This is a genomic window from Lamprocystis purpurea DSM 4197, assembly GCF_000379525.1.
Lineage (GTDB): Bacteria > Pseudomonadota > Gammaproteobacteria > Chromatiales > Chromatiaceae > Thiodictyon > Thiodictyon purpureum.
The window spans coordinates 1-46,650 of record NZ_KB902528.1; the positions used below are offsets into that span (position 1 = coordinate 1).

General features: G+C 66.3%; 41 protein-coding genes and 2 pseudogenes. 21 read left to right on the top strand and 22 right to left on the bottom strand.

The genetic code is table 11. The features are described 5' to 3' along the window. Positions 1 to 174: 174 nt before the first annotated feature. Together A39O_RS34865 and A39O_RS0123670 are read right to left on the bottom strand one after the other, a co-directional pair. On the bottom strand, positions 175 to 681 hold the full coding sequence (locus A39O_RS34865; RefSeq protein WP_020507148.1) for a restriction endonuclease: 507 nt from the start codon (positions 679 to 681) through the stop codon (positions 175 to 177). A 491-nt stretch (positions 682 to 1,172) separates the two neighbouring features. Further along, entirely contained in the window at positions 1,173 to 2,060 is an 888-nt protein-coding gene (locus A39O_RS0123670; RefSeq protein ID WP_020507149.1) for an arginase family protein, read from the bottom strand. 111 nt (positions 2,061 to 2,171) lie between these two features. Between A39O_RS0123670 and A39O_RS0123675 the strand changes: the two genes are divergently transcribed. Beyond that, positions 2,172 to 2,723, top strand: a complete 552-nt coding sequence (locus A39O_RS0123675; protein ID WP_026199695.1) for a pyruvoyl-dependent arginine decarboxylase — start codon at positions 2,172 to 2,174, stop codon at positions 2,721 to 2,723. A gap of 156 nt (positions 2,724 to 2,879) precedes the next feature. On the opposite strand, the gene mgtE is transcribed toward A39O_RS0123675, so the two are convergent. Beyond that, complete coding sequence (gene mgtE, locus A39O_RS0123680; protein WP_020507151.1) at positions 2,880 to 4,391, bottom strand: magnesium transporter; 1,512 nt, start codon at positions 4,389 to 4,391, stop codon at positions 2,880 to 2,882. Positions 4,392 to 4,935: 544 nt separating this feature from the next. Between mgtE and A39O_RS34870 the strand changes: the two genes are divergently transcribed. Next, entirely contained in the window at positions 4,936 to 6,429 is a 1,494-nt protein-coding gene (locus A39O_RS34870; RefSeq protein WP_245561969.1) for an AMP-binding protein, read from the top strand. Positions 6,430 to 6,718: 289 nt separating this feature from the next. On the opposite strand, the gene eutC is transcribed toward A39O_RS34870, so the two are convergent. From eutC to A39O_RS0123735, 10 genes are all read right to left on the bottom strand, one after another. Next, positions 6,719 to 7,513, bottom strand: a complete 795-nt coding sequence (gene eutC, locus A39O_RS0123690) for an ethanolamine ammonia-lyase subunit EutC (RefSeq protein WP_020507153.1) — start codon at positions 7,511 to 7,513, stop codon at positions 6,719 to 6,721. Between the two features lie 21 nt (positions 7,514 to 7,534). Continuing rightward, positions 7,535 to 8,926 carry an ethanolamine ammonia-lyase subunit EutB gene (locus tag A39O_RS0123695; protein ID WP_020507154.1) on the bottom strand — a complete coding sequence of 464 codons (1,392 nt, stop codon included), beginning with the start codon at positions 8,924 to 8,926 and terminating at the stop codon, positions 7,535 to 7,537. A 223-nt stretch (positions 8,927 to 9,149) separates the two neighbouring features. Beyond that, on the bottom strand, positions 9,150 to 9,587 hold the full coding sequence (locus A39O_RS0123700) for a DUF29 domain-containing protein (RefSeq protein WP_020507155.1): 438 nt from the start codon (positions 9,585 to 9,587) through the stop codon (positions 9,150 to 9,152). 415 nt (positions 9,588 to 10,002) lie between these two features. Then, entirely contained in the window at positions 10,003 to 11,454 is a 1,452-nt protein-coding gene (gene eat / locus A39O_RS0123705; RefSeq protein ID WP_020507156.1) for an ethanolamine permease, read from the bottom strand. 406 nt (positions 11,455 to 11,860) lie between these two features. Further along, positions 11,861 to 12,217 (bottom strand): Na+/H+ antiporter subunit G, encoded by a 357-nt coding sequence (locus A39O_RS0123710; protein ID WP_020507157.1) that lies wholly within the window; start codon positions 12,215 to 12,217, stop codon positions 11,861 to 11,863. Positions 12,218 to 12,232: 15 nt separating this feature from the next. After that, positions 12,233 to 12,502 carry a K+/H+ antiporter subunit F gene (locus tag A39O_RS0123715; RefSeq protein ID WP_020507158.1) on the bottom strand — a complete coding sequence of 90 codons (270 nt, stop codon included), beginning with the start codon at positions 12,500 to 12,502 and terminating at the stop codon, positions 12,233 to 12,235. Further along, positions 12,496 to 13,032: a Na+/H+ antiporter subunit E gene (locus tag A39O_RS0123720; protein WP_020507159.1), complete on the bottom strand. Its 537-nt coding sequence runs from the start codon at positions 13,030 to 13,032 to the stop codon at positions 12,496 to 12,498. The genes A39O_RS0123715 and A39O_RS0123720 overlap by 7 nt, the downstream gene beginning before the upstream one ends. Positions 13,033 to 13,037: 5 nt before the next feature. After that, the gene (locus A39O_RS0123725) at positions 13,038 to 14,549 is read right to left on the bottom strand and encodes a monovalent cation/H+ antiporter subunit D (protein ID WP_211211704.1); all 1,512 of its coding nucleotides are present in this window, start codon (positions 14,547 to 14,549) and stop codon (positions 13,038 to 13,040) included. Positions 14,550 to 14,600: 51 nt separating this feature from the next. Continuing rightward, positions 14,601 to 14,930 carry a Na+/H+ antiporter subunit C gene (locus A39O_RS0123730; RefSeq protein ID WP_026199697.1) on the bottom strand — a complete coding sequence of 110 codons (330 nt, stop codon included), beginning with the start codon at positions 14,928 to 14,930 and terminating at the stop codon, positions 14,601 to 14,603. A 70-nt stretch (positions 14,931 to 15,000) separates the two neighbouring features. Beyond that, positions 15,001 to 17,817, bottom strand: coding sequence for a monovalent cation/H+ antiporter subunit A (locus A39O_RS0123735; protein ID WP_020507162.1), 2,817 nt, complete (start codon positions 17,815 to 17,817; stop codon positions 15,001 to 15,003). 161 nt (positions 17,818 to 17,978) lie between these two features. Here A39O_RS0123735 and A39O_RS0123740 point away from each other — a divergent pair, with 161 nt between their 5' ends. Both A39O_RS0123740 and A39O_RS0123745 read left to right on the top strand, forming a co-directional pair. Then, on the top strand, positions 17,979 to 18,227 hold the full coding sequence (locus tag A39O_RS0123740) for a DUF4160 domain-containing protein (RefSeq protein WP_020507163.1): 249 nt from the start codon (positions 17,979 to 17,981) through the stop codon (positions 18,225 to 18,227). Then, the gene (locus A39O_RS0123745; protein WP_020507164.1) at positions 18,214 to 18,627 is read left to right on the top strand and encodes a DUF2442 domain-containing protein; all 414 of its coding nucleotides are present in this window, start codon (positions 18,214 to 18,216) and stop codon (positions 18,625 to 18,627) included. The genes A39O_RS0123740 and A39O_RS0123745 overlap by 14 nt, the downstream gene beginning before the upstream one ends. A 568-nt stretch (positions 18,628 to 19,195) precedes the next feature. Here A39O_RS0123745 and A39O_RS0123755 read toward each other — a convergent pair. The 3 genes from A39O_RS0123755 to A39O_RS0123765 form a co-directional block, all read right to left on the bottom strand. Next, a complete protein-coding gene (locus tag A39O_RS0123755; RefSeq protein WP_020507166.1) occupies positions 19,196 to 19,384 on the bottom strand; it encodes a YgaP family membrane protein in 189 nt (62 codons plus the stop codon). Between the two features lie 93 nt (positions 19,385 to 19,477). Then, entirely contained in the window at positions 19,478 to 20,140 is a 663-nt protein-coding gene (locus A39O_RS0123760) for a Crp/Fnr family transcriptional regulator (RefSeq protein ID WP_040528616.1), read from the bottom strand. 37 nt (positions 20,141 to 20,177) lie between these two features. After that, on the bottom strand, positions 20,178 to 23,066 hold the full coding sequence (locus tag A39O_RS0123765) for a DUF349 domain-containing protein (RefSeq protein ID WP_020507168.1): 2,889 nt from the start codon (positions 23,064 to 23,066) through the stop codon (positions 20,178 to 20,180). A 207-nt stretch (positions 23,067 to 23,273) separates the two neighbouring features. Here A39O_RS0123765 and A39O_RS37055 point away from each other — a divergent pair, with 207 nt between their 5' ends. From A39O_RS37055 to A39O_RS0123780, 3 genes are all read left to right on the top strand, one after another. Next, positions 23,274 to 28,046 (top strand): response regulator, encoded by a 4,773-nt coding sequence (locus A39O_RS37055; protein WP_169338485.1) that lies wholly within the window; start codon positions 23,274 to 23,276, stop codon positions 28,044 to 28,046. A gap of 89 nt (positions 28,047 to 28,135) precedes the next feature. Further along, the gene (locus A39O_RS0123775) at positions 28,136 to 29,155 is read left to right on the top strand and encodes a response regulator (protein WP_026199699.1); all 1,020 of its coding nucleotides are present in this window, start codon (positions 28,136 to 28,138) and stop codon (positions 29,153 to 29,155) included. A gap of 593 nt (positions 29,156 to 29,748) precedes the next feature. After that, complete coding sequence (locus tag A39O_RS0123780; protein ID WP_020507171.1) at positions 29,749 to 30,192, top strand: hemerythrin domain-containing protein; 444 nt, start codon at positions 29,749 to 29,751, stop codon at positions 30,190 to 30,192. 1 nt (position 30,193) lies between these two features. Here the strand turns inward: A39O_RS0123780 and A39O_RS34880 are convergent, their stop codons facing one another. From A39O_RS34880 to A39O_RS0123800, 4 genes are all read right to left on the bottom strand, one after another. Next, entirely contained in the window at positions 30,194 to 30,997 is an 804-nt protein-coding gene (locus tag A39O_RS34880; RefSeq protein WP_020507172.1) for a hypothetical protein, read from the bottom strand. Continuing rightward, positions 30,998 to 31,666 carry an MBL fold metallo-hydrolase gene (locus A39O_RS0123790; protein ID WP_020507173.1) on the bottom strand — a complete coding sequence of 223 codons (669 nt, stop codon included), beginning with the start codon at positions 31,664 to 31,666 and terminating at the stop codon, positions 30,998 to 31,000. A gap of 1 nt (position 31,667) precedes the next feature. Continuing rightward, the gene (locus A39O_RS0123795) at positions 31,668 to 31,904 is read right to left on the bottom strand and encodes a YdcH family protein (RefSeq protein ID WP_020507174.1); all 237 of its coding nucleotides are present in this window, start codon (positions 31,902 to 31,904) and stop codon (positions 31,668 to 31,670) included. 125 nt (positions 31,905 to 32,029) lie between these two features. After that, a complete protein-coding gene (locus tag A39O_RS0123800) occupies positions 32,030 to 32,542 on the bottom strand; it encodes an OmpH family outer membrane protein (RefSeq protein WP_026199701.1) in 513 nt (170 codons plus the stop codon). 117 nt (positions 32,543 to 32,659) lie between these two features. On the opposite strand from A39O_RS0123800, the gene A39O_RS41870 reads away from it, so the two are divergent. Genes A39O_RS41870 through A39O_RS0123820 form a run of 4 tightly spaced genes read left to right on the top strand, consistent with a single transcriptional unit; the run spans position 32,660 to position 36,202 of the window. Next, positions 32,660 to 32,803: a hypothetical protein gene (locus A39O_RS41870; protein WP_020507176.1), complete on the top strand. Its 144-nt coding sequence runs from the start codon at positions 32,660 to 32,662 to the stop codon at positions 32,801 to 32,803. Continuing rightward, positions 32,796 to 33,335, top strand: a complete 540-nt coding sequence (locus A39O_RS0123810; RefSeq protein ID WP_020507177.1) for a DUF2058 domain-containing protein — start codon at positions 32,796 to 32,798, stop codon at positions 33,333 to 33,335. The genes A39O_RS41870 and A39O_RS0123810 overlap by 8 nt, the downstream gene beginning before the upstream one ends. 23 nt (positions 33,336 to 33,358) lie before the next feature. Further along, positions 33,359 to 34,129: a TatD family hydrolase gene (locus A39O_RS0123815; RefSeq protein ID WP_020507178.1), complete on the top strand. Its 771-nt coding sequence runs from the start codon at positions 33,359 to 33,361 to the stop codon at positions 34,127 to 34,129. 45 nt (positions 34,130 to 34,174) lie between these two features. Beyond that, positions 34,175 to 36,202, top strand: coding sequence for an ABC transporter ATP-binding protein (locus tag A39O_RS0123820; protein WP_020507179.1), 2,028 nt, complete (start codon positions 34,175 to 34,177; stop codon positions 36,200 to 36,202). Positions 36,203 to 36,556: 354 nt separating this feature from the next. Here the strand turns inward: A39O_RS0123820 and A39O_RS34885 are convergent, their stop codons facing one another. Next, a complete protein-coding gene (locus A39O_RS34885) occupies positions 36,557 to 36,739 on the bottom strand; it encodes an AbrB/MazE/SpoVT family DNA-binding domain-containing protein (protein ID WP_020507180.1) in 183 nt (60 codons plus the stop codon). A 40-nt stretch (positions 36,740 to 36,779) separates the two neighbouring features. Here A39O_RS34885 and hypF point away from each other — a divergent pair, with 40 nt between their 5' ends. From hypF to A39O_RS43265, 3 genes are all read left to right on the top strand, one after another. Continuing rightward, positions 36,780 to 39,206 carry a carbamoyltransferase HypF gene (gene hypF / locus A39O_RS0123830; protein ID WP_020507181.1) on the top strand — a complete coding sequence of 809 codons (2,427 nt, stop codon included), beginning with the start codon at positions 36,780 to 36,782 and terminating at the stop codon, positions 39,204 to 39,206. Between the two features lie 294 nt (positions 39,207 to 39,500). Then, positions 39,501 to 39,800 carry a BrnA antitoxin family protein gene (locus A39O_RS0123835; RefSeq protein WP_020507182.1) on the top strand — a complete coding sequence of 100 codons (300 nt, stop codon included), beginning with the start codon at positions 39,501 to 39,503 and terminating at the stop codon, positions 39,798 to 39,800. 43 nt (positions 39,801 to 39,843) lie between these two features. Then, the gene (locus tag A39O_RS43265) at positions 39,844 to 39,969 is read left to right on the top strand and encodes a hypothetical protein (RefSeq protein WP_020507183.1); all 126 of its coding nucleotides are present in this window, start codon (positions 39,844 to 39,846) and stop codon (positions 39,967 to 39,969) included. Between the two features lie 166 nt (positions 39,970 to 40,135). Here A39O_RS43265 and A39O_RS0123845 read toward each other — a convergent pair whose 3' ends face one another. Beyond that, positions 40,136 to 40,684: a hypothetical protein gene (locus A39O_RS0123845; protein WP_020507184.1), complete on the bottom strand. Its 549-nt coding sequence runs from the start codon at positions 40,682 to 40,684 to the stop codon at positions 40,136 to 40,138. A 437-nt stretch (positions 40,685 to 41,121) separates the two neighbouring features. Between A39O_RS0123845 and A39O_RS0123850 the strand changes: the two genes are divergently transcribed. From A39O_RS0123850 to A39O_RS43690, 7 genes and pseudogenes are all read left to right on the top strand, one after another. Beyond that, positions 41,122 to 41,475: an HVO_A0114 family putative DNA-binding protein gene (locus tag A39O_RS0123850; protein WP_026199703.1), complete on the top strand. Its 354-nt coding sequence runs from the start codon at positions 41,122 to 41,124 to the stop codon at positions 41,473 to 41,475. Between the two features lie 49 nt (positions 41,476 to 41,524). Beyond that, a complete protein-coding gene (locus tag A39O_RS0123855; protein WP_020507186.1) occupies positions 41,525 to 41,842 on the top strand; it encodes an XRE family transcriptional regulator in 318 nt (105 codons plus the stop codon). Positions 41,843 to 41,893: 51 nt separating this feature from the next. Then, positions 41,894 to 42,103: a hypothetical protein gene (locus A39O_RS0123860; RefSeq protein ID WP_020507187.1), complete on the top strand. Its 210-nt coding sequence runs from the start codon at positions 41,894 to 41,896 to the stop codon at positions 42,101 to 42,103. Between the two features lie 165 nt (positions 42,104 to 42,268). Continuing rightward, the gene (locus A39O_RS0123870; RefSeq protein ID WP_157640379.1) at positions 42,269 to 42,490 is read left to right on the top strand and encodes a hypothetical protein; all 222 of its coding nucleotides are present in this window, start codon (positions 42,269 to 42,271) and stop codon (positions 42,488 to 42,490) included. A 287-nt stretch (positions 42,491 to 42,777) separates the two neighbouring features. Continuing rightward, entirely contained in the window at positions 42,778 to 43,677 is a 900-nt protein-coding gene (locus tag A39O_RS0123875) for an SEFIR domain-containing protein (RefSeq protein ID WP_157640380.1), read from the top strand. Between the two features lie 100 nt (positions 43,678 to 43,777). Further along, a pseudogene (locus A39O_RS0123880) lies at positions 43,778 to 46,168 on the top strand (nSTAND1 domain-containing NTPase); the annotation flags it as partial. A 74-nt stretch (positions 46,169 to 46,242) separates the two neighbouring features. Beyond that, a pseudogene (locus A39O_RS43690) lies at positions 46,243 to 46,599 on the top strand (formylglycine-generating enzyme family protein); the annotation flags it as partial. Positions 46,600 to 46,650 lie beyond the last annotated feature (51 nt).

Below are 46,650 nucleotides of genomic sequence, written 5' to 3' on the forward strand. Positions count from 1 at the left end.
AGTAGCGACCGTGTGGACAAGCCGGGGACAACGCGCCGTGGGCGCGTTGCCCCCACCTTGCCCACACTCATTCACCCTTTGCCCACACTGCGCCGCACGGCCGCCGGAGCTGGCTGAGAACGCCTGCGGCGCAACAGCAACAGATCTTTTCTTAATCGCTGCGCGGATGCCGTCTTAACGACCGCTCCGCGGTGGCTGGGGCAGCGCCAAACCGCTGCGATGAACGTCGGCACGACAACTTAAATTCGGGGGAAAACTGTCCTGGACATGGGGTCCACTATATAGCTCGCCCAGGCTGCGTTCGGCCTCCAGCATCATGACTATTTCGTTGAGGTTGATCAGTGCGATTACTTTCTTATCCAGCGCTTCTCGACATTGCGCAATCGCTGTATCGGCGTAGCCGTTTGCTGCGATGAAAAGCGCCCGAGCGCCATCTCTACCAAAAAGTCTTACCAAGTGTGGGCCAAGTTTCTCAACCCCAACGGGATCTTTGACCCATTTCATTTCGACAAGATAGATATGGCCTTTGAATTCTATGACACCGTCGATTTGCTCCATGACCCCGGCTCCTTCCGGGTCTTTCCTGCGAAGGTCTTCACGAATCAGAAAGCCGTAAGCTCGAAACAAATCATTCAGCACGGCCTCTAGCTGCTTCCCTCTCTTCTGTGGCTCGTCTTCCATCGCAAACAGTGCGTATAACTATCGTTGACGACGCGTTGGACTTCGGCAACAAGCCCCTTGGCTTTAAGTTGATCGTCGGCCCAGCAGGTAGAGAAATCATCGAACTCAGTAACGACAAAGACGTGGAATCGTGTCCACAAGAAGCGAGAAAAGTTCCGGAGGATAGTGGTAGCTGTTGTCCATGAAGGCCGGGGATTTACCGTGTTAAGTTCTGACGACGCGCTAACATGTTCTAGATTCAATTGGTACGCTTCTCGCGGCCACGCCGTTGTGGCGATTGCGATTTTCGCTTAGGAGAGTACCCTCGTAAGCGCCACCGAACAAGCCCGTTTCCCTCTGGTTCCGCGGCTCCGCCTCGGTACGAGTGAAGGTTGACGTGTCAGTTAGCGTTGCGAGCGGTTTAGTCGCTGGTCCTCGGGACGCTCTTTGGGCCGTCGGCCCCGGTCCCGTTGGACGTTGTGGTGTTCGGTGCGGCAGCTGCGCGTTCTTGCTCAGGGTTGCAGACCAAGGTACTGCCAAATCACCGCGGCCCCGGCCAGCGCGGTGATCTCGGCCTGGTCGTAGGCGGGGGCGACCTCGACCAAATCCATGCCCCGAAAGTCGATCCCCTCCAACCGCTTGAGGATCGCCATGACCTGCCAGGTGAACAGTCCTCCGACCTCGGGGGTGCCGGTGCCGGGCGCCTGGCCGGGGTCGATGGCATCGATGTCGAACGAGAGATAGGCCGGGCCGGACCCCAGCACCGCGTGCACCAGATCGGCGACGGCCCGCGGTCCGGTCTCGTGGACTTCCTCGGCCGTGACGATGCGCACGCCCTGGGCCAGGGTCCAGTCGTAAACGGCGCGCTCGCAGGGCGAGCGGATGCCGATCTGGATCATCCGCCGCGGATCGACTAGGCCCTCGACGATCGCCCGGTAGAACACCGAGCCGTGGCCGAGCGGCTGACCGAAGCTGTCGGGCCAGGTATCCACATGGGCGTCGAAGTGCACCAGGCCGATTGGCCCCAGCGGCCCGCACCGCCGCGCCAGCGCCCGCAACAGCGCCAGAGTGATACTGTGGTCGCCGCCGATGGTGACCAGGTGGGCATAGGCCGCCGCTTGGTCGGCGATCAGGGACAGTGAGCCCGGGAGGTCGCCGAGGGCAATCGCAAAGTCGCCGACATCGGCCAGCCCCAGCGTCCGCGGATCCCGCCAGTTCGCCGGGTTGTCGCCGTCCACCAGCATGCGGCTGGCACGGCGCACCGCCGGCGGCCCCTCGCGTGCCCCGGCGCGGTTCGTGGTGCCCAGATCCAGCGGCACGCCGGCCACGCAGATACGCGCCGCCGCAGGATCCAGAGTGCTGCCGAGAAAGGTGGGCGGGATGGCAAAGGTGGGTGTCATGATTCGGAAAACGCCGGTCGCTAAAATCGCCTGGACCGCATCATAAGATACCGGCCCGCAAATCGCCCGGCGTTAGACTCAGCTCGCCGTGACTGCCAAGAGGAATCGATCGTGTTTCCAACACCCGTGCGCGTGTTCTTGACCAAGGGCATCGGCGTTCACCGCCACGCCCTGACCGCCTTCGAGCTGGCGTTGCGCGATGCCGACATCGAGCAGCAGAACCTGGTCTATGTCTCGTCAATCGTCCCGCCCCACTGCGCCCTGATCCCCCGCGAGGTCGGCGTCGAGGCTCTCAAGCCCGGCGACATCACCTTCTGTGTGATGGCCCGGATCGAGACCAACGAGCCCGGCCGCCGCATCCATGCCAGCATCGGACTCGCCCGACCCGCCGACCCCGATGGCTATGGCTACATCTCCGAACACCACGGATTCGGCCAAACAGCCGTGCAGAGCGGGGACCATGCCGAAGACCTGGCCGCCAGCATGCTCGCCAGCACGCTCGGGCTGGATCTGGACCCGGAGGTCGCCTGGAACGAGCGTCGCAGCATCTACGAGCACAGCAACCTGGTGATCGAGAGTCTGTCGATGACCGCGGCGACTGAAGGCGACCCCCATGGGCGCTGGACCTGCGCGGTCAGTGCGGCCGTGTTTCTGTTCTCCTGAGGCCGCACGCGCACCGGCCGCGATCATCGTTTCGGCCGGGCGCGTCGGTCCGCACAGCGGACCCTACGGAAACACCGTGACCCGCAGGGTCCGCTGCGCGGACCGACAACCGTGCCGATCGCACGGTGGCCAGGTTTATAACCAAGGCCATCTCGACTACAGATAGATCAAGCTCACCATCAGAAAAAACACCGCCACCGCCATGATATCGTTGCCGGTGGTGATGAAGACCCCGGTGGCCATCGCCGGGTCGATCCCCAGCCGGTCGAGCACCAGCGGGATGGTCGCCCCCACTGCCACGGCCAGTGTAATGACGGTGGTCAGTGCCAGACCGGCCGTGAGGGCCAGCCGCACCGGGTTGCCGACTTCCACCCACTGGGCCATGAACAGCACCAGGGCCATCAGCACGCCGGCGGCAATGGCCCCGTTGGCGAGGGCCGCGAGTAGTTCTTTGCCCAGCCGCCAGCCGAGATCGTCGAAGGTGACGGTGCCGGTCGAGAGACCCTGTACCGCCACGGTGGAGGCCTGGATGCCGGCATTGCCGGCGCTCGACATGACGATCGGAATGAAGGTGGCGAGGATGGCCGCCCGCGCCAACTGGTCCTCGAAGGCGCCGACCACGGCCGCCGACAGGGTGGCCCCGGCGAGCCCCAGCAGCAGCCAGGGCACCCGCCCGCGGACGATCCGCCCGATCGACTCGTCCGGGCGGGCGTCGCGCGGTAGACCGCTCATCCGCTTCATGTCCTCGGCGGCCTCGTCGCGGATCACCTGTTCCAGGCGCTGCGGTGTGATCCGGCCGATGAGCCGCCCGACGCGGTCCACCACCGGGACCACCGACAGTTCGTAGCGCTCGGCGATCCGCGCTACCTCTTCCTGATCCGTATCCGGCCCGACGGCGATGAAGTCGGTGTGCATCATGTCGCCCACGCGCTCGGTGTCGGGCTGCAACAGGAGGTCGCGCAGCCGCAGATAGCCGAGCGGCCGCCGCTCGGCGTCGACCACATACACGGCATAGAGCCGCCCGATGGTGTGGGCGTGGGCACGGATCTCCTCGATGGTCTGGCCCACCGTCCAATCCGGCGGCACGACCACGAACTTGGGGCTCATGATGCTGGCGGCCGACTCGGCCTCGAAGGATGCCAGTTCAGTGATGGTCGTGTGCCCCTGGAGTAGGGGCAGCACCCGCTTGCGCAGTGCTTTGGGCAATTGCGCCAGGGCGGCGGCCGCCTCTTCCGGTTCCAGCGCGTCGATCACGTGTACCAGTCGTTCAACGGTGGCATCGGCGAGCAGCACATCGCGAAAGGTGTCGTCCAACTCGGCGATCACGCGCGCCTGCTCGGGGTCGAGCCAACGGAACAGCACCCGTGCGCGCTTGAGCGGCAGGTGCACGAAGAGTTCCACCACATGGGTCGGCGGCCAGGCCTGCAAGGCCGGCATCAGGGTCGTGCGTGCCCCGGCCTTGATGAGCTGCGCCGCCGCGTCGACGACCACCCGGTTGGCGGCACTGAGTTCACCCAGGTGCGAGCGGGTCCAGACCAGGGGCGGCGTCTGCGCGGGTGGGGTGGTGGGGGTTAAAGGCATGTGGCGGCTCCTGAAGTTGGCGACCAGGTTCAGGCAACTGCGCTCCGGGTCGACGCGGGTCCGCTGGCGCAGGGCTGACGGTTGCACGGGGAGAGCTTACCAGCGGGCGGTGACTGGGGGATGAACAAAGCGACGCCTCCGGCCAGGAGCATCCCGCCCCGACGCCAGGCAGCCGTTTCGCTCGTTTTCGCCCACTTTCCGCGTCGCGCCGACAGTCACATCGCCCTGCTCTGCTTCTGTCGGCGCTCCTTGCAGGCAGACGAAAATCCTTCGCGATCTGGTATCGAATTTTCCGGCAATCGCCTAAAGTGATTACCGGGCAGGGATATAGTACTGCAGCGTTAATGAACCGAAAATGGTCCTGTGCTGCTGCGGCAGTTCCTCGTTCCGGCCGATACACGGGAGTCGCGCACTGGTCGAGGCTTTAGGCCACGCAGATGCGATGTCGACCGGCGAACGGCCATGGAAGGAACATCAGTCACCCAGGACGAAGCATGTCCCCCGTGGGAGCGGCGTCCCGCCGCGATGCGGTGCCGGGGTGACCTACAAGGCTGCGGTTCCGCGCCCGGCCCGTCGCGGCGGGACGCCGCTCCCACAGGGTTGCATCAAGGCCCCGATGACCAAGTCTCAAATGAATGATTCACCGACCTGCTCGACCGGGATGCGGGAGTTGGTTCCTGCCGTTTCGCTTGCCGCTGGAGCGGTCTTCGCCGGGGCGCCCTGGCACCGGGGTCCGGAGCCTGCGCTGATCACCGGGTCGGAGGCGGGGCAATCCGTCTGGAGCTATGCAGAGCTGGCCGGGCGGTCCGCGGCCCTGGCGGCGCGGCTCAGGGCGGAGGGTGTGCAGCCGGGCCAGTTGGTGGCGGTGCCGGAGCGGCCGGGGACGCACCTGATCTTGATGCTGCACGCGTTGGCGCAGAGTGACGCGGCGCTGTTGCCGATCCGCGCCGCGGCGGATGACCCGGCCGGCGACGCGCTGTTGGCGGGGACCGGTGCCGAGTGGGTCTGGCGGGCCGCCGGAACCGATGGCTTGAACGGCGGTCGGCTGGTTCGCTTGGCGTTGCCGCCCGCGCGGGTGACGCCGGGTGCGGTACCAGGGTCCGCGAACTGGTCCTCACCGCTGGCCTTGGTGGTGGAGACCAGCGGCAGCAGCGGCGCCCCGCGGGCGGCGATGCTGACTCAGGGCAATGTGCTGGCGGCGGCGGCGCTGAGTCATCGGCATCTGGATCTGCGCGCCGGTGATCGCTGGCTGTGCTGTCTGCCGCTGCGCCATATCGGCGGGCTCTCGATCCTCTATCGCTGTGCCCTGGCCGGGGCCGCGGTGGTGCTCCATGACGGGTTCGACGCGGGCGCGGTGGCCGCCGCTATCGCGTCGCAGGCCGTGACGCACCTGTCGCTGGTGCCGCCGATGCTGGCGCGCCTGCTTGCCCTGGGGCACCCGCCGCCTGTGACGTTGCGGGTGGTATTGGTGGGCGGGCAGTCGCTCAGTCCGCCGCTGGCGCGGCAGGCCATCGCGGCCGGCTGGCCGTTGCACGTGACGTACGGGATGACCGAGACCGCGGCGCAGATCGCGACCTCGGCGCGTCTGGTGCAGGCTCCCGCGTCCGGAGTCATCGGCCAACCGCTGGCCGGTGTGGATCTGGACTGCCCGGCCTGTGCGGACGGTACCGGGCGGCTGCGGGTGCGCGGGCCGGTGGTGATGGCGGGTTACGCCAATCCGCAGCGAATGCCCGGCGTGGGGCTGGCGGACGGCTGGTTCACCACGTCGGATCTCGCCTGCCGGGGGCCGGACGGCGCGCTGCAGATCCTGGGTCGGGCCGATGAGGTGCTGGTGACCGGCGGGGTCAATGTCCATCCGGGGCGGGTGGAGTCGATGCTGGCCGAGGCGCCTGGAGTGAGCGAGGCGGCGGTCGTCGGTGTCGCGGACCCGGTGTGGGGCCAGCGGCTGGTCGCGCTCTATCGTGGCGAGGCGACGCCGGCGGCACTCGACGCCTGGTGTCGGGTCAGGCTGCCGGGAGCGGAGCGTCCGCGGCTCTTCCTGCCGCTGCCCGAGTTGCCCGTGCTCGCATCAGGCAAACTGGATCGGTGCGGGCTGCGCACGCTGGCTCAGGCGGCGGCCGGGTGAGGGCGGAGCTGTTGCATCGTGCGACCCCTGGTTGATGCGGCGCGCGACCGACGCGCGGGGTCCCTGGCACCGAGTGGCGCGCCTTGTTCACCAGCGGAAAGCGCGGCGGGCCTTGATCATCGTTCCGGCCGGCCGCGGACGGTCCGCACAGCGGACCCTACGGTAACACCGTGACCTGTAGGGTCCGCTGTGCGGACCGACGACCGTGCAGATCGGTCGGTGGTTGGGTTTATGACCAAGGCCGCGTAGCGCATCCACCATCAGCCCGAGCGCCGGCTGTCGGCCGTGGTCAGTCCGCGGTCAGCGGCAGCCGGGTCCCGGCTTCGTCTTTGAGCAAGACTCCCGACAGCTTGCGCCGCCTGGCTTCGTCCAAGAGATAAGCGAGTTTGTGGGCGGCGGCCTCATGGCTCAGTCCCGCGGCACGGATGTTGGAGATACAGTTGCGCTGCGCGTCGGTGACGCCGATGCGGGGCCCGTAGGTCAGGTAGGCGCCCAGGCTGTCCGGGGAGCTCAAGCCCGGCCGCTCGCCGATCAGAATCACGACGATGGCGGCGCCCAAGACCTGGCCGATCTCGTCGCCGATGGCGACCCGCGCCTGCGCGACCAGCGAGACCGGGCCGAGGTGCCAGCCGGCGGCGATCAGCCGGGGGGCGATCTGGTCCAGGAAAGCGACGGCGTTCTCGTGGATGGCGCGGGCGGAGAGCCCGTCGCCGATCACGAAGGCCAGCTCCGGTGGGGCGGCGGCGTGGGCTGCCAGTGCGGCCAGGGTCTCCCGCGAGGGTTCAGCGAGTCGGCGCCCCAGGTCGGGTCGTTGCAGATAAGTCGCGCGGTCCGGTGCCGCGCTGTGCAGGCGCACTGTTTGGTAGCCGCGGGTCTGCAGGTCGGACGCGACGCCCGCCTGGTCCAGCGGCAACTGCACCGCGTCGCGCGCTTGGGCATGGGCGAGCTGAAAGGCCAAGTGCGGCGCGGTGGGCAGACTGCCGCCGGCCCGGCCCAGGGCGATGCGGGCAGCGGTGAAGCGGCGCAGGGTCTCCCAGGGGTTGGCGACGACGACCGGCTGCTGCGGCACAAGCGGATTGGTCATGGTGTGCGCTCCGGGGCAATCTCAGGTGAGTTGGGCCAGGGTCCGCACGAAGGGCTCCGGCAGCGCGCTGGTGACCGCCGCCCGGTTGTTCCCGTCGAAGATCCCCAGTTGGTGCAGCCAGGCTTCGAACTCCGGGGCGGGCCGCAGCCCCAGCACCTGGCGGATATAGAGCGCGTCGTGGAAGGAGGTGGTCTGATAGTTGAGCATGATGTCGTCCGACCCGGGGATGCCCATGATGTAGTTGCAGCCGGCCGCCCCCAGCAGGGTCAGCAGTACGTCCATGTCGTCCTGATCCGCCTCGGCGTGGTTGGTGTAGCAGACATCGCAGCCCATGGGGAGGCCGAGCAGTTTGCCGCAGCAGTGGTCTTCCAGTCCGGCGCGGATGATCTGCTTGCCGTTGTACAGATACTCGGGGCCGATGAAGCCGACCACGGTGTTGACCAGCAGGGGTTTGAAGTGGCGGGCGACGGCGTAGGCGCGCGCCTCCAGCGTCTGCTGGTCCACACCGTAGTGGGCGTTGGCGGAGAGTGCGCTGCCCTGGCCGGTCTCGAAATACATGACATTGTCGCCCAGGGTGGCTCGCTTAAGTGACAGGGCGGCGTCCCGCGCCTCGCCCAGCAGGTCGAGCGTCACCCCGAAACCGGCATTGGCCGCCTGGGTGCCGGCAATGGACTGGAAGACCAGGTCGATCGGCGCCCCCTGGGTGATGGCCTCGAGCTGGGTCGTGACATGGGCGAGCACGCAGGACTGGGTGGGGATGCGGTAGCTCTGAATGATGTCATCGAGCATCCGCAGCAGGGTGATCACCGCGGCGGTGCTGTCGCTCGCCGGGTTGATGCCGATCACCGCGTCGCCGCTGCCGTAGAGCAGGCCGTCGAGGATGCTCGCGGCGACTCCGGTGGGATCGTCGGTGGGATGATTGGGCTGGAGTCGGGTCGCCATGCGCCCGGCCAGGCCGATGGTGTTCCGAAACGCGGTGACCACCCGACACTTGTGCCCGACCAGGATCAGATCTTGAATGCGCATGAGCTTGGAGACCGCCGCCGCCATCTCCGGCGTCAGGCCCGGCGCCAGGGCGGCGAGGGCGGCCGCGTCGGCCGTGTCGCCCAGCAGCCAGTTACGGAAGTCCCCGACCGTCAGATGCGCCACCGGGGCCAGGGCCGCCGGCTGATGGGTGTCGATGATCAGCCGCGTGACGTCGTCGGACGCGTAGGGCACCACCGTTTCGTTGAGGAAGGTCGTCAGCGGCAACTCGGCGAGCGCCATCTGGGCGGCGACCCGTTCGGCGGCATCCACGGCCGCGATCCCCGCGAGCTGGTCCCCGGAGCGTGCCGGGGACGCCTTGGCCAACAGGTCAGTCAGACCGTTGAAGCGGTAGCTGGTCGTGCCGATGGTGTGGCGGTAGACGGGCATGGGGGCTCCGGATGAACCAGGTGGGTTATCTTTTGGCGGCTTTGGTTATTGTTCCGGCCACTGGAGGTCGAGGCTTTAGCCGGTCCGGCGTGCAGACGCCACTGATTTTCTTTAAGATCTCGGGACTCGCCACCGGGTAAAGCCTCGACCTCCAGTTGCGGACAGGCCGTCGTTGTCCGGAACGATGTCAAGGCCGCTTCGTACCACTTCGATCATCGCCCGATCAATCAGGCCAGAAGTCCCGGCTCAGGATGTCATCGATCGCGTAGTGACAAACCGTCGGGAAGGTCTCGTCCCCAAGCCCTGTTTCATCCGCGGCCCATTCCACCGCCTCGCGGTACGCATCAGTCAGTTCCTCGGCCAGGAAGCGGCGCAGACTTGGATTTTCCTTGAATAGCCGAGCGATGTCGTTGCGTTGAGTACGGATCGTCCCCTTCCAACTGTTGGAGCGCGCTTCCGGTTGAAACTGCCATTTCAACAAATGAGCCATGAGCACACGTAAGCGTCGGAACAATTCGCGCCGTTCGTTTCCCATCTCGGCCTCGAGTTCCTGAATCAGGTGAGTGATATCCAGCGCGCCGAGCGCCCCGGATTTCAATAAACCGACCTGCTGTTCCAGCCATTCAAAGCGATCGGCCTCATGCAGTGTCGTGACGCTCATTGAGTCAACCTCCGCCTCGGGTCCCTGATCATCTTGGTACGAAACGCGGCTAAAAGCCGTTGCGCAATCCGATGGTCTTGATGTTAGCCGCTGCGCAGGTGAGGTACAAGACCGGGGGCCGGGGCTCGTGACAGCCTGGATCATGAGTCCGGCCAGGACGTTGGCTTGCCACGGGACATCCGGTTCGCCCCAGAACTTCGTACCACGCGGGCTCAACGTTCGGTGATCGGGCGACGCGACCGGAGGCCGACGCTTTAGCGGGCGGCGGTGTCGTGTCCGGCTGAAGCCTTGACCTCCGGTCTGTTGCGCGGGTACAGCAAGATCCGCGGGGGCCTGTAGGGGCGACTAAAGTCGCCCCGACATCCTGCGCAGTCGGAGCTTTACTCCTGGGCATCGCTTTCAGTCCGATAGCCTGCTAGCCGCCCCCCAACTCTGCCTCCGCCCGCGCAATGGCTTCGAACTCTTCTTCCGGAGCCTGCGCAACGAGGTGATGCCGGCTGTAGAAGAAGAAATAGGCAACCATCACCGCATAGAAGCCCGCGGCGTAGAGCACGACCCGCAAGTCCACCAGGAAGCCGGCCGCGAAGGCCGTGATGGCCAAGACCAGGGCGATGCCGGAGGTCAGGATGCCGCCGGGGGTGCGGTAGGGGCGGTCGAGTCCGGGTTCACGGCGCCGCAGCGCGATATGCGCGGCGGTCATCAGCACATAGCTGATGGTCGCGCCGAAGACCGCGACCAGGATCAGCAGGTCGCCCTCGCCGGTGAGGGCCAGCAGAAAGCCGATGGTGCCGGGGATGATGAGCGCGACCCACGGCGTTTTGTGGGCGCCGGTCAGCGACAGGAAACGCGGCAGATAGCCGGCGCGGGACAGGGCGAAAAGCTGGCGGGAGTAGGCGAAGATGATGGAGAAGAAACTCGCGACCAGTCCGGCGAGCCCGACCAGATTGACGAAGGCACTGATCCAGGTGCCCCCGCCATAGGCCGTGGCCGCTTCCAGTGACTCGACCAGCGGATTACCGCTGGCCTGAATGGTGGCCGAGCCGGCACCGCCCGGACCCACGACCAGGATCGAGGCGGCGAAGAACAGCAGGATCAGCATGCCCACGATCAGCCCCTTGGGCAGGTTCTTCCGGGGGTCCGCCGCCTCCTCGGCGGCCAGCGGCACGCCCTCGATGGCGAGGAAGAACCAGATGGCATAGGGGATCGCCGCCCAGATGCCGATATAGCCGAAGGGCAGGAAGGCGCTGGCGCCGACGGCGGTGGTCGGCGCGATATCGAACAGGTTGGCGGTGCTGAAATGGGGGATCATCGCGACCACGTAGACCACGAGCGCCGTGGCCGCGACCGCGGTGATCAGGAACATGAGCTTGAGCGCGGTGCCGGCCCCGTAGATGTGGATGCCGACGAAGACCGCATAGAAGGCCAGATAGATCGGCCAGCCGCCGACGCCCAGCAGCGACTGGGTGTAGGCCCCGATGAAGACGGCGATGGCCGCCGGGGCGATGGCGTATTCCAACAGAATCGCGGTGCCGGTCAGGAAGCCGCCGACTGGACCGAAGGCGCGGCGGGCGAAGCCGTAGCCGCCGCCGGCCGTCGGGATCATGGACGAGAGTTCCGCCAGGGTGAAGACCATGGTGGTATACATCACGGCCATCAGGATGGTGGCGATCAACAACCCGCCCCAGCCGCCTTGTTTGAGTCCGAAGTTCCAGCCGGCGAAGTCCCCGGAGATCACATAGGCCACCCCCAGTCCCGCCAACAGCACCCAGCCGGCCGCCCCGGTGCGCAGTTGTCGGTGCTCGAAATAGCTCGCGTCGACCTTCTCATAGTCGGCGCCGTGGACGTGGATATTGGGTTGATCGGCCATGTGTCATGTCCCGTGGTTGGCGCGGTGTGTCGCGATCACAGGCGGAAGCCTTCCTGCCGGTTGCGCTTCGCTTGCGAATCGGGCGGTTCGCCGGGTCGCTGCACCGCGGCGGTGCGGTGGGTCGGCGGAAGGGCCGCTTGCAGCCCTCAGGACACAATCAAAGCAAACATCGGGCCGGGCTGTCCGAGGCGCGGTCGTGCCTGCGCCGACGCGTCGCGCCCCGCCGCAGTCCAAGGCTTTACCCTGTAAGTCGTGCAGCGACCCTGTGGGAGCGGCGTCCCGCCGCGACGGGGCGGGCGCGCAGCCGCAGGCTTAGAGGTCGCCGCGGCACCGCATCGCGGCCGGAGGCCGCTCCCACACGATCCCGGCCGGCTTTTCACAGTAAAGCCCTGGGCTCCAGAACGGGTCAACCCGCGTCTGTTTCCTCGCTCTGCGCCGCGGATTCGGGTTGCGATTCGGGTTCAGGCGCCAGACTGTGCAGACGTTGATGCAGCGCCGCCTTGGCAAGCAAGTGGGCGCTCACCGGCGCTGTGATGAAGAGGAAGAGTGTCACCAGGACTTCGTGCAGGCTCAGCCCGGCGCCGCGCGTGCTGAACCAGACGGCGGAGGCGACCAGCAGGCTGCCCACGCCCAAGGTCGTTGCCTTGGTGGGGCCGTGCAGGCGGGTATAGAAATCCCGCAAACGCACCAGCCCCAAGGCTCCGATCAGGGTGAAAACAGCCCCGGCCAGAATCAACACCGACACCACCAGTTCGATCATCATGCTATCCACTATTCACTATTCAATGATATCGCCCCGCAACAGATACTTGCACAGCGCAACCGTCCCCACGAATCCCATCATGGCGATCAGCAGTGCTGCCTCGAAATAGAGTGCGCTGTTCTGTCGGATGCCGAACAGGACGATGAGCGCGACCGCATTCACCGCAAGGGTATCCAGCGCCAGGATGCGGTCGGGTCGGCTCGGGCCGATCAGCAGTCGCCACAGGGTCAGGAGGGCGGCGAGGCCGACCAACGCGAAAGCCAGGGGGACGACGGTGTTCAGCATGATTCGAAGACCTGCTTCAACGGGGCCTCGTAACGCGACTTGATAGCGGCGATCAGCGCGGCTGAATCGGTCAGATCCAGCGCGTGGATCAGCAGGGTGCGCCGGTCCGGGCTCAAGCGTGCCGAGACCGTGCCCGGGGTCAGTGAGATGGTATTGGCGAGCAGGCTGATGGCGAGATCGGAGGTCAAATCCAGCGGGAGTTGCACGAATCCCGGTCTTAACCGCTGCGGTCCGCGCAGGATCAGCCAGGCGACCGCCAGATTGGCGACCAGGATGTCGTAGAGCACGACGCCGATGAAGCGCAGCAGCACCAGCGGCCGGCGGGCCTGGACCCGCTCGGGCCAGAAGCGCAGGGTGAAGCGCGGGATGGCCCAGCCGAACAGCAGGCCCAGCAGGAACTGTCCAGCCGAGACGCTGTTCGCCAACAGGAGCCAGATGACGGTCAGCGCGGCCGTCAGGATGGGGTGGGGCAGCAGTCGGTGCAGTCTGCTTTTCGCGGCTGGTGCGGCGCCATCCGTCGGGTTGTTCATCGTGGTCATCCCTCGCCCAGCACGGCCCGCACATAGCCGTCCGGTTGCAGTAACTGGTCCGCCATGGCCGCGGTGTAATCGCTCAGCGGTCCGGCCCAGAGGGTCATAGCCGCGCCTAGGGTGAGCAGTGCGGCGACCGGCGCCAAGGCCCGCCAGGTCGGCGGCGGGACCGCGGTTCCGCCGTCCGCCTCAGCAGTTTGATAGAACAGCAGGCTGCCGGAGCGTGCCAGGGTCAGCAGCGCCAACAGTCCGCCGCCGAGCACGATCCCCAGCACCCAGACCGCCGCCGGGTGGTCCAGCGCGGCGCGCAGGATCAGAAACTTGCCGATGAAGCCGGACAGCGGCGGCAGCCCGACGATCAGGATTGCGCCCAAAAAGAACAGCACGCCCAGGACCCAATGGCGCCCCATGACCGGACCGGGGACCAGTCGGTCGGTGTGTTCACCACGTTGTCCGGCGATCAGATCGGCCAGCAGGAACAATGCCGCCGCCGCGAAGGTGCTGTGCGGCAGGTAATAGAGTCCGGCGCCGATGCCGGACACCGTGCCCAGCCCGATGGCGGTCAGCAGGGTGCCGATCGAGGCCACCACCAGATAGGCGATCTGCAGGCGCAGCCGCTCGCTGCCGGCCGCCCCGATCAGGCCCACCGCCAGGGTCAACAGGGCCACCGGCAGCAGCCAGTCGGCGATCAGATTGGCCGCCGGACCGGCGTCGGCGCCGAAGATCAGCGTGGAGACGCGCAGGATGCTGTAGGCGCCGACTTTGGTCATGATCGCGAACAGGGCCGCCGCCGGTGCGCTGGTGTTGGCATAGGCGGCGGGCAGCCAGAGATAAAGCGGCACCAGGGCCGCCTTGAGGGCGAAGACGGCGAACAGCAGGAGTCCGGCCGTGCGCACCAGCGGCAGGTCTTGCGGCGACACGGCCGCCGCCTTAACGGCCAGATCGGCCAGGTTGAGTGTTCCCAGCACGCCGTAGAAGGTGCCGGCGGCGAACAGGAACAGGGTCGAGCCGACCAGATTGATAACCACATAGTGCAATCCGGCACGGGTCCGCCGCCGCCCGCCGCCGTGCAGCAGGAGCCCATAGGAGGCGAGCAGCAGGACCTCGAAAAAGACGAACAGGTTGAACAGGTCGCCGGTGAGAAAGGCCCCCGACAGCCCGAAGATCTGCAGTTGGAAAAGCACGTGGAAATGACGGCCGTCGCGGTCGCTTCCCAAGCACCCGTAGGCCAGGGCGAACCAAGCCAGCAGACTGGTGGTCACCAACAGCCAGGCGGCCAGCCGGTCGGCGACCAGGACGATACCGAAGGGCGCCGGCCAATTGCCCAGGGCGTAGACCAGCACGGACCCGTCGGCGACGGCGCGGGTCAGCATGAGGGCCAGGACGACCTGGCCGAGCGCGCAGGTCAGGGCGAAGGCGCGCCGCCAACGCAGGTCCAGCGACCGGCCCAGCAGCAGCGCGATCCCCGCCAGCACGGGCAGCAGGACCGGGGCTATGACCAGTTGGCTCGTCGTCACCGCGTCCACCCGCGGCCGCACGGCCGGTGCGGCAAGCCTGTCGTGCGGCGCTCACGGCTCATGCATTCCATCCACATGGTCATTTCCCAGTTCGGCTCGCGCCTTGAGCGCCAGCATGATGACAAAGGCGGTCATGGCAAAGCCGATGACGATGGCGGTCAGCACCAGGGCCTGGGGCAGGGGATCGGTGTAGGCCGCGGCGGTCGGGTCGATGAGCGGCGGGCGGCCAACGACCAGCCGGCCCATCGCGAACAGGAACAGGTTCACCGCGTACGACAGGAAGGTCAGTCCCAGCAACACCGGAAAGGTTCGGGCGCGCAGGATGAGATAGACACCGCACGCGGTCAGGGTACCGATGATCAGGGCCAGCAGTGCCTCCATCAGCCGTTCCCCCTCGTGGGAGCGGCGTCCCGCCGCGATGGGTCCCGCGCGATCTTCAGTAAAGTGTTCATCAGTCGGCCCCTCGGGCGTCCGGTGCTTGATCCGCCGCCGGATGGCTCGCGTCATGCACCAGCCCCAGGTGGATCAGGATCAGCAGGGTTGCACCCACCACCACCAGATAGACCCCGAGATCGAAGGCCATGGCCGAGGCGAGTTCGAAATCACCCAGCGGCCAATGGATGTGCGTGAAGGTCGAGGTCAGGAAGGGATAGCCGAGCACCAGGCTGCCGAGCCCGGTCAGGGTCGCGATGAGCAGACCGGCGCCAATCAGCGGATGCAGGTCGCCGGGCAGGCGCGCGTGGGTCCAGGCCACGCCGTTGGCCAGGTATTGCATGATCAGCGCGACCGCGGTGATCAGCCCGGCGATGAACCCGCCCCCCGGCTGATTGTGCCCGCGCAGCAGGATGTAGACCGAGACCAGCAGCGCCAGCGGCAACAGCAGGCGCACCAGCGAGGCCATGATGGCCGGGTGCAGGTCCGGGTCCCACTGGCGGCCCTGATCGTCACGTGCCGGCCCGGTGAGTTGCAACCCTTCCAGCATGGCGTAGATCCCCAGCGCGGCGAGCGCCAGCACCGTGATCTCGCCCAGGGTGTCGTAGCCGCGGAAATCCACCAGGATCACATTGACCACGTTGGTGCCGCCGCCGCCCGGCAGACTGTTGGCCAGGAACCAGTCGGCGATGGAGGCCTGGGGTCGGGTCAGCACCGCCCAGGCCAAGGCGGCGGCAGCGCCGCCCGCGGCGACCGCCAGCAGCAGGTCGCGGCCGTGGCGGATGCGGCTGAACTCCGCAGGGGTCGTCTGCGGCAGGAAATAGAGTGCGAGCAGCAGCAGGATCACGGTCACCACTTCCACCGACAACTGGGTGAGCGCCAGATCCGGGGCGGAGAAAACCACGAAGATCAGTGAGCAGCCGAGCCCCACGGCCCCCAGCAGGATCAGCGCCGTGAGCCGCTGACGGTGCAGGACGACCACCAGCACCGCCGTGATCATCAGCCCCAAGGCGGCCAGACTGCCGGCCAGGCCCACCGGCAGCAGCGGGCGGGGGCCGGTCAGCGGCACCGCCTGCCCCCACCAGCCGGCGAGGCCGAGCAGCAGCGCGCTCAGCACGAAGAAGAGCAGCATCCGCTGTAACGAACCGCTATCCAGTCGGGCGGTCACCCAGGCGGTCAGGGTGAAGACCCCCGCCACCAGCCGGTCATAGCCCTGGCGGGCCTCGAACCGGCCCTCCACCCGGTCGGCCAGGGCGAACAGGGGGCGGCGGCCGAGATAGACCAGTCCGCCGCCGGTCAGGGCGATGACGCTCATCCACAGCGCTGGACTGAACCCGTGCCAGATGGCGAGATCGTGGTCCGGCAAGGGACCTTGCAGAACCCCGGCAGCCGCCACCGCCAGCAGGGGTTCCACCGTCAGCGCCGGCAGCATCCCGACCAGGATGCAGATGGCCACCAGCACCTCCACCGGCACCTTCATCCAGCGCGGCGGCTCGTGAGGCGTGCGCGGCAGGTCCACGGGTTTGCCGTTGAAGAACACGTCATGGACGAAGCGCAATGAATAGGCCACCGCGAAGATGCCGGCGAAGGTCACCGCGGCCGGCACCAGCCAGCCGAAGCGGTAGAGGCTTGCCACCCCCACGGCCTCGGCGAAGAACAGTTCCTTGGACAGGAACCCGTTGAACAGCGGCACCCCGGCCATGGCCGCCGCCGCCACCATGGCCAGCGTCGCCGTGTAGGGCATGTAGCCCCAGAGGCCGTTGATGCGGCGCATGTCGCGGGTCCCGGTCTCATGGTCGATGATGCCGGCGGCCATGAACAGCGACGCCTTGAAGGTCGCGTGATTGATGATATGGAAGACCCCGGCGAGCGCGGCGAGCGGCGTGCCGATGCCGAACAGCATCGTGATCAGCCCCAGGTGGCTGATGGTGGAGTAGGCCAGCAGGCCCTTCAGGTCATGTTTGAAGAGCGCGATCACCGCGCCGATCACGAGCGTGACCAACCCGGTCAGCCCGACCAGCCAGAACCATTCCGGGGTACCGGACAGGGCGGGGAAGAGCCGCGCCAGCAGAAAGACCCCGGCTTTGACCATGGTGGCCGAGTGCAGATAAGCCGACACCGGCGTCGGTGCCGCCATGGCATTGGGCAGCCAGAAGTGGAAAGGGAACTGCGCCGACTTGGTAAAGGCGCCGAGCAGGATCAGCACCAGCATCGGCAAATAGAGCGGATGGGAGCGGATCCGGTCGCCGGCGGCCAGGACCGCGCTCAGCTCATAGCTGCCGACGATCTCGCCCAGCAGCAGCACGCCGCCGAGCAGCGCCAGCCCGCCCATCCCGGTCACCGCCAGCGCCATGCGCGCCCCGTTGCGGGCCTCCGCGCGCTGATGCCAGTAACTGATCAGCAGGAAGGACGACAGACTCGTCAGTTCCCAGAAGATCAGCAGTTGGATCAGGTTTTCAGACAGCACCAGCCCCAGCATGGAGCCCATGAACAGCAGCATGAAGCAATAGAAGCGTCCCAGCGGGTCCTGCGGCGAAAAATAGTAACGGGCATAGAGCACGATCAGGAACCCGATGCCCAGGATCATCAGGGCGAACAGCAGCCCGAGCCCATCCAGGCGAAAGACCAGATCGAGCCCCACCGCCGGCATCCAGGCGATCCGCTCGACCAGCGTCGCGCCGGCAAAGGTGTCCATGGCGCCCTGGACCAGCCACCCGCCGGCCGCCAGGGTCGCGGCGCCCGCGATCCAGGCGGCGACATTGGGCCCAAGGCGCGCGGCCCAGGCCGCCAGCGCGGCGCCCAGAAACGGGATGATGACACAGAAGACGAGTTGCATGGGGCCGATGGACTCCGGGGCCGCGTGGCCGATCCGCAACAGGCGCGGACCGCTGCCGACCGGTCGGATTCTACCTGACTGGCGCCCTGGGTCGACAGAAACCCTGGTCTGACGACGGAATCACAAAACCCAAGAGCTTTGGTTTGTGCTAGGCTTCGATCATGCCCACCGTCTTGCGTCTCGACCACCTGCGCGTGGTGATCTATCCGAACGATCATCGCCCCGCGCACGTACACATCATCGGCGGTGGCGGTGAGGCGGTCTTCAACCTGCGTTGCCCGGATGGTCCGCCGGAGTTGCGCGAGAACTATGGCTTCTCGCGGCAAGAACTGACGCGCATCCAGGCCGCGCTTGCCGCGGCGCTGACTGCGGCCTGTAATCACTGGAGCATGATCCATGGTCAACCCTGAAGAACTGGAGCGCGCCAATGCCTGTGGCCTGCAACGCCTCGCGGCTGGCCCGGTGGCGGTTTCGGCCCGCTATGACAAACGTGTGCATCGCGTGGTGATCGGCCTGTCCAGCGGCATCGAACTTGGATTCCTGCCGCATGATGCCCAAGGGCTCGAAACGGCCAAACCGACCGATCTGGACCTCATCGAAATCAGCCCCTCCGGCCTGGGCCTGCACTTTCCCAAGCTGGACGCAGACCTCTACCTGCCCGCCCTACTGGAAGGGTTCCTGGGCAGCCGCCACTGGACCGCGGCTCAACTCGGCAAGAAAGGCGGCAGCGTCAAGAGCGCCGCTAAGGCCCAGGCCGCGCGCGCCAATGGGCGCCGCGGTGGCCGACCCAGAACCGCCAGGGCAACCTGACGCCTATTGATCAAGCACACCATCATCGCACAGGAGAGCTTCGCGAATACCAGTTATTGAGCCAACGCTGGTTGGCGGCCAAGGTGTTGATGCGGAGTCGCAGCTACGTATTCCACGAAAACAAGCCGCAGATGGACCACATATTTCCCCTGGCAGGAGGTGATGAAGCGTTTGTTGAGTACAGGAAGACGAAGATGCTGGAAGCGTTGAACCAGCTATACGGCATGCAGGTTGTTTAACGCGAGCTTGGGCTAAGGCACGGAGCCAGCGACCAAAGTGGAAAAGGGGCAGTGCGGCTTGGCAATGTCGCGCAGTCTAGTGGGTGCGAATCCCACTGACGCCCCAGTACGGGATCTTCGGACGATGCGACTCGCGATCGGTTGCGGTTGATCTCATCGGATGCAATACGATTTCGCTATTCGGCGTCCAGGGGTTTGGCAAGAGGGTGAGGGCAACAGAGCGATGGCCGCCGCCATCCGGTGCGCCGTGTTGATCTTGGAATGTGCAGATCTGGCCGGCCTTCCAGGCCGGTCAACGGACGCGCGGCGGCTTGGCCTGTTGCCGGGCGTTAGCCGCAGGTCTTCATGCCGAACAGGGTGTAGGCCGGGCACCAGCTCATGGCGGCGGTGGCCAAGGGCACGATGCCGATCCAGCCCCAGACGCCGATGGTGCCGGTGAAGGCCAGGCCGATCAGGGCGATGCCGGCGACGGCGCGAATGGCACGATCAACGGTGCCGACGTTCTTGGTGATGCTCATGGTGTCGATCTCTGCAAGTTGGTGAATGATTGCCCCGTTCCCTGGGCATGGTGATCAGACTACAGGACGGTGCCGATGGTTTCAGTGACAAGATCACTGAGACCCGCGGCTGAGCCGCTGCAGACCCGGGCGATCCAAGACTTCCAGGGTCGAGCGCCCCAGCCGGACCAGGCCGGCTGATTCCAGCCGCTTCAGGTGCCGTGAGACGACCTCGCGTGCCGTGCCCAGTTCGACGGCGATTTCCTGGTGGGTGGCCGCGATCGGTGCCGGGCCGGCGCGCGCCAGCAGGAAGTCGGCCAGCCGTCGTTCGATCGGCCGAAAGGCGAGTTCCTCCATGCGGGTGATCACCTCGGCGATGCGGCTGCCCAGGTTGGCGAAGACGAAGCGCCGGAAGGCCGGTGCCTCTTCCAGGGCGCGGTCGAAGACCGGCTTGGTCAGCGTCAGGACGCGGACCGCCGTTTCGGTGAAGCCCTCGGCCGGGTAGTTCTCGCCGGAGAGGATGCAGCAGGTGGTGAGTACGCACGCGTGACCGGGCAGCACGCGGTACAGCACGGCCTCGCGGCCGCCCTCGCCGATGACCTGGATACGCACACTGCCGGACAGCACCAGCACATAGTTGTGACAGGGGGCGCCGGCATGGAACATGGGTTGGTCCGGCGGGATGTCGAGCCGCTGAGCACCGTCGATCAGGGCGCGGGTGGCCGGGTCACCAGCCGCCAGGGCGGGGAATAACGGGTGCCAGGCGCTGTCGGTCACCACCGTCCGACCCCCGCGATTCGCCCCCCGAAGTCCTTCATGCCGGCTCGGGCTCCGCCGGCCGCGCGGCCGTCGGACCGGCCTGGAGTGCCTGCGCGACCCGTTCGACCCGTGCCGCGAGATCCGCATCGCGCGGCGCCGGGCCGCACAGATACCAGGCGCGCAGCAGGTCGACCGCGCCGCGCAGGCTGTCGCCTTCGCCCTCGCTCATCCGTTCGGCGAGCCGGCCGACCTGCAGCTTGAGTCGTTCCTGGGCCAAGGCGGGGGGCGAGTCCACCCCGGCGGCGACCTCGAGTTCCAGACACAGCCGGTCCCGCCGAACCCGGTTGAGATCGGCTTGCGTCTGCAATTCGGCGAGCCGCGCCGGATCGGCCGCCGCCGCCAGGGCCGCGTGCCGGCGGGCGTCCAGTGCCGCCTGCTGGTGCCGGTCGGGCAGTTCCGGCAGGGTGGACCAGGTCGGCTCAAGGTCCGCGACCGGCGTGGCCGCGGCCGCCGGGTCGAGTACGGCCTGTTCCAGTGTCTCGCACAGCGCGGCCCGTTGGGCGAGCAGGTCCATTGCCGTGCGTTGCGCCGCCGCCTCGATCTCGGCACGGCGTTGGGCGATCTGGTCGCGCACCTGCTGCCAGCGGCGATTGACGGCCGCGGCGGCCTGGCGCGGCAGCGGGGCGGATTCCCCGTCGCGCCAGCGTTGTTCGAAGTCGCGCAGCCCCGCCGCCAACCGACGCGGGTCGTCCTCGGCCGCCGCGAATGCAAGGGCCTCCGCACAGAGCGCCTCGCGGGCGGTCAGGTTCTCCGCCAGCTCGCTGCGTTGCGCCTGATGCTGGGCTGAACGGCGCTCGAAGACCGCATCGCAGGCCGCGCGGAACTCCTGCCACAGGCGATTCTCATCGCGTTGGCGGGCCGGGACCGTGGTCTGCCACTGGCGCTGGATGGTCTTGGTCTCCTCGATGGCCGTGTCCAGATCGGCGAGCGCTGCCAACTCCTGCACGCGCTTGATCAGACCCTGCTTGAACGTCTGATTGCGTTCCCGTTCCTCCTCGATGCGCTGGTCCAGCGTCCTGATGGCGCGATGGAAGCGGCGCTCCAGCCGGTGCCGCGCGCGCGGCTCGCAGGGGCCGATCAGCGACCAGGCCTGACGCAGTTCGCGCTCCGCGTGCAGGACGCGCTTCCAGTCCACGCGCTCCCAGTCGACTTGGGCGAGGAAGTCATCGAGCTGTTGGCAGACCTGTTCGCGCGCGGCCCGATTGGCTGCCTGCTCCGCCGCCTGGGCCTCGAGTACGGGACGCACGCGCGCGTGCACTGCGGTGCTGGCCTCCTGGAAGCGCTCCCATAAGGTCTGGTTTCCCGGTGAGCCGGACTGATCCAGCTCTTTCCAGTCCGTTTGCAGGACGTGCAGCCGTTCGGCCACGGCGTCCAGCGGCAGATCCTGGTCACGCAGCGCGAGCATGGCCGCGCACAGGGCCTCGCGGTGCTGATCCGCGCCCCAGCGGCGCCAGTGTTGCAGGTCGCGGACCCGCGGGCTCAGTGCCCGCAGGCGCGCGGCTGATGCCGCGGTGGCCTCCTTGGGCAGGCCGCTGGACTGGATGAGGTCCAATGCGGCTTGCAGGCTTTGGTGCAGGGGATCGGCTTTCTTCAGTTCGCCGGCCTCGATCAGGGCCTCGAGTGCGTCGATGCGGGCGGGAAATTCAGCCAGGCGTTGGCGCGCTTGGCGCTGCTGGGTCTGGAGCCGGTTCTCCAGGCGGCTCGCCAGGTCATTGAAAGCGGACGTTTCGGCGGCGGCCAGGTCAACGGGCAGCCCCTCGCACAGGGCGCGGCCTTGCTCGATCAGGGTGCGGGTTTGGACCAGGTCGAGCAGCCTGCTGTCCTGCATGAGGCGCTCGGCCTTGGCAAGGGTGCCGCGCAGTCGCTCGCGCTGCTTGTTCAGTCGCAGTAGCGACTGTTCGATCACTTCGGCGGCCTGCAGTTGTTGGTTGAACCGCCGGTCGAATCCCGCCTGCTCGCCGTCGGGCAGGGCCTCCAGACTCGCCCAGGCGACCGTCAGCCGTTCCCGCGCCGCGCCGATCTGGTCATCGGCGGCGAGCGCCGCGAGCTGTGCTGCCTCGGCAATCAGTGCCTCGCGCTCGACGCGCAGCGCGACCCGCGCCTCCTGTGCCGCGAGCTGGGCGGCGTTGGCGGCGCGGTAGTTGTCGAAGGCCGTGATGAAGCGCTCACGGGCGGCGGTATAACGGGCGCCGTCGGCGGGGTCCGCCTGGGGCGCGATCTCGGCCCACTGGCGATCCAGGTGCTCCAGCAGGGCGCGGTCCGCCGTCCACTGCTGCAGGTGACCCAGCCGTTCGGCTCGCTCGCACAGGTCGGTGCATAAGGCGTGGATTCGCTTGGGTTCCTCCTCGCGTGCGGTGATCCGGCGGAGTTTCTCACGGGCCGTGCGGTACACCGCCTTGTCCTTCTTGCCGATGGCTCGCGCCACCTGTTCCAGCGCCTGCCGGTCCTCGAGCCGGGCGACGGCCGCGCCGCGATTACCGGCCGCGGTGTCGCGCAGGGCGCAGTCCGCGAGCACACCCGGCGTACCGACCCGGTCGATGGCGGCGCGCCGCACCTCGGGCTCCTTCCCGTCACGGGCCAGATGCTCCAGGAGCCGCGGGTCCGCAACCAGGGCAACATCCGCGAGCCGGTCGGCCAGTGACAACTCGGCCTGATCGGCGCCGCTCAACAGGTTGCGGTAACGCACCGCGGCGAGTTCACGCACGCCGACGTCGTCGTCCTGGGCGAGAATGTCGCGCAGATGCTGGAGGCTCGTCAGGCGCCGGACCGCGTCGAGGCGAACGGCGCGGTCGCCATGGCCGCGCGCAAGCTCCAGGAGATCTTCCGGGCTCGTCTTTTTTTCCGCAGCCGGGCGGTGTTTTTTCAGAAAGCGATCGAAAAACATCAGCAATCAATCCGCGTGTCTTCCCGTGGCCGGTCATTGTACCCGAGCGGCCACACGGCGTTAGGATTACCCACGCGAAAATGGGCGGGATCGAGTGGGTTTCGCAGGATTTGCAGGTGAAGTCGTTGCCAGGTAGCATTCTCCGATCGTGTTGATCCGATGATGTTGTCCGCACCCGCGCGGGCGACTCTGCACTGGTACCCCGCCATGACCGCTGCCCCGTCGTCGGCGCGCGCGACCCGGTCCGTGCGACGCCTGTGGCTCGCCGGGTCGGTTTTGGTGGTGGGCCTGGCGCTTGGGGTTGCCGCCACCCTGTTTCATCGATCGCAGATGCAGCATCTGCGCGCAGCGGTCGATCGTGACCTCGCCACCATCGGCGGCTTGACCGCCCAGCGGATCGTCGCCTGGCGTGCCGAGCGTCTTGCCGACGCCGGGGTACTGACGGACAGCCTGCTCCTGAGCGACGCGATTGCCCGCTGGCGTGTCGCGCCGGATGAGACCGTCGCTGAATCGCTGCTCACCCACTTGCGGGCGCTGCAGCGGCGCTATGGCTATCAGGATGTGGTGCTGTTGGACCCGGATGGACGGGTCGCGCTGAACCTGACCGGTGCCGACTGCTCAGACCCGGGTGAGGAAACCGCCGCGCTGGGGTTGGCGCTGCGGATTCGGCAGCCGGTGCTGACCGACCTGCACACCAGTCCAGCCTGTCCATTCCCTCATTTGAGTGTCATCGCCCCCGTGTTCGAGGCGGTGTTCGGGGATGCGGACCGGGACGCCCGGCCGCTCGGCGCGATCGAGTTGCGCATCGATGCCCGCGAGTCACTTTATCCGCTGCTGAGTGGTTGGCCGACCCCCAGTGTCAGTGCGGAAAGCCTGCTGGTCCGCCGCGACGGCGACGACGTGCTGGCCCTGAGTCCTTTTCGGCATCAGGCCGGCGCCGCGCTCGTGCGGCGCGCACCGCTCAGTCATACCGAGTTACCGGCGGTCAGGGCAGTGAGCGGGGCGACGGGCGCCTTGGAGGGTCGGGATTACCGGGGGGTCGAGGTCGTCGCGGCAGTCCGACCGGTGCCGGAGTCGACCTGGTTTCTGATCTCCAAGATGGACAGTGCCGAGGCCTTCGCCGCCGGCCGACAGCGTGTGAATCTCACCCTGACCCTGCTGCTGAGCGGGCTGGGCGCCCTCATTCTGATCGCTTTGGGACTCCGGCAGCGTCAGGAGAAAGCGCGTTATCGCGCTGCCGCACGCGCATCATCGGCCGAGATCGCGTTCCGCCGCACACGCGAACAGGAGATCGAGCGTCTCAGTCGCCTCTATGCAGCACTCGGCCAGGTGAATCAAACCCTGTTGCGCAGCACGACGCGCGATCAGCTCTTTTCATCGATCTGTTCGATCCTGGTCGATACCAGTCGGTTCGCCATGGCCTGGATCGGCTGGGTCGATGCGCAGACGCACCGGATTGTGCCGGTGGCGTCCTCCGGTGATGACACGGGTTATCTGGACAGTATCGTCGTGTATGCGGATGATCGCCTGGAAGGCCGGGGCCCGACCGGCACGGCGACGCGCGAGGATCGCGTCATTGTCTGTGCGGATTTCCTCTCCAATTCGAGCACCCTGCCCTGGCAGCAGGCGGGGCAGCGGGCGGGTTGGGCGGCCTCGGTCAGCCTGCCGATCCACTCCGCCGGCCGGGTCGGCGGCGCCCTGACCCTGTATGCGCGACAGCCGGGCCTGTTTGGTGACGAGGAGGTCGCCTTGCTGGAGCAGGCCGCCGCGAATCTGTCGTTCGCGCTGGATGCACTCGATCGGGAGCAGCAGCGCCGGCAGGCCGAACAGGAACTGCAAGAGGCCTCCGACCGCTATACCCGGATGCTCGACACGACGAGCGATGGGTTCTGGCTGGTCGATATCGCCTCGGGACAACTCCTGGATGTCAATGCGGCGGCGGTGCGGATGAGCGGCTACTCACGTGATGAACTGCTCGCCATGCGCATTACCGACCTGGACCTCACGCATGACTCCGCTGCTGTGGACACGCATAACGCGCATATCTTTGTACAGGGTTTCGATCGCTTCGAGACGCAGCACCGCACCCGTGACGGCCGCATCATCGATGTGGAGGTCAGCACCATGCCCGATGCGCAGTCCCGAACCTTCCTGGCCTTCCTGCGCGACATCACACAGCCCAAGCAGGCGGAGCGTGAGATTCGCTCACTCAATACCGAGCTGGAGACCCGGGTCGCTCAGCGGACCGCCGAGCTGGGCGCGACCAACGAGGAATTGCGCGCGATTTTCGATTCGGCGAGCGTGGGCATCGTGCTGACGCGTGATCGCATGATCATCCGCTGCAACCGCAGGCTGGAAGAGATCTTTGGTTGTGCATCAGGCGCGCTCGATGGGTCGCCGACCCGCATCTGGTATCCGGATGAGGCGAGCTATATCGCGGTTGGCAAGGAGATTTACGGGCAGTTGGCGCATGGGGAAATGCACATTCAGGAGGTCCGGTTCGTCAAGCAGGACGGTACCCTGTTCTGGGCACGGTTGCGGGGTCGCAAACTCGATCACGACGCCGCCGGGACGAGTGCGTTGGCGATCATTGAAGACATCACCGCCGAACGCGACGCCTATGAGCGCCTGCGTCAAGCCAAGGAAGCCGCGGAAGTGGCGACGCGTGCCAAGTCCCAGTTCCTGGCCAATATGAGTCATGAAATCCGCACGCCGATGAACGCCATCATCGGATTGACGCATCTGTTACTCACCATGGACCCCAATCCCGCCCATCGGGAAAAGCTGGGCAAAATCACCCATGCATCCCGGCACCTGTTGCAGATCATCGACGACATTTTGGATCTTGCCAAGATCGAAGAGCAGCGGCTGGTCCTGGAAGAGACCGCGGTCGATCTGGAGGCCGTGATCCGGCACGTCTGCGCACTGGTTGGCGAGAAAGCCTTCGCCCGCCGGTTGGAACTGGTCGTGGATTTGGACCCGGCCGTGGCCGGGGCGCCACCGCTGTGCGGCGATCCGACCCGCCTGGCCCAGGTGCTGCTGAACTTCCTGGGGAATGCGGTCAAATTCACCGAGCGGGGCGCGATCCAGTTGCGGGTGCGGATGATGGAAGATGGCCCCACGGATTGCGTGTTCCGCTTCGAGGTCCAGGATACGGGCATCGGTATCGCCCCCGAACATCTTGATCGACTATTCGAGGCGTTCGAGCAGGCCGACACGTCCATCACGCGCCGTTTCGGCGGTACCGGCCTGGGTCTGACCATCAACCGTCGACTGGCCCGCTTGATGGGCGGCGAGGCGGGCGTCGACAGCCAGCTCGGCGTGGGCAGCACCTTCTGGTTCACCGCCCGGCTCGGCAAGATGACCGGGGCGATCCATCATCCGCGGCGTCCAGTCGCGCTGCGGGGCTGGCGGGCGTTGGTGGTGGATGACCAGGCCGAGGCGCGGGAGGTGTTGGCCGCCATCCTGTCCGCCTGGGGGGTGGAGGTGACGGCCGTGGACTCCGGTGAGGCCGCGCTCGAGCAAATCGCGGGTGACACGGCACACTATGACCTGATTCTGCTGGACTGGCGGATGCCGGGACTGGACGGCATCGAGACCGCGCGGCGCATCACCAGCCCGCCGCTGGACCGCCTGCCCATCTCGCTGCTGCTGGTCACGGCGTATGACGATGCGAACCTGCGCGACAGCGCACGGGAGGCCGGTTTCGCGTCCGTACTGATCAAGCCGGTCACGCCGTCCGATCTGCATGACGCGCTGAGCCGGATCCTCGCGGGGACCGCACCGGTCGAGCCCCCAATGAGTCTGACGCGCTCCGCCGCCGCGGCCTTGTCCGCGATCCACCGCGGGACCCCGGTGCTCCTGGCCGAAGACGACCTGATCAACCAGGAGGTGGGTCGGGAATTGCTGCGGGCCGTCGGCCTGGAGGTGGCGATCGCCAACAACGGCGCCGAGGCGCTCGCCATGGTTCAGCGCGGAACCTATGCCCTGATCCTGATGGATATGCAGATGCCGCAGATGGACGGTCTGACGGCGACGCGGGCGATTCGGGCTTTGCCGGCCGGGCAGACACTGCCGATCCTGGCCATGACCGCCAACGCCTTCGCCGAGGACCGCGAGCGTTGCCTGGCGGCGGGCATGAACGACTTTATCGCCAAACCGGTCGATCCGGCCACGCTCTACGCGACCCTGCTGAACTGGTTGTCGCCGACGCCGCAGGGAGCGGCGCGCATTCTGTCCCTGGACACTGATGGATCGGATGAAGGTGCGCAACCATCCGCTGAGCGGCACGCGGCAGGCGAATCGGCGCCTGACAGCGCCGTGGACACGCCTGTCAATGAACCCGCGGCGGCGAGCGCGGTCACCCTGACCACTGGTCCGGTCGGGGTGCTCGATCTCACGCGCGGACGCGGTAACTTCGGCGATGTCAGTGTCTATCATCGGTTGTTGCGGCGGTTCGCCGAGTCGTACCGCACGGCGGGTCATGAGTTGCGGGACCTGATTGCGCACGGCGAATTGAGCGCCGGTGCCGGTCTGGCCCACAAGCTGAAGGGTGCCGCGGGGACCCTGGCGCTGAGCGAGGTGGCGCGCCGCGCCGCGGTGATCGAGCAGGACCTCAAGTCGGAGCGCGCGTCCACGCAGCATTGGGCCGGGCTTCAGGACGCGCTCGACGCCGCGGTTGACGCGATCGGGCGGGTCGCCGGTGAACCGGCCGAGGTCGCCGCCCCGAGCCCCGCCTTCATCGATGTCGATGCGGTCAGTCGATTGATGCAGGCCGTGTTGCGCGCGCTCGATGCCGACAACCCGGATCCGGCCGAGGCCAGTCTCGCCGCATTGGACCAGGCGCTGCCGGGCGATCCGCTGCGCGGCGTGCGCGCGTGCGTCGACGCATTCGACTTCCGCGCCGCGGAGGCGGAGGTGCTGCGGGTGGCGCACGAACTGGGGATTCCTCTTGATAACGGATTAACGGATCGGAAATAAACTAAACAACGACCGAGACGCACAAATGTTCCTCAATAGACTTGTTTCGCTTATTAGTGAACGATTGCTCAATCCACTGGAGCGTCAGTATGTCGATTAGACCCATCCTCTGCGTGGATGACGAGCCCGCCAATCTGGCCTTATTGCGAGAGACTCTGAAAGACACCTATACGCTGGTGTTTGCACGCAGCGGAGCGGATAGCCTCGCGGCGGTTGCGAAACACCAGCCCGCGCTGATCCTGCTCGATGTGCAGTTGCCGGATATCGACGGCTATACCGTATGCCGGCAGCTCAAGGCGAAGGCCGAGACCGCGGACATCCCGGTGATCTTCGTCACGGGTCAGGCGCGGGAGGTCGATGAACAGGCTGGTTTCGATGCCGGCGGCATTGATTACATCACGAAGCCGGTACGCCCGTCGATCGTCAAGGCGCGGGTCCGGGCACACCTTTCACTGGTTCACACGAGTCGACTCGAAGAAGCGTATCGCGATGCCGTCTATATGCTCGGTGCCGCCGGCCATTTCAATGATTCCGATACGGGCGTGCACATTTGGCGAATGGCTGCCTATAGCCGCGCGCTGGCCAAGGCCGCAGGTTGGGAGCCGGAACGCTGTGCCCTGCTGGAGCTGGCCGCGCCAATGCACGATACAGGAAAAATCGGTATTCCCGCGGCGATTCTGAAGAAGCCGGGAAAACTGGATGCCGGCGAATGGGACATCATGAGAACCCACACCCTCATCGGTCACCAGATCCTGAGTCGCAGCCACGCACCGGTTTTTCAATTGGCCGCCGAGGTGGCGCTAGGTCACCACGAACGCTGGGACGGCGGTGGTTATCCGCAGGGCCTGATCGGCAGTGAGACTCCCGAGTCGGCCCGTATCGTCGCCCTGGCGGACGTCTTCGATGCCTTGTCGATGAAGCGTGCCTACAAGGACAGTTGGTCGATCGACCAGATCGTGGAAAATCTGACAGCAGGCGCCGGGCATCATTTCGACCCGCGGTTGGCGCGCCTGTTCATTGCCATCCTGCCGGAAATCCTCAGCCTCAGGAACCAATGGGAGGCACGGGACGGCGACGTCCTCGCCTGGTCCCAACACCTGCCCGTCTGACGATGGAGCGACTGCCCGGCCAAGCCCCGTCGTCGCGGGATTTTGTCGTGTCACGGCGCTGATTACTCGTTATTAAGCCTTTGCAAGGCATCTTTGATTGTCTGTGCAGGTATGTTGCGTAACCCCATGATATTAAATTGGCGCGGCGCGAGGCGACCTGGTGCGCAACGATATCCACCGGGCCCGCGAATCGCGTGAATCTGGCACAAATGAAATGAGTTTTGACACGGTGCCGGTTTTGAGTTAAACCATTACATATAGCGAAGCATTGCTTTCAGCGGCGAGAACCGGGAATGACGCAATGCAGCAATTCCCTGGTAATGATGCAATGCAGCAATCGGCAATAATGCTGCAATGCACAATTCGCTGCGATGGTATCATAGGGCAATCGAGTGTAATTGATGCATTGCAGCAATCGTCCGACATCGATGCAGTGCGGTCATTTAACTCACCCGCATCGGGGTTTGATCTTAGGGAATACCCGTAGATGCGGACAGGCGGCGGCACGAAGCCAAAGAGGGTCGGACACGACACGTCACTGGAGATTTTTACTTCCGGTGGCGCTAGTCAACTAACAACGAAGAGGACAATTCATGTACACCTTAGATGGCTACCGTAGCACCCACTCGGAGTTGCGCCAGACGATCGATGACCTGCGCTCGATTCTCACCATGGAGCAACTGCGGATACGCCCCAACGCTAAGACCGCATATGAGTTGTTGTGCGACTTGGGCGAGCGCGTGCGCAGACACTTGGCCGAAGAGGATCGCGGGATTTACCCCAGCCTGCTGATCCACGACGACCCGAAGGTCAAGTCCATCGCCTGGGGGTTCATCAGCGGTGAGCGGCCGTTACGGCAGACGTTCGACGACTACTACACGCGCTGGCTGAAGACTTGCGATTTCAATTTCAGCAGCGAGTTCCTGGCCGAGACCCACGAGGTGTTCGACCTGGTTGCGCAACGCATCGATAGCGAAGAGCGGGTCCTCTTCCCCAAGCTCGTCGAAATCGGCATGTTCAACGACGTGCGTGCGTAAGTCAGGCCTCACCGGCAGCGCGGACCTTATCATCAAGGACGGCGGCCACCGCGGCCGGTTCGCTCGGCAGTGACACCCCAGCGGCTGCTGCCAGCAGCATCAGCACGGCAGCGAACGGGCTGCCGGGTGTGGCCGAGGGTTTTGTTTCAAGACACTGCTCGTAAATTTGCCCCAGCCGACGGACGAAGCGGCGACCGATGTCGCTGATGAGCGGCACTGGCCGCGGCGACGGCAACTGCGGCGAGACGGGTGTGGAGTGGACGGGCATGCGCGCGATGGCGACGCTCATCCGCTCCAGTTCCTCGCGCAAGGCGTCAAAATAGCCATCGTCATAGGTGCGCTGGAAGCGGTCGCAGGCGCGCAGCGCGGTGCCGATCGCGGCCCGCTCGGTGTCACCCAGGCCACGCAGTTGCGCTGCCAGGGTGTCGGCAGCCGCGACAATCTCCTGCAAGGTCGGATTTGACCGCGCTTGCGCGGTCGGCGGTTCGATGGTGATTGGGGGTGGTGCCGCCTCCGGCTCCGTCCTGAGCGCGGCCTGACGGAACTTGGCCAGATCATAGGCAATCGCGGAAACGAAGAGCGCATGGCTCTCGGCATCGCCGATTGCCGCCGCGATCAAGGGCGCGAGCAACGCCTCGCGTTGTGCGTCGCTCAGACGGTAAGGTTCCAGGAAACGCGCTTTCGGTGGACGCGGCGCGGCAGTCTCTTCCGGGGGATCCGACGGCGGCGAATGGGCGCGAACCCATTGCCCACGCCGGTCCCCATCTGTTGCGTTGGCAGGACCCTCGGTGGTTGCTTTGCGCACTCAGAACGCCGCATCCCACCGTCCGCCGCCCCGGCTGGCCGTTCCGACGAACGGGTTGGTTCGGCGCTCCTGCCCGAAGGTGGACATGGGCCCATGGCCTGGGATGAAGCGGACCTCATCCCCCAAGGGGAAGAGACGTTCGGTAATGGACGCAATCAGGTCCCGGTGGTTCCCGCGCGGGAAATCGGTACGTCCGATCGACCCCTGAAAGAGCACATCACCGACCTGGGCGAGGCCGCCGGCGGCGTGATGGAAGACCACATGGCCGGGGGTATGCCCTGGGCAATGCAGGACATCCAGGGTCGCCTCGCCGACCGTGACGGTGTCGCCCTGCGTCAGCCACTGGTCCGGTTCGAAGGCCCGGACCGGCGGCATCCCGAACATCTCACATTGTTCCGGCAGTGCGTGGATCAGGAAGGCGTCGTCGCGATGGGGGCCGGTGATCGGCAGCGCGAGCTGTGCGGCCAGGTCCCCGGCGGCGCCGACATGGTCCAAGTGTCCATGTGTCAACAGGATGCGTTCGGGCGTGAGTTGCAGTTCCTCGATCAGGGCCAGGATGCGCGCGGCCTCCCCGCCGGGGTCGATGATCGCCGCGCGGCGCGTGCGTTCGCACCAGATCAGCGTGCAGTTCTGCTGGAAGGGGGTGACGGGGAGGATGCGGAAGTCCATATCAGGTGCGCAGGAAAGTGTAGAGCCGGTCCTTGAGGGCCAGACGCTCTTTTTTCAGTTCTTCAATGGTCTCATCGGCGACCGGGATGCCGAGTTCCTCGAGTTGGCGTACCCGGGCGTCGAGGTCATCGTAGTCGGTCATCAGATGTTCGAAGACCGGGTTGGCAGCGCGCATGCTCGCGATTTTGCCCGTCAACTCCGGAAATTCGTGCAGCAGGTCATGGGGTTCACCAAGCATTTGATCCGTGCCTCTTCACGTGGATGGCCGCCGCAAGATACGGCGGTGAGCCGCTAGTTTACCGCAGGGTGACGCGGCGGAAACAGCTTGGTCACATCGGACTCGGCAAGCAGGCCGCCGCGCGATCACTTGGCGTTCGCATCCATCTGTTTGACGACCTCGTCGGTGATGTCGGCGGACTTATCCATATAGATGAGTCCTTGGAGGCTGCGTTCCACGACCATGCCGATCTTTTTCTGTTTGGCGACGACCTCCACGGCCTTCTGGGCCGAGACCAAGACCTCGCGGCCCCGCTCTTGCTGGGCCTTCAGTAACTCTTGCTGAAAGGGTGCGGCCGTCTTTTCGAACGCCTCGATGCGCTTCTTGAGTTCCGTCTCTTTTTTTGTGAGTTGGTCCTTGCTCATGAGCGCGGCCTCCCGCGCCAGACCGGCCTGGAGTTGCTTGATGGCCTGCTCTTCCTCGCCGAGCGGTTTCGCCTTAGGCTCGAACTCCTTGCGCAGTTGCTCCTGAACCTTGCTGCCCAGCTTGCTTTTTTCGATCACTTGCTGCATGTCCACAAAGCTGACATCGGTCGCTTGGGCAGCCGCCAGCGGAAGGATAAAAATCAATAAAGATAATAGGATGCGATTTTTTGGCATGACGCGGGCTCCGGGCTGTTGCGGGTGGATCGGAATGCCGGCGGTGACGGGTTGCTGCCGACAGGTTGCGAGAGTGATGGTCGCGCCGGATTCTAACAGGATGTGCGAGGGGACCTGATGGTCGCGTTGGTGTGGACCGGGGAGCCGGTGCGGGTGACTGGTCGCTACGGCTCCGCCTTGCGCTTCGCGCCGCGCTATTGGATGCTTTGCGTCTTCGGGGCCGCGCAGGCCTCCTTCAGTGAGTGGTGGCATCGTGGGTAACTCGCTTCAGGAACAGTTGCTGAAGGCCGGTCTGGTCAGTGAGCAGCGGATCAAAGACGTGCGCACGGATAAGCGCAAGACGGTCAAGCAGACCGGCAAACGCACCCCGCCGGCCGAGGATCCGGCGCGCCAGGCGGCCGAGCGGGCGCGGGCCGAGAAGGCGGCCAAGGACCGCGAGCTCAATCGCCAGCGTCAGGACGAGGCGCAGCGGCGCGCCCGCGAGAACGAGACCCGCCAGCTCATTCATACCCACCGGGTGGTGCGCGAGGGCGGCGACCTGGCCTACAACTTCACCGACGGGACCAGCCTGAAGCGTCTCTATGTGAACAAGGACCTGCACGCCCGGCTGGTGGACGGGCGTCTGGCGGTGGTGCGGCAGGACGCCTTCTACGAACTGGTGCCGGCGGAGATCGCGGTGCGCGTGCGCGAGCGCGATGCCAGCCTGGTGCTGGTGCACAATCAGCCGGCGAAGCAGCCCGAGGTGGATGATCCTTATGCCGAGTTCCAGGTGCCGGATGATCTGATCTGGTAGGTGTTCTCCCTCGGAGCTCGCCCATGGCGCTGATCGACACCCACTGCCATCTGGACGTTGCCGAGTTCGACTCGGACCGGGCGGCCGTGCTCGCCCGGACCCGCGCCGCCGGGGTGACCGGACTGGTGATCCCGGCCATCCATCGCGCGGGCTGGCCGGGGCTGCTGGCCTTGTGCGCCACGGCGGCGGATCTCTATCCGGCGCTGGGATTGCACCCGGTCTATCTGGATCAGCACCAGGATGCCGATCCGGCCGCACTGGAGCGGGCGATTGCCGACGCCCGTCCGACGGCCATCGGTGAGATCGGACTCGACTATTTTGTGCGGGAGCTGGATCGCGACCGCCAGCAGGCGCTGTTCGAGGCCCAGCTCGCGATTGCCCGGGCGGCCGGCCTGCCGGTGTTGCTGCATGTGCGCAAGGCCCACGAGCAGGTGCTGGCGACCCTCAAGCGCATCCCGGTGTGCGGCGGGATCGCCCATGCCTTCAGCGGCGGGAGCGAAGAAGCGCGCCGCTATCGCGACCTGGGCTTCGCGCTCGGCTTCGGCGGGATGCTGACCTTCGAGCGGTCCAATAAGCTCCGGGCCATGGCCGCGGCCTTACCTGTCGCGTCCATCGTGCTGGAGACCGATGCCCCGGATTTGACCGTCGCCGCCCACCAGGGCGAGCGCAACAGCCCGGAATACCTGCCGGACGTGCTGGCCGCCTTGGCCCAGGTACGCGGTGAGGACCCGCGGCGGTTGGCGGAGCAGACCACCGCGAACGCCGCCGCCGTGCTGGGGTTGCCCGTTGATTGATCCACCTATGCTCGTTCAGCCGCCAATGAATCAAGTGAACTTTCCATGACGGACATCCTGCTCGAAGTCGAGCGCCTCACCACCGACATCGGACCCGCCGACACCGCGGCACGGGTGGTCGACGGGCTGGATCTGACCCTGCGCGAGGGTGAGACCTTCGCCCTGCTCGGCGAATCCGGCTGCGGCAAATCCATGACCGCGCTCTCGCTGATGCGTCTGCTGCCCCCCGGCGGGCGAATCAGCGCCGGAGCAGTGCGGCTGGCGGACACCGACCTCCTGCGCCTGACCGAGGCGCAGATGCGCGGCGTGCGCGGCGGCCGCATGGCGATGATCTTCCAGGAGCCCCAGACCTCGCTGAACCCGGTGCTGACGATCGGCGAGCAGATCGGCGAGGCGGTGCGCGTGCATGAGGGCCGGCCGGCCCGCCTGGTGGAGGAGCGGGTGCTGGAACTGCTCGACGCGGTGGGCATTCCCGACCCGGCGCGGCGCATCGCCGAGTACCCGCATCAACTCTCCGGCGGCATGAAACAGCGGGTCATGATCGCCATGGCCCTGGCCGGCGACCCGCAACTGCTGATCGCCGACGAGCCCACGACGGCGCTCGATGTCACCATCCAGGCCCAGGTCTTGCGGCTGCTGAAAGAGTTGCAGCAGAGCACCGAGATGGCCGTGCTGCTCATCACCCACGATCTGGGCGTGGTGGCCGAGACTGCCGATCGGCTGGCGGTGATGTATGCCGGCCAGATCGTCGAGACGGCAAGCGTCGCCGAGTTCTTCGCCGCCCCCGCCCATCCCTATAGCCGCCGACTGATGGACAGCCTGCCCAGCGCCGCCAAGCGAGAAGCCAGGCTCGCCGTCATCCCCGGTCGGGTGCCGCCGCTCGACCAGACCTTCGTCGGCTGCCGGTTTGCCGCGCGGTGTGCCGATGTGTTGCCGGAATGTCGCGGCCAGGTCCCCGAGTGGACGGTGCTGGGACCGGGGCACGGGGTGCGCTGTCACCTGTGGTCGGGTGACAGGTCCGGGATCGCGGCGCTGACCCTGATCCCCCCGCCGGCCGAGCCGCTGCCGGCGGTCGGGCCGGAGGGCGCGGCGGGTCTGCTCGAAGTTCAGGACCTTGCCGTGCATTTCCCCATCCATCGCGGTGTCTTCCGCCGCGTCGTGGGGCAGGTGCGGGCGGTGGACGGCGTCTCGCTCAGTCTCCAGGCCGGCCGCACTCTGGCCCTGGTCGGCGAGTCCGGTTGCGGCAAGACCACGGCCGGCCTGGGGCTGCTGCAACTCATACCGCCCACCGGCGGCTCGGTGCGCTATCTGGGCCGGGAACTGCGCGGCCTGGGCTATTGGCGGATGCGGCCTTTCCGTAAAGACTTGCAGATCATTTTTCAGGACCCCTTCGCCGCCATGAACCCGCGGATGCTGGTCGGCGACATCATCGGCGAGGGCTTACAGGCGCTGGGCATCGAGCGGAGTCGGGCCGGGCGCATGCAGCGGGTGGCCGAACTGCTGGATTTGGTCGGCATGGCCCCGGAAGCCGCGGACCGCTACCCGCACGAGTTTTCCGGGGGCCAGCGCCAGCGACTGTGCATCGCCCGCGCGCTGGCGGTGGAGCCCAAGCTCATCGTCTGCGACGAGCCCACCAGCGCACTGGACGTCTCGGTCCAGGCGCAAATCCTGAACCTGCTGAAAGACCTGCAAGACCGGCTCGGCCTCGCGTATCTCTTCATCACCCACAACATTTCGGTCGTCTCCTACCTGGCCCATGAAGTCGCCGTCATGTATCTGGGCCGGGTGGTGGAGCGGGGTCCGGTCGATCAGGTGCTGGACGACCCCCGGCACCCCTACACCCGCGCGCTGCTCTCAGCCGTGCCGGTGGTGGACGCGGCCAAGCGCCGTGCGGTGATTCGTCTGGAAGGTGATATGCCGTCGCCGGCCAACCCGCCGACCGGCTGCTACTTCCATCCCCGTTGTCCGGAGGCGATAGCGGAATGCAGTCGGGTCTATCCGGGGGAGACGCGCTTAGGCGCTGACCGGATCGTGCACTGCCTTCGGGCAGCCGAAAACTCCGTTCCAGCGTAACTTGCAGCGTCATTCCGGCAGCAGTTCCAAATTTGGGTGGCCGCCGCCAACAGGCTGTCGGCAGCGAGGCTGATGGTGGATGCGCTGCGCTTATCCACCCTACAAAACCGGCTCCATTGTAGGGTGGATAAGGCGCGCCGCTCGGTGTCAAGGACTTGGCACGGTGGTCGCGCGCGCCGCATCCACCAGCGGTCGCGCGGTGCCGCCCAAAGTTGGAACTGCTGGTCATTCCGGCAGGATGCCAGTCCTACGCGCTTGAGCCTGGGAACCCGATCAAGGTTTTTCACGAAGACACGGAAGAAAGAGAAGAAATCCTCTCACAAAGACACAAAGACACAAAGATAGAGAAGTCTTTCATGGCTTCTTATCTCTCTTTTCTTCTTCGTGTCTTTGTGTCTTTCTGAGAGCATCTTCGTTCGCGATAGCGCCGTCTTCAACAGTCAACTCGACTGCTTGGTCGATCCCCGTCTGGGCGAGCAGCGCCTTTGGAATCAGGGCGCCGTGCGCGTTGCCGATCTTGCGTAGGGTGGTTCTCATATAGACTGACCAGAACGCGATCGAATGTGAGAACGATGTTATGCCCCTGGGTGCCTCGCCGCCAGAGTCGATCAACCTGAAGCCTGGATTTCCTCACGCCGAGGCTCCAGTCGCTCTGGCGCAATCCATCCGCGTCCGCGGTCTGGTGCAGGGCGTCGGCTTCCGGCCGACGGTCTGGCGCCTGGCGCGCGACCTGGGGCTCTGGGGCGACGTGCGCAACGACGGCGACGGGGTGCTGATCCGCGCCTGGGTGCCCGATGCGGACGGGGCGGATCGGCTTGACGTGCTGTGCGAACGGCTGCGGGCGGAGTGCCCGCCGCTGGCGCGGATCGATTCAATCGAGCGCGTCGCCCTGGATCTGCCGCGCCCGCGGCGGCCCGACTTTCAGATCCTGGCGAGCGACGCCACCGCCGTGCGCACCGGCGTGGTCGCGGACGCGGCCACCTGCGCCGCCTGCGCCCGCGAAATTCAGGCCCCGGCCGATCGCCGGTACCGCTACCCCTTCACCAACTGCACCCACTGCGGACCGCGCCTCACTATCATCCAGGCCATCCCCTACGACCGTGCCAATACCAGCATGGCGGTCTTTCCCTTGTGTCCGGTCTGTGCCGCCGAGTACGCGGACCCGGCCGACCGGCGCTTTCATGCCCAGCCGAATGCCTGTCCGGTGTGCGGGCCGCGGGTCTGGCTGGCGGACGGGGAGGGCAGCGCGCTGCCGGACCCGAACCAGGGCACGGACGCCATCGCCGCCGCCGGCCGACTTCTGGCTCAAGGCCGCATCCTGGCCATCAAGGGCATCGGCGGCTTCCACCTCGCCTGTGATGCCGCGAACGTCGACGCCGTGGCCGAGCTGCGGCGGCGCAAGCGGCGCTTTCAGAAACCCTTTGCCCTGATGGCGCGCGATCTGGCGGTGATCCGGCGCTACTGCGCGGCGGGGGAAGCGCAGGCGGCCCTGCTCACCAGTCCGGCCGCGCCCATCTGTCTGCTCGATCGGCTGCCGGCGTCGACCGGTCCGGCCCTGGCGCCGGATTTGGCGCCCGGTCAATCCACCCTGGGCTTCATGCTTCCCTACAGCCCGCTGCACCTGCTGTTGCTGGCCAACTGGGACCGGCCGCTGGTGATGACCAGCGGCAATCTCAGCGAGGAACCCCAGTGCATCGACAACGGCGATGCGCTGGAGCGGCTCGGCGGGCTGGCGGACGCCGCGCTGCTGCACGATCGGGCCATCATCAACCGGGCGGACGATTCGGTGGTGCGCCTGATGGACGGGGCGCCGCGCCTGCTGCGGCGCGCGCGCGGCTATGCCCCGGCGCCGCTCCAGTTGCCGCCGGGGTTCGCGGCGGCACCGCCGGTGCTGGCCTTCGGCGGCGAACTGAAGAACACCATCTGCTTGCTGAAGGACGGTCAGGCGATCCTCTCCCAGCACCTGGGCGACCTGGAAGACGCCCGCACCGCTCGCGAATACGAACGCACCATCGACCTCTATCTGGCCCTGTTCGAACACCGCCCGGAGCGCTGCGCGGTCGACCTGCACCCGGACTACCGCTCGACCCAGACCGGCCGGGCGCGGGCGGCGCACGGCGGGCTCGCGCTGATCGAGGTCCAGCACCACCACGCCCACATCGCCGCGGTCCTGGCCGACCAAGGCTGGCCGCTGGACGCCGGGCCGGTGCTCGGCATCGCTCTCGACGGTCTGGGCTATGGCGCGGACGGCACCCTCTGGGGCGGCGAGTTCCTGATCGCCGACTATCGGACCTATCGGCGGGTCGGCTGGCTACGGCCCGTGCCCATGCCGGGCGGCACCCGCGCCATCCTGGAACCCTGGCGCAACCTGCTGGCGCAGATCGAGGTCTGTTTCGGTTGGGAGGCGTTCCAACACCGCTGGCCAGACCTGGCACTCACCCGCCGCCTGGCCGAGCGGCCGATTACCCTGCTGCGCACCCTGATGGAGCGTCGGCTCAATGCCCCCCTGACCAGTTCCGCCGGGCGCCTGTTCGACGCCGTGGCCGCCGCCCTCGGCCTCTGCGCCGACGGCATTGTCTATGAAGGCCAGGCGGCCATCGAACTGGAAGCCCTGGCGACCGCGGCCACGGGACCGGCCTCGGCTGGTGACGGTTACCCATTTGGCCGCATCGACACGGACGGCGGCACCCTGCTCGATCCGGCGCCGCTCTGGTCCGTGCTCTTCGCCGACCTGGCCGCCGGGATCGCGCCGACCCGGATCGCCTTACGCTTCCATCTGGGGTTCTGCACCGCCGTCGCCGCTCTGGCCGCGGATTTGGCCCGCGCCGCCGGACTGGATCACATCGCCCTGTCCGGCGGCGTTTTCCAGAACCGTTTGGTACTCGAAGGCGTGAGCGAACGTCTGCGCGAACTGGGCCTGACCCCGATGAGCCACCGCCAGGTACCGACCAACGACGGGGGTCTGTCGCTTGGTCAGGCGGTTATTGCCGCCGCCGCGCGCTAACGCCGCTCATTTGGAGTCCAAGGCTTCAGCCTTGGCCCGCCGAGCCGCTTGGACACCAGCGCGCCGGCCAACCGGATTCGCCGGGCGTAGGATGCGGTGAGGCACGAACCGCATCATTCGCGATCCAATCGGTTGCAGGATTCGCCAGCAGGGGCAGGAACGAACCGCATCGCGAGCCGTAGGTACCGCCCTCCTCATAATCTCAAACGCCCCTCTTGACGTATGCATATTATGAGCCCATGCGCTATACCTATGAGGAAATCCGGGTGATTTCGATGCGTAAGGCCGAGCGAAATGAGCAAGACATCTACTACAGCAATCTTTGACGAGGATACCCCCATTACTCAGGCCGACAGCGATGCCGGCAAGCTGGTCTTGCGCAAGCGAGCGGATGCCCGGGTAGTGCAACCGAAGAAACGCGTGACCCTGTACCTCGACGCTTCCTTGGTAGAGCGCTTCAAGGAAATGGCCGGAGAGCGCGGCTACCAGACACTCATCAACGAGTTCCTGAAAAGCGCGCTTCAGCAGGCCGACCTGGAAGCAACGCTCCGGAAGGTGATCCGCGAGGAATTGAAGGGGCCGAAGGCTGCGTAGAAGCCAAAGAGCCAGCGGGGTCGCTGGTGGACTACGAGGCCGCGTGGCCGCAACCGTGATCAAGGCCGCCTTCGTCACCGCGGCTGAGCCGGTTCAGCGCATTCTGACGCATCCTTTGACGCGCCCCGCGGGTCTCGCCCCGGCCCGCGGGCCGACCCGCCTGGGATGATCCGCTCGATCAGCGCCCCTGTCTTGGTAAACGCTCTGGCGCGCGGCTCCCGATCACCACTCGCCCACCTCCCTCCGCTATCAACCGGCTTGCCCTTTGCCTTTATCGGAGCTAGGGTTGGCGCCCTTCCGGCCTCGGATGGTTGAATTTCCGATCCGTCACTGGCCTATTTACTGCGGCACTGAAAGGTCACCAGCTTCTCATCCAGATCGATATAGCGGGGCATTGAGATGCCACCGATGTTGACTTGCAACTTCACCAGGCGGTCTTCGGTGCCGGGGACGTAGTATTCGGTATCGCCGAGGGTGCACTCGCCATTCTTAGGCTTGGAATAGATCCCACTGGCACCTATGCAGTAGGCAATTTCGTTCTGTGTGCAATCGACATAGGCGGTTTTGAGGTCCACGTTAAGCTCGGGGTGCTCGGGATCGTCTTGATCCAATTCGATTTCCGCCTCGGTCAGCGTACCGTTATTGCCGTTGCCGACCAGGACGCGATCGACCCGGATGAGGCAACTGGCCATGACTTCCAGCGCACAGGCCCCGTCGTCGGGGGTGGCGCCGGCTTCGCAGGTGGCATCCTTGACCTGAGTGATCTTGGTTTTGCCACAGCCAGCCAGGGGCTGGGTAACAGCAGAAAGTTCTGCCGCGACTAGGTTTGAAAGCGTCAGTCCCGCCGTGATGATCAGGCTAATATGGAGATTCAGGGCTTTCACGTTGTGTTTTCCAAGTGATGGTTGGGTTAACGACCCGGCCCGCGCTAAGATAGCTTGAGCCTGCCGAATGGCTGTTGGAGACCAGGCAGGGAGGCTCCAGGCTATGCAAAGTATTGCCCCGTCCGTCACCGCCGCATTCGGTCGCTCCTATTCTGCCACAAGGCGTTCCCCAGAGATATCGCAAGTGGTCTTAACTATGTGGTCGCCGTCGATGACCTACTTGCGGTCTCGCAAATGGGGGTCTGACTCTGGCCCGAATGGCACGGGTCAGGCTCAATTCAATGAATTGAAATTGAGTCTGGCGCCGTTAGCCACACGGATTCCCGCCTCTGCTGTCCTGTACGCTGTTTCTTTGCAACAATGTCGGGGAAAGGTTTTTCCACGATCGAGTAACTTCCGGCCGACTTCAGGCAAGACATTCAGGCATGGAGCGCTTTATGAAAGCAGTTATCGAAGTTGCGCCTCGCGGCTCTATTTTTCGCACCGCCCAAGAGCAGTTTTCCGAATCGCGTTCCGGCAAGACGCCGGGTTTCCGACTCAGCTTCGAGTCGGCGAAGACCCTCTTTGCCAACCTGACACCGGCTCGCCTGGAACTCCTGGATACGCTGCGACGGATAGGTCCCTGCACTCCGGCGACCTTGGAGCGGGTCGCACTGAACTCCGATCTGGATATCCAGAATGACATTGCGAGTCTTGAGCGTCTTGGGTTAGTGGAACGCGATGACGCCGGAGACTTGACTGTTCCTTACGAGTCGGTTGAGATCATTCTTCCGCTCGCGCAGGTCGCCTGATCGGCGACCAAACCGGGGACCGACCAACGTCGAGAGGAAGGATAAATCAATGGTTAAGAAGTTTGCAGCGCTAAGGGCGCAGATGTCGCCGGAGTCTCAGGCACGCACCGAGGCCAAGGCGCGGGCCATGCTCGCCGAGATGCCGCTGAACGAGCTGCGTCAGGCGCGGGGGTTATCTCAGAAAATGTTGGTCGAGGTGCTGCACGTCCAGCAGCCTGCCATCGCCAAGATCGAGCGGCGCACCGATATGTACATTTCTACGCTACGCAGCCACATTGAGGCGATGGGCGGTCAGTTGGAGGGCGTTGCACGCTTCTCGGATGGCGCGGTCAGGATCAGCAATTTTTCCGATCTCGACAGCGCATAGCCAAACGCATTCAGGCGTGTCCAATCTGTTGTTCGACGGTATTCTATGCCCATGAGCAGTGAGAAGCCCCTATCAAACGACGGTCAGTCGGCAACGCCGCCGGGCCGACGCGACGCCGCAGGGGCGCGCGTTGCGGCACCCGTCGTGCCGCTCCTGCCGAGCGGTAAGTCAGGCGATATCGGTTGTGTTTTCGCGGGGCTGGCGGTGCGGGTTGTGGATCGATCCCCGGATGACTATGCCGCGTTCCTGGAGGATCTGTGAATATCGAGCGGGTGCTCCAGTGGCTCGATTATGTCGGCGAGGACCTGACCTTTTCCGGGCAAGCGCACCCCGCGCGGCTATGACCAACTGCGGGCCGCGATCCGGATGTGTCACGGGTATCTGCTGTACCTGATCGCCGGCGGCAAAGCGGACGAGGCGATCAAAATGGCCAACCGTGTCTTCGATCTGGCGCTGACCGATACGGGAAAACGTACTTTCTTCGATCAAGGCATCGACTTGTTGGACGCGTTGCCGCCATCCGATACCTTCGGCGTGGATGCCTTCGAGCGGGAAAATCACCCCCGCCAAGTCCAGCGGGTGCGGTCGCAGCGTGAGCAGTTTGCTCGCTTCTTGAACCGTTTTGGGGGCCTGGATGGGGTAGGCTGAACCCCAGCCTACATACGCAAAGGAAACCTCGGGAAGGCCTTGATCGTAATCCCGGCCGGCGGCGTGCGTCGTCAGGGCTTCCAGCCCTGACGGTGTCAGGCCAGGATGGCCTGACTACGCACCCGGCGAGCCCAAGTAGCCGGAGTCTTGATCGAGGCCGGAAAGCTGATCCACAGATGTCACAGATTTTTTCTTCATCTGTGACATCTGTGGACAATTCCGGATGATCGTTGTGGCCGGAACGGCGATCATGGCCTGTCGGCGCGAACCAGAACCAGGAGGCGATCATGCACGAGAACGGCGCTCACCCGCGGGTATTCATCAGCTACAGCCATGACAGTCCCGCGCACCGGGAGCGCGTGTTGCACCTGTCCGAACGGCTGCGCGCGGATGGGATCGACACCCGGCTGGACCAGTACGTGAACGGTACCCCGCCCGAGGGCTGGCCGCGCTGGATGCTGAATCAGCTCGACTGGGCGGAGTCCGTCCTGGTGATCTGCACCGCCACCTACTATCGCCGGTTCCGCGGGCTCGAAGCGCCCGGCCTGGGCAAAGGGGTGGACTGGGAGGGCGCCGTCATCACCCAGGCGCTGTATGACGCGCGCAGTGTCACCGCTAAGTTCATGCCCGTGCTGTTCGCCGCAGAGGACGGCGGTTGCGTTCCCGAGCCCCTGCGCGGCCAAACCTTTTACATCCTGACAGCGGATCAGGCTTACCAGGCGCTTTATGCCGCGTTGCTCGGCCAGGCGGGTGTCGAGCCTGGTGCGCTCGGGGTGCCGCGGTGGCAGCCGCGCGCGTCGGCCACGCCGCTCGTTTTCGACGGCGACCAGCCGGCGATTGCCAAGCGCGTGGATGAACAGACCTGGCAGCAGCAGCGGCTGGTCCTGCGCGACCTGCTGGTGGCCCTCCCGGCCTGGCCGCTGGTGCGGGAGCGCAAAGCCTTGGTGGAGGCCGCGCTGGGCGGGCATCCCGCTGCGGCCAACCTGATCTGGGAGGATGACGGCTACACGGTGGCCGGGAATCTCATCCTGAAGCTGCATTTTTTCGATACCGTGCCGCTGCCTGACGGCCATCATGCGGTTTGCGGCCTCCTCGCCGAGATCCGCACGCGGCGCTGGGATCTGCACCCCGGCATTGGCGAACAGATGCAGGCGCTCGCCGCGGCCTTCGGGTGCCCGGCCGCCTGAGCGCTGTCGTCGTGCCGCGTAGGGTCCGCTGTGCGGACCGACCGCCCGTGCGGACCGACCGCCCGTGCGGACCGCTCGCCCATCACGGCAGAGGATGAACATGGATTCAACAAGTCCAGTCCACGATGCCGACCGGACGCGCAAGTGCCTGCGCGACCTGCTGCTCCTGCTTCCGGCCTGGTCCCTGGTGCGGGACCGCAAGGCCTTCGTCGAGACCGCGCTGGGCCATCATCCCGCCGCGGCTGAACTGAACTGGGACGACGACGGCCCCACGGTCGCCGGCCAACTGGTGCAGCGCCTCGACTTTTTCGCCGCCCGGCGGATCGACGGCCGCCATCCGGTCTGTGCTCTGCTCGCGGAGGTCAGCCGGCGCCAGTACGACGCCAACCCCGCGGTTAAGACCCTGGTCGACCAATTGGCCCAGGTTTGCGCCGATCCGGTCGGGTCGCGGCCCACCCGCTGTCCCTATCCCGGTCTGCTCGCCTACGACTGGGGTCGCGACCCGGAGCAGGCGCGGCTCTTCTTTGGCCGCGAGGCCGAGACGGCGGCCCTGCTGGAGCGGCTGGGCCAGCTCGCCGCGGGCGATCTGCTGGTGGTCTCCGGGGCCTCCGGGTCCGGCAAGTCCTCCCTGGTCAAAGCCGGGCTGTGGCGCGCGCTGCACGAACCGCCGCCGGATGAGCCGGCGACCATCGCCGACAGCCGCGACTGGGTGATCAGCGCCATGAAGCCGAACTTCGTCAGCGACCCCTTCGAGGGCCTGGTGCAGAGTGTCCACTGCTGCGCCCGCCGCAGCGAGCTGGTGCCGCGTGACGAGGCGGTGCGGCTGCGGGCCGACCCGGATCAGTTTCCGCGCTTGCTCGACCGCCTGCTCGAAGGACGTCCGGCCTGGCTGCTGATCCTGGATCAACTGGAAGAGTTGTTCACCCTGGTGCCCGCGCCCGACCGCGCGGCCTTCATCGCCTTCCTGCTGCGCGCCGTGGCCGACCCGCGGCTGCGCCTGGTGGCCACCATTCGCTCGGACTTTCTGTACCATCTCAACGATCACCCGGACCTGTGCCGCCTGCTCAACCGCCGGCCGCCCTACTTTGTGTCACCGCCGCCGCCGGACGCCCTGAGGCGCATGATCGAGGGTCCCGCCCAGGCCGTGGGTCTGCGGCTCGACCCCCGGCTCAGCGCCCGTCTGCACCAGGAGGCGCAGGGCCAGAGCGGCGGTTTGGCCCTGCTCGGCGCCGTACTGGAGGACCTGTTCGACCGCTTCGGGACCAGCGCGGAGGGCCTGACCCTGGCGCACTATGAGGACCAACTGCATGGACTCCAGGGCATCCTGACCGAGCGTGCCGACCGTGGGTTCAGGCTGCTCGATGAGGATCACGGGATCGACGGCGCGGCGGCCGAGGACCTGATGCGCCGGGTGTTCGCCGAGCTGGTCCGCATCGATCCGGACAGCCGCGAGCCGACCCGCCGGCGGGCGCCGCTCGCCCACTGGGCCGCGGCCGACCCGGCGCGCATCTTCATCGAGGTCTTCTCGCGCGCGCCCAGGGGGCGGGACGATCAGGTGCGGCTCCTGGTCTGCGGCGCGCGGGACGGCCAGCCGATGGTCGAGGTGGCGCATGAGGCCCTGCTGCGTCAATGGTCCCGACTGGCCGACTGGATCGGCGAGCAGGCCGAGGCTCTGGTCCGCCGGGACGAGGTCCGGCGCCAGGCCGCGCGCTGGGACCAGGCCGGCCGCCCCGATGACCAATTGCCGGTGCTGGGCGTGCGCCGCGAGCTGCGCGACCGGCTCCAGCGCGCCGGGCTCTGGGCCGGGCTGCGCGCCGATGCGCGGACGGCCTACTTTCTGGCCGAGGACGCTCCGGACGAACTGGCTGACCTGACCCGCCGGGCCTTCGAGCATGGCGCGGCCGACGCGGACGCCCTGACGCTGCTGTTCTGTCTGACCGCCCCCGGCCGCATCTGGAAGACCACCCGGACCCTGGGCGACTGGATCGGTACCCAGGAACCGGCGCTGGCCGACTGGCTGCGCGGCGGGTTGGATGCCGTCCTGGCGCTGCTGGTGCAGGATGAGGGCGCGCGCTGGTATCCCCGTCGGCTCGGCATCGGCGATCTGCTGGCGGTCTTGGGTGATCGGCGCCCCGGGGTCGGCGTGCGCCTGGACGGCCTGCCTGGTCTCGACTGGATCGACATCGCGCCCGGTGCCTTCCACTGGCAGGACAAAGGCGAGCGCAAATCCATCGACCGGGCCTATCGGATCGCCCGTTATCCCATCACCAAGGCGCAGTATCAGGCGTTCATCGACGCGGCGGACGACTATGCCAACCCGGAGTGGTGGCAGGAAGGTTACCTGGCGCCGACCCCGGATGATCCACGCTGGGACCAGCCCAACCGTCCGCGGGTCAATGTCGCCTGGGTGGAGGCCCTGGCCTATTGCCGCTGGCTCACCGCCCGGTATCGCCAGGCGGGTCTGATCGATGCCGGTGCGGTCATCCGGCTGCCCACTGAGTTTGATGGGAGCGCGCCGCACGCGGCCGTCAGGACGCCCGCCAGTACCCTTGGGGCGGGGACTACGGCACGGGCCTGGCCAACGTCGACGAGACTCCGGTCGACGCCGGGGGTCTTTATCTGCGCGAGACCACGGCGGTGGGACTCTATCCCCGCGGTGCCTCCCCGGACGGCCTGCGCGACTGCGCCGGCAATGTTTGGGAGTGGTGTCTCAACAAGCACGAGAACCCGGCTGATGCAGACATGAAAGGTGAGGCAGGCCGTGCCTTGCGCGGCGGTTCCTGGCTCAATGACCCAGCCTTCGCGCGCGTTGTCTCTCGCTACGGGAACTACCCTACGTACCGTAACCGCTCGGTTGGGTTCCGTGTGGTGTGTGCGTGCCCCATTCCTCTGAACACTGATCCACTGGTCACTGAACACTAAACCGCGCCCAGCGCGGTATGCGATGTTGTTGGATGGGCTCGGCCCCGGCAG

Bases quoted from the DNA above. Each gene is read 5' to 3' on its own strand.
- A39O_RS0123730 (WP_026199697.1), bottom strand. From the start codon at position 14,930: ATGGAGGCACTGCTGGCCCTGATCATCGGTACCCTGACCGCGTGCGGT.
- A39O_RS0123870 (WP_157640379.1), top strand. From the start codon at position 42,269: ATGGCCAACCGTGTCTTCGATCTGGCGCTGACCGATACGGGAAAACGT.
- A39O_RS0123755 (WP_020507166.1), bottom strand. From the start codon at position 19,384: ATGAGCATCACCAAGAACGTCGGCACCGTTGATCGTGCCATTCGCGCC.
- A39O_RS0123710 (WP_020507157.1), bottom strand. From the start codon at position 12,217: ATGATGATCGAACTGGTGGTGTCGGTGTTGATTCTGGCCGGGGCTGTT.
- A39O_RS0123715 (WP_020507158.1), bottom strand. From the start codon at position 12,502: ATGCTGAACACCGTCGTCCCCCTGGCTTTCGCGTTGGTCGGCCTCGCC.
- A39O_RS34870 (WP_245561969.1), top strand. From the start codon at position 4,936: ATGAATGATTCACCGACCTGCTCGACCGGGATGCGGGAGTTGGTTCCT.
- eat (WP_020507156.1), bottom strand. From the start codon at position 11,454: ATGGCCGATCAACCCAATATCCACGTCCACGGCGCCGACTATGAGAAG.
- A39O_RS41870 (WP_020507176.1), top strand. From the start codon at position 32,660: ATGGTCGCGTTGGTGTGGACCGGGGAGCCGGTGCGGGTGACTGGTCGC.
- A39O_RS0123835 (WP_020507182.1), top strand. From the start codon at position 39,501: ATGAGCAAGACATCTACTACAGCAATCTTTGACGAGGATACCCCCATT.
- A39O_RS0123850 (WP_026199703.1), top strand. From the start codon at position 41,122: ATGAAAGCAGTTATCGAAGTTGCGCCTCGCGGCTCTATTTTTCGCACC.
- A39O_RS34885 (WP_020507180.1), bottom strand. From the start codon at position 36,739: ATGAGAACCACCCTACGCAAGATCGGCAACGCGCACGGCGCCCTGATT.
- hypF (WP_020507181.1), top strand. From the start codon at position 36,780: ATGCCCCTGGGTGCCTCGCCGCCAGAGTCGATCAACCTGAAGCCTGGA.
- A39O_RS0123670 (WP_020507149.1), bottom strand. From the start codon at position 2,060: ATGACACCCACCTTTGCCATCCCGCCCACCTTTCTCGGCAGCACTCTG.
- A39O_RS0123735 (WP_020507162.1), bottom strand. From the start codon at position 17,817: ATGCAACTCGTCTTCTGTGTCATCATCCCGTTTCTGGGCGCCGCGCTG.
- A39O_RS0123700 (WP_020507155.1), bottom strand. From the start codon at position 9,587: ATGAGCGTCACGACACTGCATGAGGCCGATCGCTTTGAATGGCTGGAA.
- A39O_RS0123815 (WP_020507178.1), top strand. From the start codon at position 33,359: ATGGCGCTGATCGACACCCACTGCCATCTGGACGTTGCCGAGTTCGAC.
- A39O_RS0123745 (WP_020507164.1), top strand. From the start codon at position 18,214: ATGGTCAACCCTGAAGAACTGGAGCGCGCCAATGCCTGTGGCCTGCAA.
- A39O_RS0123875 (WP_157640380.1), top strand. From the start codon at position 42,778: ATGCACGAGAACGGCGCTCACCCGCGGGTATTCATCAGCTACAGCCAT.
- A39O_RS0123790 (WP_020507173.1), bottom strand. From the start codon at position 31,666: ATGGACTTCCGCATCCTCCCCGTCACCCCCTTCCAGCAGAACTGCACG.
- A39O_RS34865 (WP_020507148.1), bottom strand. From the start codon at position 681: ATGGAAGACGAGCCACAGAAGAGAGGGAAGCAGCTAGAGGCCGTGCTG.
- A39O_RS0123800 (WP_026199701.1), bottom strand. From the start codon at position 32,542: ATGCCAAAAAATCGCATCCTATTATCTTTATTGATTTTTATCCTTCCG.
- A39O_RS0123740 (WP_020507163.1), top strand. From the start codon at position 17,979: ATGCCCACCGTCTTGCGTCTCGACCACCTGCGCGTGGTGATCTATCCG.
- A39O_RS0123695 (WP_020507154.1), bottom strand. From the start codon at position 8,926: ATGCCCGTCTACCGCCACACCATCGGCACGACCAGCTACCGCTTCAAC.
- A39O_RS37055 (WP_169338485.1), top strand. From the start codon at position 23,274: ATGACCGCTGCCCCGTCGTCGGCGCGCGCGACCCGGTCCGTGCGACGC.
- A39O_RS0123780 (WP_020507171.1), top strand. From the start codon at position 29,749: ATGTACACCTTAGATGGCTACCGTAGCACCCACTCGGAGTTGCGCCAG.
- A39O_RS0123765 (WP_020507168.1), bottom strand. From the start codon at position 23,066: ATGTTTTTCGATCGCTTTCTGAAAAAACACCGCCCGGCTGCGGAAAAA.
- eutC (WP_020507153.1), bottom strand. From the start codon at position 7,513: ATGACCAATCCGCTTGTGCCGCAGCAGCCGGTCGTCGTCGCCAACCCC.
- A39O_RS0123775 (WP_026199699.1), top strand. From the start codon at position 28,136: ATGTCGATTAGACCCATCCTCTGCGTGGATGACGAGCCCGCCAATCTG.
- A39O_RS0123820 (WP_020507179.1), top strand. From the start codon at position 34,175: ATGACGGACATCCTGCTCGAAGTCGAGCGCCTCACCACCGACATCGGA.
- A39O_RS0123855 (WP_020507186.1), top strand. From the start codon at position 41,525: ATGGTTAAGAAGTTTGCAGCGCTAAGGGCGCAGATGTCGCCGGAGTCT.
- A39O_RS0123860 (WP_020507187.1), top strand. From the start codon at position 41,894: ATGAGCAGTGAGAAGCCCCTATCAAACGACGGTCAGTCGGCAACGCCG.
- A39O_RS0123795 (WP_020507174.1), bottom strand. From the start codon at position 31,904: ATGCTTGGTGAACCCCATGACCTGCTGCACGAATTTCCGGAGTTGACG.
- A39O_RS0123720 (WP_020507159.1), bottom strand. From the start codon at position 13,032: ATGAACAACCCGACGGATGGCGCCGCACCAGCCGCGAAAAGCAGACTG.